55 protein-coding genes (2 of these 55 only partly in view) are annotated in these 56,392 nt (G+C 56.0%); 41 read left to right on the forward strand and 14 right to left on the reverse strand.

Going from position 1 to position 56,392, the window contains the following annotated elements; translation table 11 throughout:
- A protein-coding gene (locus J2Y83_RS07665; RefSeq protein ID WP_253394232.1) for a sulfatase-like hydrolase/transferase crosses the window boundary here: on the reverse strand, positions 1-8 show its beginning. It extends 2,086 nt beyond the left edge of the window; 8 of the gene's 2,094 nt are visible here — the first part of the coding sequence; it begins with the start codon at positions 6-8; its stop codon lies off the left edge, out of view.
- 605 nt (positions 9-613) lie between these two features.
- Between J2Y83_RS07665 and J2Y83_RS07670 the strand changes: the two genes are divergently transcribed.
- The 23 genes from J2Y83_RS07670 to J2Y83_RS07780 all read left to right on the forward strand — a co-directional run bounded on the left by J2Y83_RS07670 (position 614) and on the right by J2Y83_RS07780 (position 24,704).
- Positions 614-1,603: an FAD-binding oxidoreductase gene (locus tag J2Y83_RS07670; RefSeq protein ID WP_253394235.1), complete on the forward strand. Its 990-nt coding sequence runs from the start codon at positions 614-616 to the stop codon at positions 1,601-1,603.
- Between the two features lie 13 nt (positions 1,604-1,616).
- A complete protein-coding gene (rfbF, locus tag J2Y83_RS07675) occupies positions 1,617-2,390 on the forward strand; it encodes a glucose-1-phosphate cytidylyltransferase (protein WP_253394237.1) in 774 nt (257 codons plus the stop codon).
- Positions 2,391-2,392: 2 nt separating this feature from the next.
- Positions 2,393-3,478, forward strand: a complete 1,086-nt coding sequence (rfbG, locus tag J2Y83_RS07680; RefSeq protein ID WP_253394239.1) for a CDP-glucose 4,6-dehydratase — start codon at positions 2,393-2,395, stop codon at positions 3,476-3,478.
- 26 nt (positions 3,479-3,504) lie between these two features.
- Positions 3,505-4,818, forward strand: coding sequence for a lipopolysaccharide biosynthesis protein RfbH (rfbH, locus tag J2Y83_RS07685; RefSeq protein ID WP_253394241.1), 1,314 nt, complete (start codon positions 3,505-3,507; stop codon positions 4,816-4,818).
- Positions 4,819-4,843: 25 nt separating this feature from the next.
- Positions 4,844-5,398, forward strand: a complete 555-nt coding sequence (gene rfbC / locus J2Y83_RS07690) for a dTDP-4-dehydrorhamnose 3,5-epimerase (RefSeq protein ID WP_253394243.1) — start codon at positions 4,844-4,846, stop codon at positions 5,396-5,398.
- Entirely contained in the window at positions 5,395-6,282 is an 888-nt protein-coding gene (locus J2Y83_RS07695) for an NAD-dependent epimerase/dehydratase family protein (protein WP_253394245.1), read from the forward strand. The genes rfbC and J2Y83_RS07695 overlap by 4 nt, the downstream gene beginning before the upstream one ends.
- 32 nt (positions 6,283-6,314) lie before the next feature.
- On the forward strand, positions 6,315-7,040 hold the full coding sequence (locus J2Y83_RS07700; protein WP_253394247.1) for a hypothetical protein: 726 nt from the start codon (positions 6,315-6,317) through the stop codon (positions 7,038-7,040).
- Between the two features lie 6 nt (positions 7,041-7,046).
- Positions 7,047-8,372 (forward strand): oligosaccharide flippase family protein, encoded by a 1,326-nt coding sequence (locus J2Y83_RS07705; protein ID WP_253394249.1) that lies wholly within the window; start codon positions 7,047-7,049, stop codon positions 8,370-8,372.
- 86 nt (positions 8,373-8,458) lie between these two features.
- Positions 8,459-9,229: a glycosyltransferase family 2 protein gene (locus J2Y83_RS07710; RefSeq protein ID WP_253394251.1), complete on the forward strand. Its 771-nt coding sequence runs from the start codon at positions 8,459-8,461 to the stop codon at positions 9,227-9,229.
- Positions 9,226-10,380 carry a glycosyltransferase gene (locus tag J2Y83_RS07715; RefSeq protein WP_253394253.1) on the forward strand — a complete coding sequence of 385 codons (1,155 nt, stop codon included), beginning with the start codon at positions 9,226-9,228 and terminating at the stop codon, positions 10,378-10,380. The genes J2Y83_RS07710 and J2Y83_RS07715 overlap by 4 nt, the downstream gene beginning before the upstream one ends.
- A complete protein-coding gene (locus J2Y83_RS07720) occupies positions 10,352-11,731 on the forward strand; it encodes a hypothetical protein (RefSeq protein WP_253394255.1) in 1,380 nt (459 codons plus the stop codon). The genes J2Y83_RS07715 and J2Y83_RS07720 overlap by 29 nt, the downstream gene beginning before the upstream one ends.
- Positions 11,732-11,828: 97 nt before the next feature.
- Positions 11,829-12,935, forward strand: coding sequence for a glycosyltransferase family 4 protein (locus J2Y83_RS07725; RefSeq protein WP_253394257.1), 1,107 nt, complete (start codon positions 11,829-11,831; stop codon positions 12,933-12,935).
- A 3-nt stretch (positions 12,936-12,938) separates the two neighbouring features.
- Positions 12,939-13,895, forward strand: coding sequence for a GDP-mannose 4,6-dehydratase (locus tag J2Y83_RS07730; protein ID WP_253394259.1), 957 nt, complete (start codon positions 12,939-12,941; stop codon positions 13,893-13,895).
- Positions 13,896-13,924: 29 nt separating this feature from the next.
- Positions 13,925-15,049, forward strand: coding sequence for a GDP-mannose 4,6-dehydratase (gene gmd / locus J2Y83_RS07735; protein WP_253394261.1), 1,125 nt, complete (start codon positions 13,925-13,927; stop codon positions 15,047-15,049).
- 3 nt (positions 15,050-15,052) lie between these two features.
- A complete protein-coding gene (fcl, locus tag J2Y83_RS07740) occupies positions 15,053-16,027 on the forward strand; it encodes a GDP-L-fucose synthase (RefSeq protein ID WP_307511660.1) in 975 nt (324 codons plus the stop codon).
- Positions 16,028-16,328: 301 nt separating this feature from the next.
- Entirely contained in the window at positions 16,329-17,744 is a 1,416-nt protein-coding gene (locus tag J2Y83_RS07745) for a mannose-1-phosphate guanylyltransferase/mannose-6-phosphate isomerase (protein ID WP_253394263.1), read from the forward strand.
- Positions 17,745-17,748: 4 nt separating this feature from the next.
- The gene (locus J2Y83_RS07750; RefSeq protein ID WP_253394265.1) at positions 17,749-18,498 is read left to right on the forward strand and encodes a glycosyltransferase family 2 protein; all 750 of its coding nucleotides are present in this window, start codon (positions 17,749-17,751) and stop codon (positions 18,496-18,498) included.
- Positions 18,499-18,503: 5 nt separating this feature from the next.
- Positions 18,504-19,466, forward strand: coding sequence for an NAD-dependent epimerase/dehydratase family protein (locus J2Y83_RS07755; protein WP_373423727.1), 963 nt, complete (start codon positions 18,504-18,506; stop codon positions 19,464-19,466).
- A gap of 16 nt (positions 19,467-19,482) precedes the next feature.
- Entirely contained in the window at positions 19,483-20,508 is a 1,026-nt protein-coding gene (locus J2Y83_RS07760) for an MraY family glycosyltransferase (protein ID WP_373423726.1), read from the forward strand.
- 64 nt (positions 20,509-20,572) lie between these two features.
- Positions 20,573-22,570, forward strand: coding sequence for a polysaccharide biosynthesis protein (locus tag J2Y83_RS07765; protein ID WP_253400359.1), 1,998 nt, complete (start codon positions 20,573-20,575; stop codon positions 22,568-22,570).
- A 114-nt stretch (positions 22,571-22,684) separates the two neighbouring features.
- On the forward strand, positions 22,685-23,017 hold the full coding sequence (locus J2Y83_RS07770) for a ComEA family DNA-binding protein (protein ID WP_253394267.1): 333 nt from the start codon (positions 22,685-22,687) through the stop codon (positions 23,015-23,017).
- 178 nt (positions 23,018-23,195) lie between these two features.
- Complete coding sequence (locus J2Y83_RS07775; protein ID WP_253394269.1) at positions 23,196-23,840, forward strand: GntR family transcriptional regulator; 645 nt, start codon at positions 23,196-23,198, stop codon at positions 23,838-23,840.
- A gap of 15 nt (positions 23,841-23,855) precedes the next feature.
- On the forward strand, positions 23,856-24,704 hold the full coding sequence (locus J2Y83_RS07780) for an urea carboxylase-associated family protein (protein WP_253394271.1): 849 nt from the start codon (positions 23,856-23,858) through the stop codon (positions 24,702-24,704).
- 66 nt (positions 24,705-24,770) lie between these two features.
- Here the strand turns inward: J2Y83_RS07780 and J2Y83_RS07785 are convergent, their stop codons facing one another.
- A complete protein-coding gene (locus tag J2Y83_RS07785) occupies positions 24,771-24,938 on the reverse strand; it encodes a DUF2897 family protein (protein ID WP_017848826.1) in 168 nt (55 codons plus the stop codon).
- Between the two features lie 110 nt (positions 24,939-25,048).
- Positions 25,049-26,413 carry an ethanolamine permease gene (gene eat, locus J2Y83_RS07790; protein ID WP_017848825.1) on the reverse strand — a complete coding sequence of 455 codons (1,365 nt, stop codon included), beginning with the start codon at positions 26,411-26,413 and terminating at the stop codon, positions 25,049-25,051.
- 412 nt (positions 26,414-26,825) lie between these two features.
- Between eat and kdpF the strand changes: the two genes are divergently transcribed.
- The 6 genes from kdpF to J2Y83_RS07820 all read left to right on the forward strand — a co-directional run bounded on the left by kdpF (position 26,826) and on the right by J2Y83_RS07820 (position 34,819).
- Positions 26,826-26,915, forward strand: coding sequence for a K(+)-transporting ATPase subunit F (kdpF, locus tag J2Y83_RS07795; protein WP_003218754.1), 90 nt, complete (start codon positions 26,826-26,828; stop codon positions 26,913-26,915).
- A 9-nt stretch (positions 26,916-26,924) separates the two neighbouring features.
- Positions 26,925-28,625 (forward strand): potassium-transporting ATPase subunit KdpA, encoded by a 1,701-nt coding sequence (gene kdpA / locus J2Y83_RS07800; RefSeq protein ID WP_253394273.1) that lies wholly within the window; start codon positions 26,925-26,927, stop codon positions 28,623-28,625.
- A 19-nt stretch (positions 28,626-28,644) separates the two neighbouring features.
- A complete protein-coding gene (gene kdpB / locus J2Y83_RS07805) occupies positions 28,645-30,702 on the forward strand; it encodes a potassium-transporting ATPase subunit KdpB (RefSeq protein ID WP_373423725.1) in 2,058 nt (685 codons plus the stop codon).
- 67 nt (positions 30,703-30,769) lie between these two features.
- Positions 30,770-31,315: a potassium-transporting ATPase subunit KdpC gene (gene kdpC, locus J2Y83_RS07810; protein ID WP_253394277.1), complete on the forward strand. Its 546-nt coding sequence runs from the start codon at positions 30,770-30,772 to the stop codon at positions 31,313-31,315.
- A gap of 125 nt (positions 31,316-31,440) precedes the next feature.
- The gene (locus tag J2Y83_RS07815; protein ID WP_253394279.1) at positions 31,441-34,092 is read left to right on the forward strand and encodes a sensor histidine kinase; all 2,652 of its coding nucleotides are present in this window, start codon (positions 31,441-31,443) and stop codon (positions 34,090-34,092) included.
- A 37-nt stretch (positions 34,093-34,129) separates the two neighbouring features.
- Positions 34,130-34,819, forward strand: coding sequence for a response regulator (locus tag J2Y83_RS07820; RefSeq protein WP_177033362.1), 690 nt, complete (start codon positions 34,130-34,132; stop codon positions 34,817-34,819).
- A gap of 133 nt (positions 34,820-34,952) precedes the next feature.
- Here the strand turns inward: J2Y83_RS07820 and J2Y83_RS07825 are convergent, their stop codons facing one another.
- Positions 34,953-35,990 (reverse strand): patatin-like phospholipase family protein, encoded by a 1,038-nt coding sequence (locus J2Y83_RS07825; protein ID WP_177033360.1) that lies wholly within the window; start codon positions 35,988-35,990, stop codon positions 34,953-34,955.
- Between the two features lie 217 nt (positions 35,991-36,207).
- On the opposite strand from J2Y83_RS07825, the gene J2Y83_RS07830 reads away from it, so the two are divergent.
- The 3 genes from J2Y83_RS07830 (at position 36,208) to J2Y83_RS07840 (ending at position 38,219) form a co-directional block, all read left to right on the forward strand.
- Positions 36,208-36,486, forward strand: coding sequence for a hypothetical protein (locus J2Y83_RS07830; RefSeq protein ID WP_017848818.1), 279 nt, complete (start codon positions 36,208-36,210; stop codon positions 36,484-36,486).
- A gap of 83 nt (positions 36,487-36,569) precedes the next feature.
- A complete protein-coding gene (locus tag J2Y83_RS07835; RefSeq protein ID WP_177033356.1) occupies positions 36,570-37,331 on the forward strand; it encodes a CHAD domain-containing protein in 762 nt (253 codons plus the stop codon).
- A 90-nt stretch (positions 37,332-37,421) separates the two neighbouring features.
- Complete coding sequence (locus J2Y83_RS07840; RefSeq protein ID WP_253394281.1) at positions 37,422-38,219, forward strand: acyl-CoA thioesterase; 798 nt, start codon at positions 37,422-37,424, stop codon at positions 38,217-38,219.
- Between the two features lie 3 nt (positions 38,220-38,222).
- Here the strand turns inward: J2Y83_RS07840 and J2Y83_RS07845 are convergent, their stop codons facing one another.
- The 3 genes from J2Y83_RS07845 to J2Y83_RS07855 form a co-directional block, all read right to left on the reverse strand.
- A complete protein-coding gene (locus tag J2Y83_RS07845; RefSeq protein ID WP_253394284.1) occupies positions 38,223-38,585 on the reverse strand; it encodes an Mpo1-like protein in 363 nt (120 codons plus the stop codon).
- Between the two features lie 109 nt (positions 38,586-38,694).
- Positions 38,695-40,176 (reverse strand): methyl-accepting chemotaxis protein, encoded by a 1,482-nt coding sequence (locus J2Y83_RS07850; protein ID WP_253394286.1) that lies wholly within the window; start codon positions 40,174-40,176, stop codon positions 38,695-38,697.
- 96 nt (positions 40,177-40,272) lie between these two features.
- Positions 40,273-41,079 carry a TatD family hydrolase gene (locus J2Y83_RS07855; RefSeq protein ID WP_253394289.1) on the reverse strand — a complete coding sequence of 269 codons (807 nt, stop codon included), beginning with the start codon at positions 41,077-41,079 and terminating at the stop codon, positions 40,273-40,275.
- A 236-nt stretch (positions 41,080-41,315) separates the two neighbouring features.
- Here J2Y83_RS07855 and J2Y83_RS07860 point away from each other — a divergent pair, with 236 nt between their 5' ends.
- The 3 genes from J2Y83_RS07860 to J2Y83_RS07870 all read left to right on the forward strand — a co-directional run bounded on the left by J2Y83_RS07860 (position 41,316) and on the right by J2Y83_RS07870 (position 43,850).
- Positions 41,316-42,743, forward strand: coding sequence for a transglycosylase SLT domain-containing protein (locus tag J2Y83_RS07860; RefSeq protein WP_253394291.1), 1,428 nt, complete (start codon positions 41,316-41,318; stop codon positions 42,741-42,743).
- 103 nt (positions 42,744-42,846) lie between these two features.
- Complete coding sequence (locus tag J2Y83_RS07865; RefSeq protein ID WP_177033344.1) at positions 42,847-43,281, forward strand: DoxX family protein; 435 nt, start codon at positions 42,847-42,849, stop codon at positions 43,279-43,281.
- Positions 43,282-43,541: 260 nt separating this feature from the next.
- A complete protein-coding gene (locus tag J2Y83_RS07870) occupies positions 43,542-43,850 on the forward strand; it encodes a class I SAM-dependent methyltransferase (protein WP_177033342.1) in 309 nt (102 codons plus the stop codon).
- 4 nt (positions 43,851-43,854) lie between these two features.
- On the opposite strand, the gene J2Y83_RS07875 is transcribed toward J2Y83_RS07870, so the two are convergent.
- Genes J2Y83_RS07875 through J2Y83_RS07885 form a run of 3 tightly spaced genes read right to left on the reverse strand, consistent with a single transcriptional unit; the run spans position 43,855 to position 47,210 of the window.
- Positions 43,855-45,546, reverse strand: coding sequence for a Gldg family protein (locus J2Y83_RS07875; protein ID WP_253394293.1), 1,692 nt, complete (start codon positions 45,544-45,546; stop codon positions 43,855-43,857).
- Between the two features lie 15 nt (positions 45,547-45,561).
- Positions 45,562-46,287 carry an ABC-2 transporter permease gene (locus tag J2Y83_RS07880; RefSeq protein ID WP_177033337.1) on the reverse strand — a complete coding sequence of 242 codons (726 nt, stop codon included), beginning with the start codon at positions 46,285-46,287 and terminating at the stop codon, positions 45,562-45,564.
- Entirely contained in the window at positions 46,284-47,210 is a 927-nt protein-coding gene (locus tag J2Y83_RS07885; RefSeq protein ID WP_177033336.1) for an ABC transporter ATP-binding protein, read from the reverse strand. The genes J2Y83_RS07880 and J2Y83_RS07885 overlap by 4 nt, the downstream gene beginning before the upstream one ends.
- A 257-nt stretch (positions 47,211-47,467) precedes the next feature.
- On the opposite strand from J2Y83_RS07885, the gene J2Y83_RS07890 reads away from it, so the two are divergent.
- Both J2Y83_RS07890 and greB read left to right on the forward strand, forming a co-directional pair.
- Positions 47,468-48,631, forward strand: coding sequence for a hypothetical protein (locus J2Y83_RS07890; RefSeq protein ID WP_253394295.1), 1,164 nt, complete (start codon positions 47,468-47,470; stop codon positions 48,629-48,631).
- A 125-nt stretch (positions 48,632-48,756) separates the two neighbouring features.
- Complete coding sequence (greB, locus tag J2Y83_RS07895) at positions 48,757-49,230, forward strand: transcription elongation factor GreB (RefSeq protein WP_177033332.1); 474 nt, start codon at positions 48,757-48,759, stop codon at positions 49,228-49,230.
- Positions 49,231-49,274: 44 nt separating this feature from the next.
- On the opposite strand, the gene J2Y83_RS07900 is transcribed toward greB, so the two are convergent.
- A complete protein-coding gene (locus J2Y83_RS07900; protein WP_253394296.1) occupies positions 49,275-51,785 on the reverse strand; it encodes an ABC transporter permease in 2,511 nt (836 codons plus the stop codon).
- Positions 51,785-52,468, reverse strand: a complete 684-nt coding sequence (locus J2Y83_RS07905) for an ABC transporter ATP-binding protein (RefSeq protein WP_010176179.1) — start codon at positions 52,466-52,468, stop codon at positions 51,785-51,787. The genes J2Y83_RS07900 and J2Y83_RS07905 overlap by 1 nt, the downstream gene beginning before the upstream one ends.
- A 10-nt stretch (positions 52,469-52,478) precedes the next feature.
- Between J2Y83_RS07905 and J2Y83_RS07910 the strand changes: the two genes are divergently transcribed.
- The 3 genes from J2Y83_RS07910 to J2Y83_RS07920 all read left to right on the forward strand — a co-directional run bounded on the left by J2Y83_RS07910 (position 52,479) and on the right by J2Y83_RS07920 (position 54,492).
- Positions 52,479-53,084, forward strand: coding sequence for an arylesterase (locus J2Y83_RS07910; protein ID WP_253394298.1), 606 nt, complete (start codon positions 52,479-52,481; stop codon positions 53,082-53,084).
- Between the two features lie 58 nt (positions 53,085-53,142).
- Positions 53,143-53,436, forward strand: coding sequence for a hypothetical protein (locus J2Y83_RS07915; protein WP_253394300.1), 294 nt, complete (start codon positions 53,143-53,145; stop codon positions 53,434-53,436).
- Between the two features lie 87 nt (positions 53,437-53,523).
- The gene (locus J2Y83_RS07920) at positions 53,524-54,492 is read left to right on the forward strand and encodes a L,D-transpeptidase family protein (RefSeq protein ID WP_253394302.1); all 969 of its coding nucleotides are present in this window, start codon (positions 53,524-53,526) and stop codon (positions 54,490-54,492) included.
- 139 nt (positions 54,493-54,631) lie between these two features.
- Here the strand turns inward: J2Y83_RS07920 and J2Y83_RS07925 are convergent, their stop codons facing one another.
- Entirely contained in the window at positions 54,632-54,883 is a 252-nt protein-coding gene (locus J2Y83_RS07925; protein ID WP_247401697.1) for an Lpp/OprI family alanine-zipper lipoprotein, read from the reverse strand.
- A 612-nt stretch (positions 54,884-55,495) separates the two neighbouring features.
- On the opposite strand from J2Y83_RS07925, the gene J2Y83_RS07930 reads away from it, so the two are divergent.
- Entirely contained in the window at positions 55,496-55,777 is a 282-nt protein-coding gene (locus J2Y83_RS07930; protein WP_003189869.1) for a GNAT family N-acetyltransferase, read from the forward strand.
- A gap of 64 nt (positions 55,778-55,841) precedes the next feature.
- Here J2Y83_RS07930 and J2Y83_RS07935 read toward each other — a convergent pair whose 3' ends face one another.
- Positions 55,842-56,392 carry the 3' portion of a 3-deoxy-7-phosphoheptulonate synthase gene (locus J2Y83_RS07935; RefSeq protein WP_247401696.1) on the reverse strand. Its footprint extends 526 nt past the window's final position, so the window shows 551 of its 1,077 coding nt (coding positions 527-1,077); its start codon lies off the right edge, out of view; the stop codon is at positions 55,842-55,844.

Here is a 56,392-nt window from a genome sequence, read left to right on the forward strand (position 1 = left end):
GTGGACATGCAGTTTGCCGGTTCCTTTGCAGGTAAAATGAGCGGTTTTTATAATGCTGGCGATTTTATAGGAAAAATCCTATGTATTCAGCTATTTTGTGAACCTTGTTTGTTTTTTGCTGTCGTTCGCGGTTTGGCATATTGAGGTGCGTCTGGCAGCGTTCCGTTGTCTGGGGCAATGGAGTGTGGTTAGTCATACAAAGGTTACTGAAAGCTTCTAATGTACGTATAATCCACCAATTTATCGCTGTCGGCATCAAGCGTAAGCCAATCAGCCGCGAGTATAAAACACAAGCTGTTGCGTGCCTGGATGTCTTCATGCACTCAAATCATGTCTCGATTCAGGGGGGCTAGCGGCTTTGCGTGGGTCTATGCAATTTTTATCGTCAGTGGCTATGAAAGTGGCCTGCTCAGGTCCGACTGTTCGAGCAAGCGGCTGGTGATGTTAGATAACAGCACTCATGCCCATTGATGGCCGTAAGCGGCAGGGTGGCAGCATGTACGGGATGTGCCCTCAAGCTTGTAACCGCAAATCTTGAGCTGATCGGCTGTCTGCCAATGCATACCTCTAGTGTCTTTCCAACTTGAATTTTCAGAAACGAACTGTGGTCACCATGTCAACTGTAACCTTGTCCAACGAAAGAGCATTCACCTGTGAGCCGGGCGTAACCCTCCTGGACAGTGCAAAAAAGCAAGGTGTAGTCCTTGAATACAGCTGCCGTTCGGGTCGATGTGGGGTCTGTAAGGCTCATGCGATCGGCGAGACCGAGGTCATTCATCACCACGAGTCCATTTTGTCCCCTGAAGAGCTGGCGTCGGGTTACATTTTGACATGTTGTCGTACTGCTTTGAGTGATGTCCGGCTGGATATCGAGGATTTGAGTCAGTTTGCGGATATCAAGAGCAAAACACTTCCCTGTCGCGTGGATTCATTCAAGCGTCTGGCCGATGACGTGGTAGAGGTGGTCTTGCGGTTGCCGCCTAAAGATCCACTGAACTATATGCCTGGCCAGTATGTTGACATCATCGGGAAAGATGGGGTGAGGAGAAGCTACTCCATTGCGAATGCGCCTCGCCAGGATGGGAGGCTGGAGTTGCAGATTCGTAAGGTTGAAGGCGGGGTGATGAGCCAATACTGGTTTGAGGAGCTCGCCACCAATGACTTGCTCCGGCTTGAGGGGCCGCAGGGTACGTTTGCCCTGCGCAACACCTCACCGGAAAATTTGGTATTTTTGGCAACGGGTACAGGAATTGCGCCAGTGAAGGCTATTCTTGAGCAACTGAAAGCCAACCCTGAGCAGGTGGCGAATAGAAAGGTATGGGTTTACTGGGGCGGACGTCACGCCAAGGACATTTATTGGCAGCCTGAGCTTAGTTCGCCGGCAGTCTTTTTCGTACCTGTGCTTTCACGACCCAATGATAGTTGGAAGGGGCGCACCGGTTATGTGCAGGACGTGCTTGAGCACGACGGTATCGATTTGGCTGATGCGGTGGTATACGCCTGCGGCTCCGAGCATATGATTCATTCGGCTAAAGAAAAACTTGTGACTCTTGGCCTTCCACGCAAAAATTTCTACTCCGACGCTTTTGTGAGCTCGAATTAATTAAGGATAAAAAATGAAAGCTGTGATTTTGGCTGGCGGGCTAGGGACCCGGTTGAGTGAAGAAACCAGTACCCGGCCCAAACCCATGGTCGAGATTGGTGGCAAGCCAATTTTGTGGCACATCATGAAGATGTATTCTGCTCACGGTATCAATGATTTTATTATCTGCTGTGGTTACAAAGGCTATGTAATAAAAGAGTATTTTGCGAACTATTTTCTGCATATGTCGGATGTCACGTTCAATATGCGTGACAACACCATGGAGGTGCATGACAAGCGCGCTGAAGCCTGGAATGTGACACTGGTTGATACCGGCGATGACTCCATGACGGGCGGACGTCTGCACCGTGTTGCCGACTATGTGAAGGATGAAGAGTCTTTCTGCTTCACCTATGGCGATGGCGTTGGCGACATCGATATCAGTGCGACCATTGAGTTTCACAAGAAGCACGGTAAGGCTGCAACCCTGACGGCGACATACCCGCCAGGTCGTTTTGGTGCGCTGGATATTCGTCAGGGACAGGTGCTCAATTTCAAGGAAAAGCCCAAAGGCGATGGTGCCATGATCAATGGCGGCTTCTTCGTGTTGAAACCGGAGGTGTTGAAGCACATTACTGGCGACGCCAGCGTATGGGAGCAGGAGCCTTTAATGAACCTGGCCTCGGATCAGCAACTGATGGCCTACGAGCATCAGGGGTTCTGGCAGCCGATGGATACGCTGCGCGACAAGCATTTGCTTGAGGAACTCTGGATGTCTGGTAAGGCACCCTGGAAGACGTGGGAGTGAAAATGAAAGCCGCTGTAACTCCTGCCTTCTGGGAAGGCAAAAAGGTATATCTGACTGGGCACACCGGCTTCAAGGGAAGCTGGCTTTCCCTGTGGCTGCAGAGTATGGGGGCAGAGGTCATGGGTTATGCCCTTGCGCCGCCGACGACGCCGGCTCTTTTTGAAGAGGCCCGAATAGAGAAGGGGATGCAGTCTCAGATTGGTGATATTAGAGACCTGCAGGCTGTCACGCAGAGCATGGTCAGTTTTAATCCGGATATCCTGATTCATATGGCTGCCCAGCCATTGGTCCGCCTTTCTTATAAACAGCCTGTCGAGACCTATGCCACTAATGTGATGGGTACCGTGCATGTTTTGGAAGCTGCCCGTCAATGCCCCGGGCTGCGGGCAATTGTTAATGTGACCACGGACAAGTGTTACGAAAACCGCGAATGGGAGTGGGGCTATCGAGAAGATGAGCCCATGGGCGGGCACGATCCCTACAGCAACAGCAAAGGCTGCATGGAGCTTGTAACGTCAGCGTACCGCAACTCCTTTTTTGGCAAAGAGCAACCCGTCGCTCTCGCGTCTGCTCGCGCCGGTAATGTGATTGGTGGCGGTGATTGGGCCGAAGATCGCCTGATTCCGGATATACTCGCCGCCTTCGAGAAGCAGCAGCCGGTTATTGTCCGCAACCCCCAGGCGACCCGGCCTTGGCAGCACGTGCTTGAGCCGTTGAGTGGTTATCTCGTGTTGGCCGAAAACCTGTGGGCGCGCGGTCAGGATGTGGCTCAAGGCTGGAACTTCGGTCCGAAGGATGAAGACGCCCGGCCTGTCGACTGGATTCTGGATCACATGGTGAACACCTGGGGGGAAGGCGCAAGCTGGGCCCTGGATCAGAATCCCCAGCCCCATGAGGCCCGTTATTTGAAACTCGATGTGTCAAAAGCCCGCACACATCTGCATTGGTCGCCTACGTGGTCATTGGAGACGACATTGGCATACATCGTGAATTGGCATAGAGCCTGGCTCAAAGGACATGATGTACACGCTCTTTGCCTCGCAGAAATCAATGCCTATATGGCCGCCATGTCTTCATGCGGCAAGTAACTCATATTTTTCAAGCAGGAAACGCCATGACACCCGATATGCTTCGCCAGGAAATCAGTAAACTCGTCGAGCAGTATGCTCAAGTCGCCCTGGCGCCCAAACCTTTCGTTGCTGGCGAAAGTGTTATCCCGCCTTCAGGCAAGGTTATTGGGGCTCGTGAGCTGCAATTGATGGTTGAGGCATCCCTGGATGGATGGCTGACTACCGGGCGCTTCAATGCAGAGTTCGAGCGGAAACTGGCTGAGTTTCTGGGCGTTAAATTTGCGCTGTCGGTCAACTCTGGCTCTTCTGCCAACTTGGTTGCCTTCAGTACACTGACCTCGCCAAAGCTAGGTGATCGTGCGATCAAGAAAGGTGACGAAGTGATCGGTGTTGCTGCCGGCTTCCCGACTACGGTCAATCCAATCGTGCAGTTCGGCGCCATCCCAGTGTTCGTCGATGTCGATATGGCCACTCACAACATCGATACTGATTTGATTGAGGCGGCAATTACGCGCAAGACCAAGGCCATCATGCTCGCCCACACTTTGGGCAACCCATTTAACCTGGGTGCAGTCAAAGCTATCTGCGACAAGTACAACCTGTGGTTGATCGAAGACTGCTGCGACGCCTTGGGGGCTACCTATGACGGTAAGCTGGTAGGGACTTTCGGTGACATATGCACTTTGAGCTTTTACCCGGCTCACCACATCACTATGGGCGAAGGGGGGGCGGTTTTCACCAATAGCCCGCAGTTGAAAGTTATCGCTGAGTCTTTCCGTGACTGGGGGCGTGACTGCTACTGCGCGCCGGGTTGTGACAACACCTGTGGCGATCGTTTTGGTCAACAGTTTGGCAGCCTGCCACAGGGCTACGACCACAAGTATGTGTACGCGCACTTAGGCTACAACCTTAAAATCACCGATATGCAAGCGGCCTGCGGCCTTGCGCAATTGGATCGTGCTCAGGAGTTCATTGACACCCGCAAGCGCAACTATGTACTGCTGAAGGAGCGTCTGAGCAGCCTGTCAGACTTCCTCGAAATTGCCGAGCCTACTCCAAACAGCGATCCTTCCTGGTTTGGCTTTCCAGTGACATTGAAGGAAAGCGCAGGCGTCCAACGCGTTGATCTGCTGAAATTCTTAGATCAGAACAATATTGGTTCACGTTTGTTGTTTGCAGGGAACCTCACGCGTCAACCGTACTTTCAAGATATTGAATACCGCGTAGTTGGCGAGTTGACTAACACTGATCGTACGATGAACCAGACTTTTTGGCTGGGTATTTACCCCGGCCTAGGTCAAGAGCAATTTGATTATGTCGGTGAAAAACTGGAAGAGTTTTTTGGTGTTAATTTTTAATCTATGACTTGTAAAGGGCTCGCAGATGGATCGGCAAGAAACAGGTTTTGCAGGATGCTTTGAGTTGAAATGTAATGTGTTCAGGGATAATAGAGGTGCATTCGTCAAGACTTTTCATAATGAGGTTTTCGAGGCGTTGGGTTTACGAACTGATTGGAAAGAAGAGTACTATTCTGTTTCCAGTAAGAACGTAGTTCGAGGAATGCACTTTCAAACTCCGCCTTTCGAGCATGCAAAACTTGTTTACTGCCTCCAAGGAGAGGTGCTTGATGTCGTTGTTGATTTACGTGTGGACTCGCCAACTTATCTGCAGTGTCGGTCTTTCGAGCTAAGTCCTGCTCTAGGTAACTCGATTTATATACCTGCCGGTATAGCGCATGGCTTTCTGTCCCTGACGGAGGGGGCAGTTATGCAGTATAAGGTTACAAGTGTTTACTCTCCCGAGCATGATGCAGGCGTATTGTGGTCTTCTATTGACTTTAAGTGGCCAATTGAAACTCCTATAGTGTCTGTTCGTGATAATCAGCACGTAGGGATAAATGAATATGCTTCGGCATTTTCAGTGGGATTGAGGCAATGATGAAAGTATTGGTAACTGGTGTCACAGGCTTTATTGGTGGGGCGCTCGTCCGACGTCTGGTCCGGGAAGGTTGGGATGTCTCTATTGTTGTACGTGAAGAGTCTGATATTTCTGGATTAACGGATGTGATTTCATATATAGATAAGTTTATATATGATGGTAGTACTGAGTCGTTAATTGAGATACTGAGTGTGTCCAAGCCTGAGCTAATTTATCATCTGGCCTCATTGTTTTTGTCCGAACATTTACCTCCTGATGTGACTAGGCTGATTCAATCTAATGTGCTCTTTGGTACGCAATTGCTTGAGGCTATGAGAGTCAATTCTGTTAAAAATATTGTTAACGCTGGTACGTCTTGGCAGTATTACCACTCTAGTGAGTATCGTGCGTCGAATTTATATGCAGCAACTAAGCAGGCATTTGAGGATATACTGAGTTTTTACAGTGATAAATATAGTATATCTCAGGTTACTTTGAAATTATTTGACACTTATGGTCCTGATGATAAGCGTAGAAAATTAGTCAACTTGGTCGTGAATGCTATAAAAACTAATGTAGAACTAGGGGTTTCGCCTGGTGAGCAAATTATAGATATATCTTTCATTGATGACGTGGTTGAGGAGTTTTATCAATGTGGAAAATATTTGCATTTGTCGAGTGACTGTCTCTCTGAGGCGTATTTTGTTTCCGGCGAACGATTTACTGTCAAGGGATTGGTTGAACAGATTGCCAATGCATATGGACAGCAGGGAAATATTTTATTCGGCGCTCGGCCCTATAGAGATAGGGAGGTGATGACGTTGCCGGAAGTGTCTGGTAAAACCTCGCCATGGTCAAAAAATAAGAAAATAACACCTCTAAGCTTAGGTGTTTTGAAAATATAATTTTATAGTTGTCTATTTTTTAGGGGCGGGGTATGAGCAATAACTTTTGCGTGATTTTGACGTGTACTATTGATGTAAAGGGTATTGCCTTCATGGAACGCTCAAATATAGGTGATCGCTTTAACGACTACTGTTCTGCGTTTGAAATGTGGTTGAAAGGGGGGGGGGCGGATAATATCGTGTTTGTTGAGAACTCTGGTTATGACCTTTCCTACTTTAAAGAGTTAGCGTTAAAGTTCCCACATAAAAATGTAGAGTTTATTTCTTTCGATGGTCAGGATTTCGATCGCGCGTTAGGTAAAGGTTATGGAGAGATGCTGGCTTTAAAGCGAGTGTTTGATTGCTCAAAATTGTTGTCCGAAAAAGGGTGGTTCGTTAAGGTTAATGGACGTTATTATATTCCTAAGTTTGAGGAGGTCGCTAAAGTTATAGGGGCGAAGCCAGATATAATGTGTGATCTTTCCAAGAATTTAACTTGGGCTGACAGTCGAGTTTTTGGGGGGGGGAGGAATTTTTTTCAGTCCCATCTTTTTCCTGAGTTGTTGATGGTTAATGATACAAAAGGGTTATATTTTGAGCATGCTTTGGTTAAGGCTACTCTTCGTGGTATCGCAGATGGTTTGAGCTGGAGACTCGCTCCGTTTGTTGCAATTGTTGGCGTCTCTGGAACGGCTAATGAGGTGTATAAGAGATCTCATTTCAAAGAGTTTGTGAGATGGGCTATGTATGGTGTAAAAAAATTTCTTTTAGCAAGGTAGTTATTTGTGATAAGTAAGTTAAGAGAAAAATTTCAACATAGGTATAATTCATTTTTTGGATTGCTAGGCGTTGCTATTCCTACGTTGATAGTGGTTGTATCTTATAGGCTATTGTTGGATGGATTGGGTGAGGTTGGATTTGGCGTCTATCTTCTCGCTGCTTCGATTGGTAGTGTGATGGCTTTTATGGATCTAGGGATTTCCTCCGCCAATATTAAATTTATTGCGGAGGATAAAGAAAGCGGTTCTTATGAAGCGCTTGCGAACGTTGTCCAGACGTCGGCATGTTTTTATTGTGTGTTGGGACTGTTTATCGTGGTCTCGGTGGCAGCGATGTCTCCTATCCTAGATTCAGTCTTCGGTATTACAGAAGAGTATCGTAGCTCTAGTTTTTTGTTGTTTGTTCTCGCTGCGGGTCAAGTATCGCTTTATTTGATTAATAATGTTTACATAGGTGTATTGAAAGCCTTGGGGCGATTTGATCTCGCTGTAATTGTGACTATATCCATTCCGCTGATAACAATGGGGCTAGGCGGATATCTGGTCGCTACTAGTGTTCTTGGTTTGTTAGGGTTGATGTGGCTGGGGGTGATAGGTTCTTTTTTAGGCTTAATGCTATCAATTTACTTGGCAAGAAGTTTATGCCAAGGTTCTGGTTGTGATTTACTTGGCGGCCGCCCCAGTATTGACACATTTAAACGAATGTATGGTTTTAGCGCAGTTCTAACCTTACATTCGTTTGCCGGTATTTTTTTTGCTCAGGCACAAAAAATATTTATTGGCCATGCTCTAGGTCCGGCATCAGTTGGTATATATCAATTTGCATATACAGCTCTTTCCAAAATTCACACCTTGATAAATTCTGGCTCTGAGTTTATATATCCATTGGCAAGTTCAGGTAAATGCAAGATTGAGCTGCGAGCGGTATATTTAAGAGTGCTATTGTTTACGACGCTGACTGCGTTTATTGGATTGTTAGTGCTTTGGTGGGCTGCGGATCTTATTTTTGGACTTTGGTTGGGATCTAATGTCGCATCAAGAGTCGTCCCGTTGATCCCGAGCTTGGCCGTTGCATTTTTCTTTGTGGCGCTTTCTATTCCCGGTCATCACATCCTAAACGGTTTGGGGTACCCTGGAGTCAATGTTCTTTATAGTATTGTTAATGTGGTTTTATATCTAATTGTGCTTTTTTGTTTGAGTACTTACAGTTTGGATTTTGGTTTGATTTCGTATGCATATGCGTATGCAGTATCGAATGTTATTTCCGGTGCAGTGTTTCAGGTGTTATTCGAGTTTTTGTTTTGGCCGAGATTTATGCGTGATGAATTATAGTTCTGTATTATGCATATTAGATGCGGTTGATATATCGTAATATTGCTATTTTTTATGAGAGGCTAGTGTTTAGCGTAGGGGGTGGTATGATTTTGTCAATAGTCACAATCGCTTATAATTCTGAGAGGTTTGGATTGGAAAAAACGCTTCATAGTGTTATTTCCGAGATTGATTCGAATCCTGATGTTGAATATGTAGTGATAGATGGTGCGTCTACTGATGGATCAAGTGAGATTTACAATCGATATTTGGATCGTATCGATTTTTTTTCCTCGGAGAAAGATAAGGGCATAAGCGACGCCTTCAATAAGGGTGTTAGGCACTCTGCGGGGAAGTATATTTGGTTTGTCAATTCGGGAGATTACTTGGTAGAGGGCGCAATATTGTCGGTGCTCAATATTTTAAGAGTGGCAGATGAGGACATTTTTTATGGAGATATGTATTGGGTTAGTGGGGTAGGAAAAAGCACCTTATTAGTAGCAAGTAAAAACTACGAAAAAAAAATAAGCTATGTGATGCCCTTCATGCATCCATCAACTCTAGTTAGTCGAGAGGTTTTTGAGGCTGTTGGTATTTTTGATATACGCCTGAAGCATGCTATGGATTATGATTTGTTTTTGAGGGCGCACAAATATGGATTCAAAGCAAAAAAAATTGACATGGCTCTATCCAGCATGACTGCGGGTGGTGTACATGATACTAAATACCATAAAACAGTGTATGAGGTTTTTAGGGTTTCTTTTCTCTCTGGTGGTGGCTTGATTATGGCATTGGGCGCCATGGTTTATACATATCTTTGTCAGCGTTCTGCCACGTTTCGAGCGTTCAAAGGCTTTTTTAAGAAACAATCATCATGAGAAAAAATCAAGACTTTATATTGATTAGTCGGTCTGCACTAGTATCGGGCGCCGAAATTATGCTTTCTCGGCTGGCATCATGTTTGACTGGCATTAAGTTAGGAGGGAGCGTTGAGTGTGTTATTAGTAACGCGGAGGTAAAAAAAATATATGCTGATGCTGATGCTGATGCTGATGCTGATGCTGATGCTGATGCTGATAAGATTGATTTTGTTTATAAAAAGCCTCTTGTGAAAATATCAAAAAAGCCCATTTTTTTAATTTTTTACGTCATTTGTGGTTTTTTAAGTTTTTTTAAGCTTTTTTTTATTCCTCGCACATGCCAAATAATTTTCAATGATATTGAATCGTTGGTGAGAGATTGGCCCCTTGCAGTCTTTAGGCGAAGCTATTTTTATCTTCATGATTCGCATAAGTTGGATAGGGCTAAAGGTCGAAGCACATGTTTATTTATTTCATTTTTGGTTGACAAGGTTTTGGTTATCACTCGATCGAGAGTGAAGAAGTTGGAGGGGATTGGTGTTGTTAATGCTCAATATTTCCCAAACTGTGTTTTAACCGAGGATGCCCTTTCTATTAATGAGGATGATGTAGAAAAAAGTTGTTTGCGTGGGCGATACAAAGCCGTCGCAGTCGGCCAAATTACATCGTGGAAGCGAATTGATAAAAGTATCGAGCTAGTAGATAAACTCAACGAGGCAGGGTTTCCGGTTGATCTAGAAATTTATGGTCGGCCTGATCCGTTATCGTCGCTAGATGCAGAATACTTTCTTAAAATTCAAATGATGTGCGCTGAATCCGGATTCTCAAAATTGCTCGGTTACACCGGAGATTTACAGAGTATTTATCGGGAGGCTGACATGTTCATTTCAATGTCAGCAAATGAGCCTTTTGGCCTTGCGCTTGTGGAAGCGCTTTCATTTGGAGTTCCCGCTATAGCGATGGAAGGAGAGGGGCCTGATGAGATCTTGAGTAATGATGTCGGGGTACTCCTATCGGAGGGGTTTAAATATGATGAGGAATTAATCGATCGGGTCAAAGGTGTCATATTGATGAGTTCAATTAAATGTAAGGAAAGAGCAGGTTTATATTCCTATGAGATATACAGAGAGCGTGTCAAATGTGAATTTAAAACTGAGTGTTCCAATTAGTTACTATGCGTTCGCATTGATTAGTGCCATCTTGAGTTCTTGCCAGCTAACCGTTTTGCCGGACTTGCAATTGGTTTTAATTTTTCTATTGATTGTTTTGCGAGTTAGTCCGGAAGTTATAGTTCTTTGCTTGATTTCGATCCTCTGCACAAGTGTGTATGCCATACCTGATCCAGTCCTTCGTAGTGCTCCACAAGATTATCCAAGTATATATACCAAGGGGTATGGGGGCGTTCGATTGTTCGATTTGTTAGTTGTAATATTATTTTTTTATGCCTTGCCAAAGTTAAAAGAGTTAACTATTCATAAGAGACTGTTTTTGTTGTATGGTGTTTTTTTTGTATCAATGATTTCGCTGTTGTTTAATCAGTTTATTGGTTTGTCGAATTATTCATACTTCTTTTTTGGTGCTCGGAATGCTTTGGTTGCCGTATCGTTTTCGTTATTGCTTACGCGCTTAATGCCTGAACGTATACCGCCGATACTTGTATTCTCTATGTTTTGCTGGATTTGTAAGATGCTATTTATGATCCTGCTGCCTTCAGATAACGTTATTGAGCGTGAAATTTTTGGCATTCCTTGGAAGATTTTTTTTGCTGGTGATGAATATCTATCATTTATGCTTATTTGTGCTATTACGCTATGCGTAGGTATTAATTTTTATACGAGGAAGAAATTGAAGTCTGTGTGTTATTTTATGTGTTTTTTGGCTTTGGTTCTAGCCTTGATTTCACAGAGGAAGGGGGCGGTCCCCTATTTCTTTTTTTGTTTTATAATGATTTTCTGTTTTGACCGTGGTGCGTTATATAGGTCGTTTTTTACTATGGTTTTGTTTGTATATACACTGGGGATGTATTTTGTTAGTGGGCCGGCCTATGAGTTTCTTCCTGGCGCTTTGACTTTGTCACTTAATGAGTATCATGTGTTATACCAGTCTGCGATTTCCAGTATTTCTCATTTGATGTCTAGTTCACCTATTTCGTCGATTTTCGGAATAGGCCCCGCCGGGCTGTATGAGGTATTTGATCTTCCGCTTGAGTCTGATCATATTTTTTCATTTGGAACTGAAGTGGGTGAAAAATATCGTTATGCGATCTGGGCTGTTCCTTTTGATAGGCTTTTTTTGAATGCTGGGATCATAGGAGGGGGGTTGACGGTTTTATATATAATATCGATCTTGGTTAGAGGGAGGGGGGTGGCGTATTTGTATATGTCATTTTCCATTATTCCCTTGTTTGGATTGTACGGGCTTACACCGGTAAGCGCCATTTTTGTAGGGTTTGCATTATACGCATTGACGGTGAAGATAAGCCCAGAAATAATAGAAAATCATATATTGGATAAGGCTTAGTGGGTATCGGCCTGGTTTTTTTTGCGGTCGTCTTATTTGTCTGGTTTTCGATAATTTTATTGTGTCTCGCTGTTTAGATCATATTAAGGAATTTAAAATGAAAGTGGGTTTCGATTATCAGATTTTCACTCTCCAGGCTTTTGGTGGTATATCTCGTTATTATGTCAGCCTAGTGGAGCAGCTGAAGTCAATGGGGCATTCTCCCCGGATTTTTGCTCCTTATCATTGTAACGAGTATCTGTCCAATGTCTCGCCTCTGACTGTGGATGGCAAACGGATTGCTACCAGAAACTCGAAACTAATGCGCCTAAGCCTACCAATTAATCAAATGCTCTCGAATAGCAGAATGAAGTCTTGGGTACCTGATGTGGCTCATGAAACCTATTTTTCGATGTTCAAACCTTCTCGACGTTCTTTTCCGACTGTTTTGACTGTATACGATATGGTCCATGAGAAATTTCCAGAAGAGTTTTCTAGGTGGGGCAATATCAGTGTCCGTAAGCGCATGGCGGTTGAGCGAGCCGACCATGTCATCTGCATTTCCGAAAGCACCCGTAACGACTTGATCCAGGCATTTGGTGTGGACGAATCTAAAGTTTCGGTTGTTTACCTGGGATTTGACACATTTACCGATGTTGGTGTCAAAACTGACAGCCCTGAGATCTCTCGTCGCCCTTATTTACTGTTCGTAGGTAACCGGGCTGGCTACAAGAATTTCCATGGTTTTTTACGAGCGTTCGCTCTATCACCTGCCTTGAAGGCAGATTACGACATCGCCTGTTTTGGCGGTGGTGCTTTCACTGTCGCGGAGAAGGAACTAATTCATAGCGTGGGGTTGTCTGAGGATCGTGTTAGGTATCAGGGGGGCAGCGACAAAGTTCTTGGCGATCTCTACAGTCAGGCTGCTGCTTTTGTTTATCCCTCTATGTATGAAGGTTTTGGCCTGCCGCCTCTTGAGGCGATGGCCAAGGGCTGCCCGGTCATTGTCAGTCATTCCAGCTCAATGCCCGAGGTGGTGGGGGATGCAGGCTGTTATTTCGATCCGCACTCCATTGAAGAAATGTCCGCTGCGATGGAAAAAGTAGTTTTCTCGTCATCGCTCAGGCAATCCTTGGTCAGTGCCGGTTATAATCGCCTGCAAAAATTTTCGTGGGCTTCCTGCGCCGAGAAAACTATGGATGTTTACACTCAAGTGGTGAGGTGAGTATTGGACCGTGACCAAAAAGTCGCATTGATTTGCGGCGCAAGTGGGCAAGATGGGTCCTATCTGGCCAAGTTTTTGTTGAGCAAAGGCTACGTAGTCTGGGCCAGCTCGAGAGATGCGCAAGGAGCTTCTTTCAGCAACTGGGCTCGCTTGGGAATCGAACCCGGGCAAATAAAAACACTCTCAATGGTGCCAGAGGATTTTCGTAGTGTCTTTATGGCATTACGGAAAAGCAATCCGGACGAAGTTTACTATCTGGCTGGCCAATCTTCCGTGGGCTTGTCTTTTGAGCAGCCGGCCGAGACGATTCAAAGCATTACCCTGGGTACGCTGAATATGCTGGAGGCCTGCCGAATGGCTGAGCGCCCCGTCAGGCTTTACCAGGCGGGATCGAGTGAGTGTTTCGGCGATACGCTTGGCGAAGCGGCCAATGAGGCGACAGCACTGAAACCTTCAAGCCCGTATGCGGTTGCAAAGGCATCTGCCTACTGGCTGGTTGAGAATTACCGGGCGGCTTACAACTTGTACGCCTGTACGGGGATTCTGTTCAACCACGAATCGCCGTTGAGACCTACTCGTTTTGTCACGCAGAAGATCATCAGTACAGCCCGGCGCATAGCCAGCGGTTCGACTGAAAAATTGAAGCTGGGCAGGCTTGATATCTCGCGCGATTGGGGCTGGGCGCCAGAATATGTCGAGGCCATGTGGCTCATGCTCCAGCAGGATGTCCCTGAGGATTATGTTATCGCAACAGGTACGACGGTAACCCTGCAGGAATTCGTGGCAGAGGTGTTTCGTTGCCTGGATCTCGACTGGAAGGATCATGTCGTCGTGGATGCTGAGTTTTTGCGTCCTACCGATTTGTTGGTCAGTCGCGCAGATCCGTCCAAGGCTGAAAAGCAGTTGGGCTGGAAGGCGCGATATAAGGTTGCAGATGTTGTCAAGGGCATGCTGGGCTAGAAGCTGGTTTTATTTAAAAGGAAAATATTATGTCGGTTAAAAAAGCGCTTATTACGGGTATTACAGGCCAGGACGGTTCCTATCTTGCCGAGTTTCTGCTTGAAAAAGGCTACGAAGTCCATGGCATCAAGCGCCGTGCTTCGTCCTTCAACACCCAGCGTGTGGACCACATCTACCAAGACCCGCATGTCGATAATCAAAAGTTCGTGCTGCATTATGGCGATTTGACCGATTCGTCCAACCTCACTCGTATCATCCAGGAAGTTCAACCGGATGAAGTGTATAACCTGGGTGCACAATCCCATGTTGCCGTGAGCTTTGAATCGCCTGAGTACACTGCTGACGTTGATGCCATGGGCACGTTGCGTATCCTGGAAGCCATTCGTCTGCTCGGTCTTGAGAAGAAAACCAAGTTTTATCAGGCTTCGACCTCCGAGCTATACGGTCTGGTGCAAGAGATTCCCCAGAAAGAAACCACACCGTTCTACCCTCGCTCTCCTTACGCCGTAGCAAAAATGTACGCTTACTGGATCACGGTTAACTACCGTGAAGCCTATGGCATGTACGCCTGTAACGGCATTTTGTTCAATCACGAATCTCCGCGTCGAGGCGAAACATTCGTAACGCGCAAGATTACCCGTGCGTTGGCAAACATCTCTCAAGGCCTTGAGAAATGTGTGTTCCTCGGCAACATGGATGCACTGCGTGATTGGGGCCATGCCAAGGACTACGTCCGCATGCAGTGGATGATGTTGCAACAGGATGAGCCTGAAGATTTCGTGATCGCCACAGGCGTCCAGTACTCCGTGCGCGAATTCGTGCGTTGGTCGGCGGCCGAGCTTGGCATCAAGTTGCGCTTCGAAGGTACCGGCGTTGATGAAATCGCGGTAGTTGAAGCCATTGAGGGTGATAAAACTCCGGCGCTGAGCGTGGGGGATGTGGTGGTGCGTGTTGACCCGCGTTACTTCCGTCCTGCCGAAGTTGAAACCTTGCTTGGCGATCCGACAAAAGCCAAAACCAAGTTGGGATGGACGCCGGAAATCACGGTTCAGGAAATGTGTGCCGAGATGGTGCGTGAAGATTTGAAAGTGGCGCAGCGTCATGCCTTGCTCAAGCAGCATGGCCATGAGGTTCCTGTTGCAACGGAGAACTGATCAGTGGCTCGTAATTTGACCGAAGCGGTATTGGTTGTCGGGTATCGAGGAATGGTCGGATCGGCCATCGTGCGGCGTCTGTCTGCCTTAGGTTATAAGAATATCCTGACGCTCGGCCGCGAAAACTTGGATCTGCTCGATCAGAGTGCGGTGAGGGCATATTTCGATGAGCACAAGGTCGACCAAGTGTATCTGGCAGCCGCGCGCGTTGGGGGTATTCATGCTAACAATACCTACCCTGCGGACTTCATTTACGACAACCTGATGATTCAGGCGAATGTGATTGAAGCTGCACATCGCGCGGGTGTGCAGAAGCTGCTGTTCCTGGGCTCCTCTTGCATCTATCCGAAGCTCGCCGAACAGCCGATGACGGAGCAGGCGCTGCTGACTGGCACGCTCGAATCAACCAATGAACCCTACGCGATTGCCAAGATTGCTGGGATCAAGTTGTGTGAGAGTTACAACCGTCAGCACGGTCGTGATTATCGCAGCGTGATGCCGACCAACTTGTACGGCCCACACGATAACTACCACCCGGATAACAGCCATGTTATTCCGGCGTTGCTGCGTCGTTTCCACGATGCGGTAGAGAATTCGGTGGAAGAAGTTGCAATCTGGGGCAGTGGCAAGCCAATGCGTGAGTTCTTGCACGTTGATGATATGGCTGCAGCCAGCGTCCATGTCATGGAGGTAGATGGCGAAGTCTATCGTGCCAATACTCAACCGATGCTTTCCCATATCAACGTCGGTACAGGTATCGACTGTACGATTCGTGAGCTGGCGGAGACCATCGCCAAAGTGACTGGCTTCAAGGGGACGCTGACGTTTGATGCGTCCAAGCCGGATGGTACGCCGCGAAAGCTGATGGATGTTTCTCGACTGAAGTCCATGGGATGGCAGGCGAGCATCCAGCTTGAGGACGGTTTGAGAGATGCTTATCAGTGGTTTGTCACAAACCGTCTGGACGCACGAAACTGATGGTTTTGCGGCAACGCCCGCTCAGGGTGGGCGTTGTCTGCATACGTCTTGAATTTCGATCTCGTAACCATCGATTTCGCGGCTCGATCAATAGGGCGCAGACCTGATTCATCACCTTTGCGTGTGTTGCATAAAGTGTGATGCTGAATCGACGCAAGGTCGGTGTTTTAGCAATGCCAGTGCCTCACCACCAAGCGTATGATGAGTTCCAGGCAACCTATATAAACGTCACTGCATCGAGCATAACTCCACCTGCGAGTATTTCGCTGCGCTGATCAAGAAAGAATCAAAGGATGATTGAATGTTTCTTCCGGTAATCATGGCGGGCGGCTCAGGCACTCGTCTTTGGCCTTTGTCCCGTCAGTTGAACCCAAAGCAGTTCCTGCCGTTGGTGGACGCTGACCTGACAATGCTGCAGGCCACCATCAAGCGTCTTGACGGACTGGAGCATGCCGTTCCTCAATTGATTTGTAATGAAAGCCATCGTTTTCTGGCGGCAGAGCAGCTTCGGCAATTGGGGCTGGAAGAGGCCAATATCATTCTCGAACCAGTGGGGCGCAATACTGCTCCGGCCATTGCTTTGGCGGCATTGCAGGCGCTAACCGAGCAGAACGACCCCATCATGCTGGTGCTGGCCGCCGATCACCTGATTCAAGATGTTGAGGCGTTTCACCAGAGCATTGCCAAGGCGCAAGCACTTGCCGAAGCGGGCAAGTTGGTGACGTTCGCCATTACGCCGATCCATCCTGAAACCGGCTACGGTTATCTTCAAATGGGCGCGCCCGTAGGGGATGGAGGATTCGAGGTCAATCGCTTCGTTGAAAAGCCAAACCTTGAAACTGCGCAACAGTACTTGTCTGAAGGCAGCTATTTCTGGAACAGCGGCATGTTCATGTTCCGCGCCAGCCGCTACCTTCAAGAACTTGAGCTGTTTCAGCCGGAAATTGTTTCTGTATGCCGTGAGGCTTTGGCCGGCGGTCAGCAGGATATGCACTTCACCCGCGTCGACAGCGCAGTATTTGCGACCAGCCCTGATGATTCCATTGACTATGCCGTCATGGAAAAAACGTCGGACGCTGTAATGGTCCCTTTGAATGCAGGATGGAGTGATATTGGCTCGTGGTCGGCGCTCTGGGAGGTTGGCGAAAAAAACGCTGAAGGGAATTTGTTCAAGGGCGATGTTCTTTCCGAAAACACCTCTGGCAGTTACGTCCACGCGACGCATCGCCTGGTCACGACTGTTGGTGTGGTCGACCTGATCATCGTCGAGACCAAAGATGCTGTACTCGTCGCGCACAAGGATCAAGTGCAGGACGTGAAGAAAATTGTTGATCAGCTCAAGAATTGTAAGCGTCAAGAACACGCAAACCACCGTGAGGTCTACCGACCATGGGGTGTGTACGACTCGATCGACAATGGTGAGCGTTACCAGGTCAAGCGAATCACCGTAAAGCCCGGCGAGAAGCTCTCGGTCCAGATGCATCATCACCGCGCAGAACACTGGATTGTGGTGAGCGGGACTGCTCGTGTGACCAATGGTGAAAAGACCTATCTAGTGACTGAAAACCAGTCGACCTACATCCCTATTGGTCAGGTACATGCCTTGGAAAACCCGGGAGTGATCCCTCTCGAATTGATTGAGGTGCAATCCGGGTCTTATCTGGGGGAGGACGATATTGTCCGTTTCGAAGATATTTATGGTCGAGTGAAGGGTTGATAGTGTGAAAATTTCAATCATCACCGTTTGCTATAACAGCGCCTCGACCATTCGTGACACCTTAGAATCGGTACTCTCGCAAACCTACGAAGACATTGAGTACATCGTGATTGATGGTGCTTCAAAAGACTCGACGCTGGCCATCATCTCTGAGTATGAAGGGCGTATATCGACTGTTTTGAGCGAGCCTGACAAAGGCATCTATGACGCGATGAACAAGGGTATTAAATGTGCGACCGGAGACTATGTCGGCATTCTCAATTCGGATGATGTGTTTTCCAGCACCTCTACCATTGAGGAACTGGTGAAGTTTTTGCAGGCCAACCTCGCCTGTGACGCGTCATACGCAAACCTGGTATTTGTCGAGCGCGATAACACTGAGGTTGTGACGCGGAAATACTCGTCGTCCGGATTTTCGGCCTGGAAAATTCGCTTTGGTTTCATGATTCCGCATCCGACCTTTTACGCGCGTCGAAGCCTTTTCGAGCAGTTTGGTTACTATAAGTTGGGTTATCGTGTTTCGGCCGACTTTGAACTCATGGCCCGCTTCATCACTCAAGGCATCAAACTCGCCAGGCATGACGCGAACATGGTCAAGATGCGTCAAGGGGGAATTAGTACCACGGGATTTTGGTGGAAGGTTCACCAAAATATGGAGATCGTCAGGGCGTGTAAAGAGAACGGCATCTATACCAACATTTTCATGATTGCCATGAAGATTCCTTTCAAAGTCGCCAGTTATTTTTTTAAATGATGTCCGTGAATAAGGTCCTGCTTACAGGCGCGACCGGTTTTGTCGGTTCGCAGCTCTTGGTTAATTTGCTTGAGCACGGGTGTCACTCGGTTGTCGTCGCGTCCCGATCTGATCATGCGAGCGTTAGTCACCGGTGTCAGGTATTCAACCTGGGCGAGTTCGGCGCGCAGACATTGTGGCATGAGGCGCTGGTTGGTGTTGATTGTGTGGTTCATTTGGCTGGGCGGGCTCACGTCCTGGCGCGTGAGGCCAATGCCCTGGAGCTGTTCCGCGAGTCCAATACCGAAGCGACCCTTAACCTGGCCAGGCAGGCGGCTGCTCAGGGTGTAAGGCGTTTCGTTTTTATCAGTTCAATCGGCGTGAATGGCGCACTCACTGCCGGCCATCCTTTCTCAGAGACTTCTGATCCCGCTCCTCATGCAGATTACGCCGTTTCAAAGCTGGAGGCAGAAATGGGTTTGATGCAACTCTCCAAGAACACGGAGATGGAAGTTGTCATCATTCGACCGCCCCTGGTTTATGCGGCTCATGCCCCAGGCAACTTTCGCCGTCTGCTGAAGCTTGTTCATTTGGGTATTCCGCTGCCTTTTGGGCGAGTGAATAACAGCAGGAGCATGATCGCTCTGGAAAACCTGGTTGATCTCATCGCAGTTTGTGTCGCGCACCCGGCTGCAGCTAACCAAGTGTTTTTAGCGTCTGATGGCGTTGATTTTTCTACTGGACAAATAATCGATCTCTTGGCCAAAGGCATGGGTAAGAAAGCGCGGCTGGTCCACTTGCCTATCTCGTTTTTGAGAGTGTCTGCGAAATTGTTGGGTAAGCAGGGGGTTTATACCCAATTGTGCGGTTCGTTGCAGATAGATTCATCCAAAGCCAGACAACTGCTTGGTTGGGTGCCACCTGTTTCGGCTGAGGCGGCGATGATCAGAGCAGGACAAGAGTTCAGTAACAAAGTCGTCGGTTCGTGAAGCGTTGGAGTCGTAAGTGATGGTTTGGATATTTTTTGTTATTGCCGGTTGCATTTCCCTGCTGCTAACGAGTGCTCTACGACGCTATGCGCTTTCTAAAAGCTTGATAGACGTACCCAATGCCCGTAGCTCTCATACGGTGCCCACTCCCCGTGGTGGCGGTGTGGCTATCGTGTTGAGTTTCCTACTATTGGTGCCTTTGCTCTCGATATTTTCGCTTTTACCTTGGGCTTCTGCCTGGGGGCTGATAGGCGCCGGGGTTGGTGTCGCGGTGTTGGGTTTCCTGGATGATCATGGTCATATCGCTGCACGATGGCGGCTACTTGGCCATTTCAGTGCCGCGGTGTGGGCACTGTTCTGGCTGGGTGGAATACCCCCGTTGACTATAATGGGCGTCGTGTTTGATATGGGCTGGATTGGGATGGTGCTATCCCTGTTCTACTTGGTGTGGATGCTCAATCTTTATAACTTTATGGATGGGATTGATGGCTTGGCCAGTATTGAGGCTATCGCTGTCTGCGTCAGTGCGTCGTTGATTTATGCATTGATGGGTTTCAGTTCGTTGGCATGGGCTCCATTGCTCCTGTCATTCACGGTAGCGGGCTTTTTGTATTGGAACTTTCCCCCTGCGAAGATTTTCATGGGAGATGCGGGTAGCGGATTCTTGGGCGTGACCTTGGGGATTTTGTCCTTGCAAGCGGCCTGGGTGTCTCCTGCGCTCCTTTGGGTTTGGGTGATTCTGATGGGCGTCTTCGTGGTGGATGCTACATTCACACTTGTTAGGCGTCTGGTTCGTGGAGACAAAGTCTATGAAGCGCACCGTAGCCATGCCTATCAGTACGCGTCACGACAGTTCGGCCGTCACTTGCCCGTGACCTTGACCGTTGGTCTTGTGAACGTAGTCTGGCTGCTTCCCGTGGCATTGTGCGTTGCGCTGTTGGGACTGGATGGTTTTGTTGGTGTGATAATTGCGTATATGCCGTTAGTCATGTTGGCATGGAAGTTCCAGGCGGGTGCAGTTGAGAAGATCGAAGTCAGGTAGTAAATCTTCTGAATATCCGCAGTATTAATACTGTTTTTTGCGATGCTTCACCCGTTCGGAGGTAATTATGGATATGTTACGGATCTATTTGTTAGGTCTACCTCGCCGATATAAACGATCCATTCAGGTTCTCACCGACGTCGTGCTGGTGTGGCTAGCACTCTGGATGGCTTTCGTTGTGCGTTTGGGGATCGACGAAATGATCAATCCAATCCGTATGCATCCATGGCTCTTCGTCTCCGCGCCCCTGATCGCAATCCCCTTGTTCATACGCTTTGGTATGTACCGTGCGGTCATGCGGTACTTCGGTAACGATGCGTTGATCGCTATTATCAAGGCTGTGAGCCTTTCGTCTTTGATATTGGCAGTCGTTGTTTATTGGTATAGCAATCATCAGAACGTGGTGCCGCGTTCCATCATTTTCAACTATTGGTGGCTCAGCCTGATCACTATCGGCGGGCTGCGACTAGCGATGCGTCAGTACTTTTTGGGCGACTGGTTCACTGCCGCGCAACATGTGCCGTTCACCAATCGCGACAACGGGCTGCCTAAAGTTGCAATTTATGGTGCCGGTGCCGCGGGTAACCAGTTAGTTGCCGCTCTGCGTATGGGCCGAGTGATGCGTCCAGTGGCCTTTATCGACGATGACCTGAGTATTAGTGACCGCGTGATTTCGGGGCTCCAAGTCTACAAGCCCAAGCATATTCAACGCATGATCGACGCTACGGGGGCCGAGGAGATTTTGCTTGCCATTCCTTCCTCAAATCGCGGTCGACGTCGTGAAGTCCTTGGTTTTCTTGAGGGGTTCCCTCTTCACGTGAGAAGCGTCCCGGGTTTCATGGACCTGGCCAGTGGGCGTGTGAAGGTTGATGACATCCAAGAAGTCGACATTGCCGACTTGCTGGGTCGTGACGCAGTCCCTGCCCAGCCGGATTTACTGGAACACTGCATCAAGGGACAAAGCGTTTTGGTTACAGGCGCTGGGGGATCTATCGGTTCTGAATTGTGTCGACAAATTCTCGCTCTGCAGCCGACGACACTTTTGCTGTTTGAACATAGTGAGTTCAATCTCTACAGTATTCTTTCTGAGCTTGAACAGCGGGTAGCTCGAGAGTCGTTGTCGGTCAGGATTTTGCCAATCCTGGGGTCGGTGCGTAATCAATCCAAGCTGCTGGATGTCATGAATACTTGGCATGTCGACACCGTCTACCATGCCGCGGCCTATAAGCATGTGCCAATGGTTGAGCACAATATTGCCGAAGGTGTATTAAACAACGTGATCGGCACGCTTAATACCGCACAGGCTGCACTGCGAGCGGGAGTTGCCAACTTTGTTCTGATTTCTACAGACAAGGCTGTACGCCCGACCAATGTAATGGGGAGTACCAAGCGCCTGGCCGAATTGACACTGCAGGCTCTGAGCTGTGAGCTGGCTCCAGTTTTGTTCGGCGATAGGTCCAATGTTTCACATGTGAATAAAACCCGCTTCACCATGGTTCGTTTCGGCAATGTACTGGGATCGTCGGGGTCGGTCATTCCGCTATTCCACAAGCAGATCAAATCCGGTGGGCCATTAACGGTCACCCACCCGAAAATCACTCGTTACTTCATGACGATCCCCGAGGCGGCGCAATTAGTTATTCAAGCTGGATCCATGGGGCTGGGCGGTGATGTATTTGTGCTGGACATGGGGGAGCCGGTGAAAATTGTTGAACTGGCTGAGAAGATGATTCACCTGTCGGGTCTCAGTGTGCGTTCCGACAAAAATCTCCATGGAGATATTGCCATCGAGTTCACCGGCCTCCGTCCTGGCGAGAAACTTTACGAAGAGTTACTCATCGGCGACAACGTCGTTGCCACCCGGCACCCGATGATCATGAGTGCGAATGAAGACCATCTGTCTTGGGACGTACTCAAGGCCAGACTGGACGACTTGTTGGCTGCCGTGGAGGATGACGACTACACCCGCGTCCGCCAACTCTTGCGCGAAACCGTCAGTGGCTACTCCCCCGACGGCGAAATCGTCGACTGGATCTACCAGCAACGTCGCCTGGAACCGTGAGTTAACACTCTGTAACCCACCCACTTTTGACACCCTCCACCCATCGCCTAACGTAGAAAAGCAGCTTCGGAAAAGCTGCTTTTTCTACCTCACCGATGTCATGGAGCCTCACCAATGCAAAACACCTACCTCACCTCCCTAATCTTCGCCTTCCTCACCACTCTCTCCGCCGCCACCACCGCCGCCCCATCGATCAAGCCCGAACCCCCAACCCCCATCACCACCCAAATGGCCCAATCCGAACAATCCACCAAGGTCAACCTCAACGCTGCCGATGCCGAAACCCTGCGTCGTGACCTCTTCGGCATCGGTGCCGCGAAGGCCAACGCAATCATCGCCTATCGCGAAAGCAACGGTCCGTTCATGGCGGTGGATGAGTTGTTGGAAGTAAAGGGCATCGGCAAGGCGTTGCTGGAGAAAAATCGGGGCAGGTTAGAGATCAAATAAGTATCGGGAGGCCGGTCAGTGACCGGCCTTTTTTCATACGGGCTCTGCGCTTTCAAACCGTCACCCACGATTTCCACGATGCATGTTAACCAAGCTGAATCTTTTTGCACCGCACAGCTCTTGGCATGGAAAGTGATTACTGTCACAGGGAGGATTGTTCAACAATCGTGAGGTAACGATGCCATTCAGCTTGTCCTTAGCCGACCAGATCGCCCTGGAACTGCGTGCCGATATCATCGGTGGCCGACTGTTGCCGGGAATGGCGCTGGTCGAGGTGGAGTTGGTCAAAGCCTATAACGCGTCGCGCAATACGATTCGTGAGGCGTTGCACCGTTTGGGGCAGGAAGGGTTGACGCGCTATGTGCGTAACAAGGGCGTGATGGTGCGTCGGGTGGAGCGCGAAGAGGTGCGGGATTTATTTGTCGTCCGTCGTACCCTTGAATTGCAGACCATTGCCCAGAGCGGTGCGCTCACCCAAGACCAATCCGAGCGTATGCAAAACGCCATCGAGGCCACCGCGCTGGCCCGCGAGCGCGAGGACTGGCGGGCGGTGGCCACCCACAGCCTGGTGTTTCACCAGCAGATTGTCGGGCTGATGCGCAGTCCGCTGTTCGATGAGTTTTTCGCTCAGGTAATCGCCCAATTGCGTCTGGTGTTTTGCGCCGCGCCCGATGAACAGCGCTTTCAGTCGCCCTGGCTGGAGCGTGATCGTGAAATATACGAGTTACTGATCCACGGAAATAAACCGGCGGCAGGCGAGGCGATGAGCCTGTACCTGGATGATTCCGAACGCCTTTCGTTAGCCCTGTTTACGCACCCTTGATCGAGGACCCGCAGCATGTACAAAGACTATCCAGCCGCTTACCAGGTCAGCAAAGGTTCGGCGTTGCAGGTCGACACAGCGTTTTATGAGCGTATTCGTGAGCGCAAGGATCAGCGCACTTTGGTCGAACAGTTCGAGGTGCCGATTCGCACGGGCAGGGCGTGGAAGGTGCCGGCCGGGCATGTGTTCCGTGTGACTACGCCGGTGGGGCCACAGGTGGGCGACTTCAATGTGTGGAACGCCAACGACCCGCGCGAACGCCTGTGGGCCGCGCGCACGCGCCAGTTACAGGGTGCGCATGTCAGCACCCATGACCGACTGTGGTCGAACCTGCCATTCCTGCGGCCGTTGGTGACCATCACCGATGACAGCCTGGCGAGCTACGGCATTGATGAACACGGCGGGCGCTTGCACGATTTGCTCGGTACGCGCTGCGACCCGTATGTGAACCGCATGCTCACTGGTGAAGATTTCCATCATCACTGCCACTCGAACCTGACCCGTGCGGTGTTGCCTCACGGTCTGACGGAATTCGACGTGCATGACGTGCTGAATATTTTCCAGTGCACGGGCCTGAATCACGACGACATGTATTTCATGAAGGCGTGTCCGGCGCAGAAGGGCGATTACCTGGAGTTTTTTGCCGAGATTGATTTGCTATGTGCGCTGTCGACTTGCCCGGGTGGGGATCTGTCGCTGCCGATGTGGGGGCCGGATGCACAGGACCCGCTGACGGTGTGCCGTCCGCTGGGGGTTGAGATTTATCGATTGGAAGAAGAGTTGCTGAACGGCTGGAGCTCGCCTGCGCGTGCTGCCTATAAAGGGCTGCACGGGTTGCAGATTGCCAAGGCGGATTGGGAGTAGGGCAGAAGAGGGGGCTGCTTCGCAGCCCAACGGGAGCAAGCTCCCTCGCCACAGGGGCAAACCAGGTCAGCGGTCCTGCGAGTCCTTGGCATCCGCCTGCGCATTGCGCTCGGCCACGCGTTTGCGTTGTTCGTCGGTGAGTTCCACTTTGTTGGCGCTGTCACGCAGCATCAGCAGCCCGCCGACGATCGACCCGATCGCAACCACCATAATCAACCATGCATACCACGGCATAACGCTCTCCTTGAGGCAGATTGCCGTGGGAGGTTTTTCCCACGGTAATAACTGCTTTGAGTTACAGGCTTTCTGAGTAGTTCAGTGTAGGCCTGTTCCGCCTCAAAACCTTAGAGCCCGGTCAACATTGCATCTGCCGGTGCGGCGGCGCGGTCGTGCGCGGTCATTTGGAAGTAGATGAAACCGACCACCATGAAGCCGAGGAAGATCATGCCGATCAGCGCGTTGAACCAGGCCATGGCTACCAGGCACACCACCGCCAGTACCAGCGCAATCCCCGGCACGATCGGGTAGCCCGGTGCGCGGAAGGTGCGTTCCAGCAGCGGTTCGGTCTTACGCAGTTTGAACAGGCTGAGCATGCTCATGATGTACATCACGATGGCGCCGAATACGGCCATGGTGATCATTGCTGCGGTCAGGGTCATGCCGCCCAGGTTGATCAGGCCGTCGCTGTAGATGGCGGCAATGCCGACCACGCCACCGGCGATGATTGCCCGGTGTGGTGTGTGAAAGCGCGACAGTTTGGCCAGGAACGACGGCAGGTAGCCGGCCCGAGCCAGGGCGAAGAATTGGCGCGAGTAGCCCAGGATGATGCCGTGGAAGCTCGCCACCAAACCGAACAGGCCGATCCACACCAGCATGTGCAGCCAGCCGGAGCTTTCGCCTACTACGGTTTTCATCGCCTGCGGCAGCGGGTCGTTGATGTTCGACAGGGTGCGCCAGTCGCCCACGCCGCCCGCGAAGAACATCACGCCCATGGCCAGGATCACCAGGGTCAGGATGCCGCTGATGTAGGCTTTTGGAATGGTGCGCTTGGGATCTTTCGCTTCCTCGGCCGCCATGGCCGCGCCTTCGATGGCGAGGAAGAACCAGATGGCGAAGGGGATCGCCGCGAACATCCCGGCAATCGCCGGGGCGCCGAAGGTGTCGGAGCCGGCCCAGCCATTGAGGGCGAAGTTGCTAAAGCTGAACGCGGGGGCGACTACGCCCATGAACACCAGCAGTTCGGCGACGGCGAGTACGCACACCACCAGCTCGAAGGTGGCGGCGAGTTTCACGCCGAGGATGTTCAGGCCCATGAACACGATGTAGGCGCCGACGGCTGCGTGTTTCGGGTCGAGGGCGGGAAACTGCACATTCAGATAAGCGCCGATGGCCAAGGCGATGGCGGGCGGGGCGAACACGAATTCGATCAGCGTCGCCAGGCCCGCGATCAGGCCGCCTTTCTCACCAAAGGCGCGGCGGCTGTAGGCAAAAGGACCGCCGGCGTGGGGAATGGCGGTGGTCAGTTCGGTGAAACTGAAGATAAAGCAGGTGTACATCGCGGCGACCATCAACGAGGTCACCAGAAAGCCCAGCGTTCCCGCCACGCCCCACCCGTAACTCCAGCCGAAGTATTCCCCGGAAATCACCAGCCCGACCGCGATGCCCCACAAATGCAGGGTGCCCAAAGTGGGTTTGAGTTGTGTGTTCATCGTGCTGCGCTCCCTGAACCGGTTGGAATGATTCAAAGTGTTGCAGCGGCCATGCCACTCCAGAAAATCGTGTCGTAAAGATGCGCAACTGTCGTGTGGGGGATGGTTTGGCGTTTGAAATTTTCCGGCGTTGCACCAGATAGGTGCGGGGGTGACTGTACCGGCGCTATCGGGAGCAAGCTCCCTCCCACAGGTTGATCGGCGCTCGGGATGACAACTCGGTCAAGTGTGGGAGGGCGCTTGCCCCCGATAGCGCCCGCCCAGGCGCCAAAAATCCCCCTGTAAACCCCGCATAAACCCAGTCTTTACGCCATCTTTACGCCCCATCCACCCCCTCGCTCTCGTTCCTTTACACCACTCCTGCCGACAATTGCCCCACACGCGGCACTCGCCGCTAAACGGAGAGACTTCCATGAGCGTTCTGGACGGGGTGTCACTGCTATTGGCCGTGGCGCTGTTCATTTATCTGCTGGTTGCGCTGTTACGCGCGGATCGGAACTAGGAGCAGGCTATGCACAGTTATGACTATTGGCTGATCATCGCCTTCTTCGCCGTGGTGCTGGTGCCGGCCCCCTTCCTGGGGCGGTTCTACTACAAGGTGATGGAAGGCCAGCGCACTTGGCTCACGCCGCTGCTCGGCCCCGTGGAGCGCGCGTGCTATCGCCTGTCGGGCGTGGACGAGCAGCAGGAACAGAGCTGGCAGAAATACATGCTGGCTTTGCTCGCGTTCAACCTCGCCGGATTTGTGTTGCTGTTCGCGATCCTGTTGTTCCAGGGCAACTTCCCGCTGAACCCGCAGAAGTTGCCGGGCCTGGAGTGGACCCTGGCCTTCAACACCGCGATCAGTTTCATGACCAACACCAACTGGCAGTCCTACAGCGGTGAAGCGTCCCTGAGCTACCTCAGCCAGATGGCCGGCCTCACCGTGCAGAACTTCGTCAGTGCGGCTACCGGCCTTGCCGTCCTGGTCGCGCTGTGCCGTGGGATCGGTCGCAAATCCACCAAGACCTTGGGCAACTTCTGGGTCGACATGACCCGCGCCACGCTTTACGGCCTGTTGCCGTTGTGCCTGGTGATGGCGTTGTTCCTGGTGTGGCAGGGCGTGCCGCAAACCTTCGCGCATTACGTTGATGCCGTGACCTTGCAGGGCGTCGACCAGGTGATCCCTTTAGGCCCGGCGGCCAGCCAGATTGCGATCAAGCAAATAGGCACCAACGGCGGTGGCTTCTTTGGCGTGAACTCGGCGCACCCGTTTGAAAACCCGACAGCCTGGGCCAACTTGTTCGAGTTGTCAGCGATCATCCTGATCCCGGTGGCGCTGGTGTTTACCTTCGGCCATTACGTGAAAGACCTGCGTCAGAGCCGGGCGATTCTCGCCTGCATGCTGGCCCTGTTCCTGATCGGCGGCGCAACCTCGCTGTGGGCCGAATACCAGCCCAACCCGAGCCTGAACAACCCGGCGGTTGAGCAAACCGCGCCGCTGGAAGGTAAGGAAGCGCGTTTCGGCACCACCGGCACTGTGTTGTGGTCGGTGACCACCACCGCGGCATCCAACGGTTCGGTCAACGGCATGCATGACAGCCTCAGCCCTCTCAGCGGGATGGTGGCACTGGTCAACATGATGGTCGGCGAGGTGATCTTCGGCGGCGTCGGTGCCGGTATGTACGGCATGTTGCTCAACGTGTTGATCGCGGTGTTCCTCGCCGGGCTGATGATCGGCCGCACCCCGGAATACCTGGGCAAGAAGCTGCAGGCCAAGGAAGTGCAATTGCTGGTCGTGACCCTGATGGTGATGCCGATCGGCGTACTGGTGCTCGGTGCCATTGCAGCCAGCCTGCCCGGTCCGGCCGGTGCGATCAGCAACCCTGGTCCCCACGGTTTCAGCCAGTTGCTCTATGCCTACACCTCGGCCAGTGCCAACAACGGCTCGGCGTTCGGCGGCTTCAGTGCCAACACCCCGTTCCACAACTTGATGCTGGGCCTGGGCATGTTGATCGGTCGCTTCGGCTACATCCTCCCGGTACTGGCCCTGGCCGGCAGCCTGGCGATGAAGAAGACCGCACCGATTGGCCAGAACAGCTTCCCCACCCATGGCCCGCTGTTCGTGACCCTGTTGACCGTGACCATTTTGCTGGTGGGCGGCCTGACCTTCCTGCCGACACTGGCACTGGGCCCTATTGCTGAACACCTGAGCATGGCTGCTTTTAAATGAAGAGCCGAGGGATATGAAAATGAATATGCCTGCAAAAAACGCGACGCCGGTCAAAACCCACGAGCCCGCCAAAACCGCGATCTCCGCGCTGTGGCGCCCGGCGTTGGTCCAAGCGTTCGTCAAGCTCGACCCTCGGCAACTGCAACGCTCGCCGGTGATGCTGGTGGTCGAACTGACTGCCATCCTCACCACCGTGCTGTGCTTCGTGCCCGACACCACTGTGCCGACCTTCGTCGCCGTGCAAATCGCCGTGTGGCTGTGGTTCACCGTGCTGTTCGCCAACTTCGCCGAGGCCCTGGCCGAAGGGCGTGGCAAGGCCCGCGCCGATAGCCTCAAGGCCGGCAGCGAAGGCCTCAGCGCACGTCGCCAGGAGGCCGATGGCAGCTTCAAGGTCGTGCCGGCCACCGGCCTGCGCAAAGGTGATGTGGTGCGCGTCGCCGCCGGGGAAATGATCCCCGGCGACGGCGAGGTCATCGAAGGTATCGCGGCGGTCAACGAAGCGGCGATCACCGGCGAATCCGCGCCAGTGATCCGCGAATCCGGCGGCGATCGCTCGGCCGTCACCGGCAACACGCGCCTGGTTTCGGATTGGCTGCTGATCCGCATCACCGCCAACCCCGGCGAGTCCACGCTGGACCGCATGATCGCGCTGGTCGAAGGCGCCAAACGCCAGAAAACCCCCAACGAAGTGGCGCTGGATATCCTGCTGATCGGCCTGACCCTGATCTTCCTGCTGGTGGTCGTGACCCTGCAGCCGTTCGCCCACTTCGCCAATGGCAGCTTGCCTCTGGTGTTCCTGGTCGCACTGCTGGTGACGCTGATTCCTACCACCATCGGTGGCTTGCTGTCGGCCATCGGTATCGCCGGCATGGACCGCCTGGTGCGCCTCAACGTGATCGCCAAGTCCGGTCGCGCCGTGGAAGCGGCGGGGGACGTGCATGTGTTGCTGCTGGACAAGACCGGCACCATCACCTTTGGTAACCGCCGCTGCTCGGCAGTGGTTGCGGCGCCGGGTGTGAGCGGCCGGGAATTGGCCGAGGGCGCGCTGCTGGCGTCCCTGGCGGACGACACCGCCGAAGGCAAATCCATCGTCGAATACCTGCGTGCCTTGCACCCGCAAGCCGAGCCGTCCCTGGCGGAACTGACCGCCGTACCGTTCACCGCCGAAACCCGCTTGTCTGGCGTCGACTATCAGGGCCGCGTATTCCGCAAAGGCGCCGTGGACTCGCTGCTGGCGTTTATCGGTCAGCCTCGTAGTGATTTGCAACCGGCCCTGTCGCGGGAAATCGACAAGATCGCCCAGAGCGGCGGCACGCCGTTGCTGGTGTGCGCCGATGGCAAGTTGCTCGGTGCGATCCATCTGAAGGACGTGGTCAAGCCCGGCATCCGCGAACGGTTTGCCGAGCTGCGCAAGCTGGGGATCCGCACCGTGATGGTCACCGGCGACAACCCGCTGACAGCGGCCGCGATTGCCGCCGAAGCCGGTGTGGATGACGTGTTGGCCGAAGCCACCCCGGAGAAAAAACTCGCGCGGATTCGCCACGAACAGAACGACGGTCGACTGGTGGCGATGTGCGGCGACGGCGCCAACGACGCTCCGGCGCTGGCCCAGGCGGACGTCGGCATGGCGATGAACGACGGCACCCAGGCTGCCCGCGAAGCGGCCAACATGGTCGACCTCGACAGCGACCCGACCAAGCTGCTGGACGTGGTGCAGATCGGCAAGGAATTGCTGGTGACGCGCGGCGCGCTGACCACCTTTTCCATCGCCAACGACGTGGCCAAGTACTTCGCGATCCTGCCGGCGCTGTTCGCCTCGATCTACCCGCAACTGGGTGTGCTCAACGTGATGCACTTGCAGAGCCCGCAGAGCGCGATCCTCTCGGCCATCGTGTTCAACGCACTGATCATCGTCGTGCTGATTCCCCTGGCGCTGCGCGGTGTGCGAGTGCAGGCGGCGAGTGCTGCGGCGTTGCTGCGGCGCAACCTGTTGATCTACGGCTTGGGCGGCCTGCTGGTGCCGTTCGTGGGCATCAAGGCGATCGACATGTTACTGACCGCGCTGCACCTGGTTTGACCTGATTCCTGTGGGCACCGGCAAGACGGTGGCCACAGGTTGCAATGACCGAATTGAGGAAATTGAAATGTCCAACATCATCCGCCCGGCCCTGAGCCTGCTGGTCCTCATGACCCTGATCACTGGCGTCGCCTACCCGCTGGTGGTGACCGGCGTCGCCCAGGTCGCCTTCCCGGACCAGGCCAACGGCAGCCTGGTGCGCGACGCCAGCGGCAAGGTGCGCGGCTCCAGCCTGATCGCCCAGGACTTTACCGGTGACAGCTGGTTCCACCCGCGTCCGTCTGCAGGCGCCTTTGCGACTGTTTCCAGCGGCGCGAGCAACCTGGGGCCGAGCAACCCGGCGCTGGCCACGCGCGTGTTCGATGACGCGAATAAACAGTTCGTGCCCGCTCAAGGCCCGGTGCCGTTAGCTTCGCTGACGACCTCCGGCAGCGGTCTTGATCCACACTTGCCACCGCAGGCGATTGCCTATCAACTGGCGCGGGTAGCCGCCGCACGGAATGTGCCGGTGTCCACCCTGCAGCGCTTGCTGGATGAACACATCGAAAGCCCGCTGGTGGGCCCGCCGGTGGTGAATGTGCTGGCGCTGAACATGGCCCTGGAAAAATTGTAAACAGGAGCACCGCTATCGCGGGCAAGCCCGCTCTCACAGGGCAATGCATTCCAAATGTGGGAGCGGGCTTGCCCGCGATAGCGCCCTGAAAGACACCCTATAAACCCCTGAAGGAACCCCCGCGCATGAGCGACTCCGGCCGCGCCGATGCCCTGTTAGCCGATCTGCCCCGGGACGGCCGTGGCCGGCTCAAAGTCTTCCTTGGCGCCGCGCCGGGTGTGGGCAAGACCTACGCCATGCTCCAGGCCGCCCACACCCAGTTGCGCCAGGGCGTCAGGTTGCTCGCCGGCGTGGTCGAAACCCACGGCCGCGCCGAGACTGAAGCGTTGCTCAGCGGCCTGCCGCAGCAACCGTTGCTGCGCAGTGAATACCGTGGCGTGATGCTCGAAGAAATGGACCTGGACGGCCTGCTCGCCGCCAAGCCGCAACTGGTGCTGGTGGACGAACTGGCTCACAGCAACGCGCCCGGCAGCCGCCATGAAAAGCGCTGGCAGGATATTCAGGAACTGCTCGCCGCCGGCATCAACGTGTTCACCACGGTCAACGTCCAGCACCTGGAAAGCCTCAACGATCAGGTGCGTGGCATCACCGGCGTGCAGGTGCGCGAAACCCTGCCGGATTGGGTGCTGCAGGAGGCCGATGAACTGCTGCTGATCGACCTGCCGTCCCGCGAGTTGCTGGAGCGTTTGCGCGACGGCAAGGTGTATGTGCCGGAACAGGCCCGCGCCGCCATCGATGCGTTTTTCACCCAGACTAATCTGACGGCCCTGCGCGAGCTGGCGATGCAGACCGCCGCCGCCCACGTCGACGATGACTTGGCTCAGGGCTATCGCCAACTCGGCCAGGCCGCGCCGGCGGTGCGCGGTCGCTTGCTGGTCGGTGTCGATGGCGATGCGCAAGCCGAACGCCTGGTGCGCCATGCCAGTCGCGTGGCGCAGCGACGCCACTTGCCGTGGAGCCTGGTGCATATCGATAACGGTCGCGTGCGCGATGAACAAGCGCGCCTGCGCCTGCAAAACGCCCAGCAACTGGCCGAACGCCTCGGCGGTGAAGTGGTGCTGCTGCGCGCGGGGGAGGTGACCAAGACACTGATCCAGCATGCCGCTGAGCGCCGTGCCAGCCTGGTGTTGGTCGGGCAGTCGCGGATGAACTGGCGACGTCGGCTGTTCGGTGGTGGCGTGGCCGAGCGCTTGATGCGCAATGCGCGCGGTCTGGAAATCAACATCCTCGACAGCGACGACGCGCCCACACCGCCGCGCCTGCCGGATGTACGCGGGCTGGTGTGGTTCGACTATGCGTTGGCGGTGGTGGCGACCGTGATCGCAGCGGCGTTGGCCTGGGCGGTCGCCAGCGTGTTGCCGTTGCCGAATATCTCGCTGGTGTTTCTCGCGGCGGTATTGCTGGTGGCGGTACGCAGCAGCCTGGGGCCGTCCCTGGTGTGCGCGGCGCTGTCGTTTCTGACGTATGACTTCCTGTTTATTCCGCCAAAATTCTCCTTCGCCATCCAGCGTGAAGAAGACGTGCTGACCCTGCTGTTTTTCCTGCTGATGGCGGCATTGACCGGCAACCTCGCTGCACGCCAGCGTCGGCAGTTGCAGGCGTTGCGCGATACCCAGGAAGAAACCAGCGAGCTGCTCGACCTGTCGCGCAAGCTCACCGCTGCCACCGATCGCCAGGCGGTGATCAGCGCGGCGGCGCATCACCTGGAAGGCTGGAGCGACCTCGATCTGTGCCTGGTCAACCGCGATGACCACGGCGGCTGGAAAGTCGAAACCGGCGGACCGCTGACCTTCACCGAAGCCGAACGCGCCGCCGCCGACTGGGCCTGGCAGCACGATCAGCCGGCAGGCAAGGGCACCGGCACGTTGCCGTTTGGGGGCTGGTGGTGGTGGCCGCTGTCGAGCGAAGAGGGCCCGCTGGGGTTGCTCGGTGTCAGTGCGAAACCGGGCCAGGAGCTGAGCGGCCAGCGCCGTCGCTTGCTGATCGCCTTGAGCCAGCCGCTGGCCCAGGCGTTGGCCCGCGCGCAATTGGCGCAGGAGCTGGAGTCCGCGCGGCTGCACGGCGAGACCGAGCAACTGCGCAGTGCCTTGCTCGCGTCGGTGTCCCACGATTTGCGCACGCCGTTGACGTCCATGCGCGGCAGTATCGACAGCCTGCTGGCGCTCGGCGAAGCCATCCCGCTGGAGGATCGCCGCGAGTTGCTCGAAGGCACCCGCGACGAAGCCGAGCGCCTCGACCGCTATATCCAGAACCTGTTGGACATGACCCGCCTGGGCCACGGCGCGTTGAAGCTGGCGCGGGACTGGGTCTCGCCCGGTGATATCGTCGGCAGCGCCCTCGGCCGCTTACGTGCGGTGCTGGCGCCGCTGCAAGTGAGCATCGATGTCCCGCCTGAATTGCCGTTGTTGTATGTGCATGCCGCGTTGATCGAGCAGGCGCTGGTCAACGTGCTGGAAAACGCCGCCCGATTCTCGCCGGCCCAAGGCCATTTGCAAGTCAGCGCCGGGGTGTCGGATAACCAGCTATTCTTCGCGGTGGCGGATGAGGGGCCCGGGATTCCCGAGGACGAGCGCGCGAAGATTTTCGATATGTTCTACACCGCTGCCCGTGGCGACCGCGGCGGGCAGGGCACAGGCCTGGGCTTGGCGATCTGCCAGGGCATGGTCGGCGCCCATGGCGGGCATATCAGCGTCGCCGATGGGATTGGCGGGCGGGGCACTTGCATCACGCTGTTCCTGCCGTTGCCGACACAGCCTGGCCTGGAACGCGAGGTGTGAGCTACTCTCTTTTTTCGATGGATTTTGATTGGACACCATGAGCCAGACCGCGACGATTTTGGTCATTGACGACGAACCGCAGATCCGCAAATTCCTGCGCATCAGCCTGGCTTCCCAGGGCTACAAAGTGATCGAGGCCAGCAGCGGCAATGAAGGCCTGGCCCAGGCCGCCTTGAGCAAGCCGGATTTGCTGGTACTTGACCTCGGCCTGCCGGACATGGACGGCCAGCAGGTGCTGCGCGAGTTTCGTGAGTGGTCGACGGTGCCGGTACTGGTGCTGTCGGTGCGCGCCAGCGAAGTGCAGAAGGTCGAGGCGCTGGATGGGGGGGCGAACGATTACGTCACCAAACCCTTTGGCATCCAGGAGTTTCTCGCCCGCGTGCGCGCCTTGTTGCGCCAGGCCCCAGCGGGTGAAGCCCAGGAAGCGGCGCTGTGTTTCGGCCCGCTGACAGTGGACCTGGCCTACCGCCGGGTGCTGCTGGACGGCGTCGAAGTGGCGCTGACCCGCAAGGAGTACGCAGTGCTGGCGCAATTGGCGCGTCATCCGGGGCGGGTGATTACCCAGCAGCAATTGCTCAAGGATATCTGGGGGCCGACCCATACCGAGGACAGCCACTACCTGCGCATCGTGGTGGGCCACCTGCGCCAGAAGCTGGCGGATGATCCGACCCAGCCGCGGTTTATCGTGACCGAGGCGGGGGTGGGGTATCGGTTGTTGGGGGCTTAAGGCCTGGTGGATTTTCGTTGGCTGTCAGGGCCCTATCGGGGGCAAGCCCCCTCCCACATTTTGAATGTTGTTCACAAATCAAACTGTGGGAGGGGGCTTGCCCCCGATGAGGCCCTCAGCCACACCGCCAATCTCAGTGCTGCTCACTCTCATACCGATCCAACGTATCACTGGCAATCTCGCGCCCCAGGGCGATCAATTCCGGCGCCTTGTAGAACTCGAAAAACCGGCACACCCGCTTCGGCACGTTGATCAGTACGTCCGGCGGGTAGCCGGCGATCTTGTACTGCGCCAGCGATGTCTGCATCACCTCGAAGCTCTGGTTGATCAGGTCCAGCAACGATGCCGGGCCGACGTTATCGATGATGAACGAACCGGTCGCCGACTTCGGCGCCCCGGCGGTTTCCGGTGCGGCGGCGGGTTGCTGGGCTTCGGGTTCGGCCGACTCCAGCCACGGGTTGATCTCGGCCGCGTGGGCCTGCAAGGCTTCCTGCTCGAGCTTCATCAACTGCTCGGCCTGTTTGCGGCGAAACGGCAAGTGCGAACCCAGCGATTTCGCCAGGCTGTTGAAGCGGCTCTTGAACGCCGGCGGACGCTGGATCACCGGCAAATGGTAGTGCTTCTGGTTGGTCGCGTTGAGGTTGACCGCAATGATCAAGTCGCAATGGCTCGACACCACGGGCACGATCGGCAGCGGGTTGAGCAGGCCGCCGTCCACCAGCATGCGGTTGCCCTGCATCACCGGGGTGAACAGGCTCGGAATCGCCGCCGAGGCGCGCATGGCCTGGTGCAGGCAGCCTTCCTGGAACCAGATTTCCTGCTGGTTGGTGAGGTCGGTGGCCACGGCGGTGTAAGGGATGCGCAGCTCTTCGATGTTGATTTCGCCGACGATCTTGCGGATCTGCCCGAAGACCTTCTCGCCGCGAATCGCACCCAGGCGAAAGCTCACATCGACCAGGCGTAATACGTCGAGGTAATCCAGGCTTTCGATCCAGTTGCGATACTCGTCGAGTTTACCGGCGGCGTAGATTCCGCCCACCACCGCACCCATGGAACAGCCGGCGATACAGGCGATGTCGTAGCCGCGCCGTTCGATTTCCTCGATCACCCCGATATGGGCGTAGCCCCTAGCTCCACCGGAGCCCAGCACCAAGGCAACACGCTTCTTCATGGTCGATGTCCTTCGTTAAGCAGGCGCCCACAATGCACCCAATGAGGGGGCGGCTTCAATCTTCGCGCAACCGCGCAATATTTTTCCAGAATAACGGCCGGGCTCGGGTATGCTCTGGCAATAGGCGCTTCTGATTTCAGGTAGTGGACAAGGCACTTTTCTTTGTAGGCAACGTCTACAGAATCCGACTGTTTTTCTTTATTTTGAGGTGTCATCGATGAAAGCCTGGATGTGTGTGCCTGTGATCATGTTGGCCCTGGCCGGTTGCGCCGGGAAAACCGCCTATCGCGACAGCTGCGGCAGCCAACTGGACGCCGCGTGGAAAGAGCTGGACCTGGCCAAGGCCGAAGGCTTTGCCGGCACCGTGAGCTACTCCAAGGCCTTGTCCCTGCTGACCGGCGCCAAGACCCAGCAGCAATTCGAAGCCTTTGAAGGCTGTGCCAACAAAGCCGAGAAGGCGCGTTTCTATATTCGTGAGTCTCGCGCCGGCCGCTGATTCGTAGCAGTTGCCGAGTGCAACGAGGCTGCGTCACTGATCTTGAGTGATGCAGGGATTATTCTTCGTCAGTGGAGTAAAGCATGTCAGCTTTGGTAGATCAGTTAGTCGCTCAGGTCATCGGCCTGGAAGTAGGGTTACTGAGCTGCCAGGCTCGGCTCACCGCCGTCACCGACGATGAGGCCCTGCATGATTTGCGCACCACCGTGCGGCGCCTGCGCAGCCTATTGCGACCTTTGCGCGGCTTGCCGGGCGTCGAACAACTCGAATTGGCCGCCCGCACCGTCGGCCAATTGACCACGCCGTTGCGTGATCGTGAAGTGCTGGCCGCGTATCTGCTCCAGCATGGACACCCTGCCGCCGCCGACCGTCGCCTGCGCCTGCAACCCGATGCCTATCGCCACGTCGCGCAGGGCCCGGAATTGGCCCACCTGCTGCAAATCCTCGATGCATTCCCGCGTTTTATCCGTGCGTCGCAACACCAGAAATTGCTCAAGGGCCTGCGCCTGCGTATCGAGAAACGCCTGGTCAAGCAATGGCGCAAACTCGATGACGCCCTGCAGGACCCAAGCCACGATCGCCATCGTCTGCGCTTGTTGATCAAGCGCGTGCGCTACGCCGCCGAAGCCTACCCCGAGCTGGACAAACTCCCGGCCAAGGCCATGTCGCGCCTGAAACAAGCTCAAGGCGCCCTGGGCGATTGGCACGATTGCTGGCAGTGGCTGGTCCAGGCTGAACATCAAGCCGATCTGCAGCCGTGTGTCACGGTATGGCGTCGCACCATGGCCCAGGCCGAAGGCGAGGCGGATCGGGTGCTGGACAAGCTCAGCGCGGATTGTTTCTGAATCGGTCCGGTTTTTGGCCGGAATAGGCGCTGTACCTGGCGGGCGCGCTGGTTAAGATCGCTCCTCTGGTCTTTTTGACGTGAGGTCGCCATGCGCTTTAGTGATTTGCTCGACGCCGCCCGTAGCCACCCGCAGGAGGTCACCATCCCCGCCGAATGGGCGCAGGGTCGCGCGAGCTTTGGTGGCCTGGTGGCCGCATTGCAATACGAGGCGCTGCGTGCCCAAGTCCCCGCCGACAGGCCTTTGCGCTCGTTGGCAATCACCTTCGTCGGCCCGGTAGCCCCGGGTGTGCCCGCCAGTTACCAAGTCGAAGTGCTGCGCGAAGGCAAGGCCGTCAGCCAATTGCTTGGCCGGGTGGTGCAGAACGGTGAAGTGGCGACCCTGGTCCAGGCCAGTTTCGGTGCGTCCCGTGAATCGCAAGTCATGGTGGCGAGCGAACCGCCGCCGACCTTCAAGCACTGGGATGAATGCCAGGAGCTGCCTTACATCCAGGGCGTCACCCCGGAATTCATGCGGCACCTGGCGATGCGCTGGAGTGTCGGCGGCTTGCCGTTTACCGGCAACACCTCCCGCGACATGGGCGGTTGGGTGCGCTTGCGCGGCGATGTGAAAGAGGAGCCGCTGACCGAGTCGCACATCCTCGCCCTGGTGGACGCCTGGCCGCCGGCCTTGCTGCCGCACCTTAGAAAGCCCGCGCCGGGCAGCACCCTGACCTGGACCATCGAGTTTATCCAGCCGCTGCAAGACCTGAGCACACTTGACTGGTGCCAGTACCACGTCACCATCGAACACGCCCGCGACGGCTACGGCCATGCCGCCGCCGCGCTATGGAGCCCGGCCGGCGAGTTGATCGCCATCAGCCGCCAGACCGTGGTGGTCTTCGCCTGATCCTCAGTGCTGGTGGCGCTTGCGCCAGGCGCGCCACCAGCCACCGCTCAACACAAAGCGCGGGAAGGTCACGAACTGCTCGACCAGCAGGCGTTGGACGGCATCTTTGCGATCACTGAAGGGTTCACTGGCCTGGGCTTCCAGATTGTGGCCATGCCGCTGCAGCGCAAGGCCGGCCAGGATACCGACAACACCCACGGCCAAACTGGCCAGGCTCAGGCTGAACACTCCGGAAACGATCAACAGAAACCCGATGATAAACAGCGGCACCGCGATCATGTGCAACGCCAGGTTGGTCGGGTGCTGGTGGTTTTGCGGGTACTGACGCCATTGCCAGGCGGGGAGATTGGGATGACGTTTGCCCATGATGGTGAATCCTCTGTCCGTTGAAACAACTTGAACAGAGTTTAGGTCGGGTAGGCTGGCGCGGCGAATCAAGGCTGGCTATGGGGGCCATAGCCTCGCCTTGTATTGCTTATAGCTTCAACTGCCCGATCGCTTTGCTCAGCTCCCCGGCCAACGTGGCCAGTTCATTGCTGGTGGTTGCCGAATCGACAGTTTGCTGCACGGTGTTTTCGGTCACATCACGAATACTCACGACTGCACGGTTCATTTCTTCGGCGACATGGCTCTGTTGCTCGGCGGCGACGGCGATCTGGGTGTTGCTTTCGCGCATCTGCGCCACGGCGCCGGTGATTTCGGCCAGTGCGGCGCCGGCTTCCTGGGCTTGTTGCACGCAGTCGTCGGCCTTGAACGAGCTTTCCTGCATGAAGTCCACCGCATCGCGGGTGCCGGCTTGCAGCGCCGAGACCATGTGGGTGATTTCGTCGGTGGAGGTTTGCACGCGCTTGGCCAGGTTGCGTACTTCGTCGGCGACCACCGCGAAACCGCGGCCCATTTCCCCGGCGCGGGCGGCTTCGATGGCGGCGTTAAGCGCGAGCAGGTTGGTCTGTTCTGCGATGCTGTGGATCACGCTGACCACGCTGTTGATTTTCTGGCTGTCTTCGGCGAGTTTCTGGATCATTTCGGCGGTCTGTTGCACGCCGCTGGACAGCCCGGCAATCGAGCGTTGCACCCGGTCTACCACTTCGCGGCCGCTGCCGGCGAGGGTGTCGGCGGTCTGGGACAAATCGCGAGTGGCGCCGGCGTGCTGGGCGATGTGGTGGACGGTGGCCGTCATCTCGTTGATGGCGGTGGCGGCCTGATCGGTTTCGCTTTGCTGGCCGAGCATGCCGTGCTGCACTTCGTTCATGCTGCTGGCCAGCCGCGCGGCGCCTTCATCCAACTGCTTGGCGGTGCGGGCCACGGTGTTAACCACCCGCTGGTAGCCGGCTTGCATGGCATTGAACGCGCTGGCCATCTGGCCGACTTCATCTTCGCAGGCCAGTGGGACACGCGCTGACAGGTCGCCGGTTTTCTCGACGTGTAGCATCACGTCCTTGAGGGTGTTGAGATGGCTGAGCAGGAAGCGGATCAGCAACTGCGAAGCGCAGAGCATCGCCAGCATCAGGATCAGCACCGCTACCGCGTAATTGGCGAAGCGCTCACTGAACACCTGGCTCAGGCTGGGCGCGTAAGCGAGCACGGCGATCTGTTGCCCGTCGGCGCGGGCAACCACTTCAGCGCCCATCAACGGGTTTTCGCCGAACAATGGCAGGTGATTGAGTTCGACCCAGCCGCTGGCACTGCTCAGGTCTGACAGATCTTGATCGGCCAACTGTGGGACTTGACCACGGGCAAACGTCAGCCACGCCTCACCTTTGGGCAGCGCCTTGTCGGTCGGCCAGGCACTGAGCAAGCGCGCCTGGGCTTGTGCCGAGGACTGGGACGCCTGGCTGCGCGACTGCTGTTCGAGATGCACGGCGTATAACACCAACAACAGCGTGGTGATAAAAGCGACCGCATTGACGGCCCAGAATTTGTACTTCAGCGAGATATTGCTAAGCCAGGCACCCATGGAAGGTTTTCTCTGATAGCGGAAACAGCATTGGCAAGGTGCCATTATTGTGCCGTTACTCAGAAAAGTCACTTTGATATGGGTCAATGCGTCACATCAAACCACGGTGGGCAGCCCGAAAAAGGCGCGGGCGCAGGCGGTGCTGTGCTGGGCCAGGTCTTCCGGGCTTTCGTTGCGGTGCAGGGCAACTTCGCGCAGCACCTCCGGCAGGTAGGCCGGTTCGTTGCGGCCGTTTTTCGGCTTGGGCCGCAGGGTGCGCGGCAGCAGGTAAGGCGCATCGCTTTCCAGCATCAGGCGGCCCCGAGGAATTTCCCTGACCAGCGGATGCAGGTGCGTCCCACGGCGCTCGTCGCAGATCCAGCCGGTGATGCCGATGTGCAAGTCAAGGTCGAGGTAGCTGAACAGCGCCTGCTGCTCGCCCGTGAAGCAATGCACCACGGCGGCGGACAAGTGATCGCGGTAATCCTTGAGGATCTCCAGCAGGCGCTGGTTGGCGTCGCGTTCGTGGAGAAATACCGGTAGTTTCAGCTCGACGGCCAGGGCCAGGTGTTCTTCGAGGACTTTTTCCTGCTGCGGGCGCGGGGAAAAATCGCGGTTGAAATCCAGCCCGCATTCGCCCACTGCGCGCACGCGGCTGTCGTTGAGCAAACCGCGTAAGCGTTGGGCGCTGTCGCCGTTCCAGTCGCTGGCGGAGTGGGGGTGGATGCCGGCGGTGCAGAACAGCCGTTGGCCGCTTTCATCGAGTTTTTCGCACAATTGCAGGGCCTGTTCGCTGCCGTCGACACGGGTACCGGTGAGCACCAATTGCTGCACGCCGGCGGCATAGGCGCGCTCGAGAACGGCCTGGTGCTTCTCGTCGAAACTTGGGTTTGTCAGGTTGACGCCGATATCAATGAGTTGCATGGTGCTATCTCCGCCTGCGGCCGGAAAGCATATCAGAGCTGTAGATTTATAAGAAAAATCAAGAACTACAACGAGTTATAGCTGTCTTTGAACGTCGCAAGCGACATTGTGGTTGGCTTGTTGTCTGCCCTGGTGCCGCCGTTGCGTACTTTGTCAGCGCATAAAGCGCTCTGTTTCTGACCTCCAGCCCCTGGTTTTTCGCGAAGGTGCTGGCCAGTATTCTTTCCGGAGAGCGGATGATCCGACCCTCGGCGTTACTTATGTTGTGCCTGACGTTATTGCTGCCCATGGCGGCGGTCGCGCGGCTGGACGGGCCGCTGGAAGTGACCAAGCCGAGCAAGGTGCGCGACCTGGCCGAGATTCGCTCCAGTCGCACCCTGCGCGTACTGGTCAACCAGAGCCGCAACAGTTCCGGTGAAATTCAGGGCCAGGCCATTGGTGTCGAATACCATCGCCTGCGTGCGTTCGAGCAGTACCTCAACGACCAAGCCCGCGATGGCCAGGACATCAATCTCAAGATCATCCCCAAGGCCAAGGGGCAACTGCTCGGCGCGCTGGCGCGTGGCGAAGGCGACCTGGTGGCTCCCGGAGAATTGCTGGAAGTGAAGGCCGCGCACAAGATCAGCGCGAGCGACCCGATCGCCAGTGGCGTGCCGTTATGGCTGGTGGGGGTCAAGGGGGAGCGGCGGTTTACCAAGTTGGAGCAGCTATCCGGGCGCACCCTGACGCTGACCACTGGCAGCGCGGCGGCGGATTCGATCAACCAGGTCAACCAGAAGCTGGCTCTGCACAAGCAGCCGCCGATCAAGGTGGAGTGGGTCGACCCGAGCCTGGCGGTTGAGGATGTGCTGGAGATGGTCCAGGCCGGCATCTTTCACCTGACCATTGTCGAGAAGCCCATCGCTGAACGTTGGTCGAAGATCCTGCCCAAACTGCGCTTCGACAAACAGGTGGCGATCAATGAGCCGGGTGAAGAGTACTGGTTCGTGCGGCAGGACGCCGCGATGCTGCGCGCAAGTATTGATCGTTTCCTCAAGACCTACCGCACGCCTTCCGACCAGGACGTGGCGTTTCAGCGCATTTATCGACGCCTTTACCAAGTGCGCAACCCGCTGGCCCGCATCGACCGCCAGCGCCTGGAGAAACTGCGTCCGGTCCTGCAAAAACATGCGCGCGAGCAAGGCATGGATTGGTTGAACCTCGCTGCGCTGGCCTTCAAAGAGTCCGCCCTCGACCCAGGAACGCGCAGCAGCGGTGGCCCGACCGGCCTGATGCAGATCACACCTTCGGCGGCGCAGCGGGTGGGGGTGAACAATATCGAGAATCTCGACAGCAATGTGCAGGCGAGCGCGCGTTACCTGTCGATGATCCGCCGCAAGTTTTTCGCCAGCCCCAAGCTCAACGAGCGCGAGCGCATGGCTTTCGTGCTGGCCGCCTACAACATGGGGCCGGAACGCGTGCAAGGCATGCGTACCGAAGCCAAGCGCCGTGGGCTTAACCCCAATCAGTGGTTCTTCCAGGTCGAGCGCATTGCCATGGAGCAGGTGGGGATGAGCGCCGTCAGCTATGTGAATAGCGTCAACAAGTACTACCTGGCGTTTGATCGGGAACGGAACTCCCTGGAGCCGCCGGCGTTGGAGCCGAAAATCGCCTCACGCAAGTGATCGATTTTATAGATATTAATCAGGCAATTTTTCGGCTTTTATCATTGCATAAACTGATTAATATGGCGGCCAACCAACCCCTACTTTGAAAAGGATTATCACCATGAGCCCACTGATCAAAAGCATCCTGTCCACCCGCGCCGGCTATGGCCTGACTGTTCTGCGCATTGTTGTCGGTATCATCTTCGCCGCCCACGGTTCGCAAAAACTCTTTGGCTGGTTTGGCGGCTACGGCCTGGCGGGCACCGCGCAGTGGATGGAAAGCATTGGCCTGGCGCCGGGCACCTTGATGGCCTTGTTGTCGGGCGGTACCGAGTTCTTCGCCGGCCTGGCCCTGATCATCGGTCTGCTGGCGCGCCCTGCGGCATTGGGCCTGACTATTCTGTCGCTGGTGGCGATTTTCTCGGTGCATATCCATAACGGTCTGTTCATGGCGAACAACGGTTATGAGTTCGCCCTGGCCTTGCTCGGCGGCTCCCTGGCCGTCCTGTTCGAAGGTGCTGGCAAACTGTCTGCCGACCGCGCCATCGCCAACTGATCGCCCTGTAACCCCTGGAGAAGGCCCGCCATGCGCGGGCCTTTTCGTTGCGCGGGATTCTTGACACCGCCCCATCGGCTTCTCTAGGATGTTGGTTATGCGCCGATTTAAACAGCTAATTGCGGGGCGCCACTGGGACTCGATGCAGCCCGACAGAAGCCAGCTCTGACTGAAGACGCAGGCTTCGAAATACCGCTAAAGCGCTGGTTCGGTGTTGCCTCTCACCTGCCCGCAGACTTTTGAGGCAGAGACACGACACGATGAATGCACCACACCCCCTCATACGCCTGGCCCCGATCACTGCGGACCTGAATCAACGCAATCCAAGAATTCTCCTCGGCGGCAAGCACCAGCCGACGCTGTTGCGTTACCTGGATGGTTGGCCGCGGCGTGGCGGGCGGCCTTCGGCGTTCCTGATCCAGTTTGTCGAAGATGGCGATTCCCTGGCGCGCTTTGCCAGCAACAGCTTTGACCTTGCGGTGATCCAGGCGCCCAGCGCTAGAGATGCGGCTGAGGTGATCCATCAACTGACGCGGATTGCCCGGCAAGGCTTGATCGCACGGCGCTGAGCCTTCAATAAAACGCCGACGGCGGCACCGGACAACGACGGCGACGCCATTGAAATAGCCCCCAGGCAATCAGGCTCAGCAGTGCCGGCAACGGTACAATCACCAGCAGTTGTATGTTGCGTTCCAGGCGCTGCACCGGCGCGTAAAGGGTGTTTTTCAGCACATGCAGTTCCATCGGTAAACGCAGGCGTTCCTTGTTGAGCGCTTGCAACTGGGTGTTGGTATCGACCGCCTCGGTGCCCAGGGTCGTGCCCTCAGGGTTAAGGCGCTGCCATTCCTTCTCCGTTTGTGCCAAGCGCCGTTCCAGCTCGATGGCCTGGTCCTGGTAGGCGCGCTCGGCAGCCTCGCGGCGCTTCTCCAGCAGGTTCAGTGAGTGGCCCGTCACTGCACGCGGGCGAATATTCGCAAGGGCTTGCGGTGCTGCGAGGTTATCCAGAGCGTTCACTACAAACAGTTTGTTAGCGTTTTGCGCGGAGCCGCTGGGTGGCTTGCTCAACATATCCGTATCGGCAACCACTATCACTTGGATCTGCGTCGCCTTCTGCAGCCCCGGCGGCTGCCCGCCAAATCCGTCGGCAAACGCTGAATAGGCTGGCCCTTCGAGTCGGGCAGCGATCACATGATGCTCGCCACGCGTGGAGAACGCGCTGTCCACGGCGCTTGAATCCAGCAGTAACGACTGTCTGGAGCTGCGCAGCAGTGGCGTGAAGGTGGCCCGGCTTTTATCCAGGGAGAACAGGGCGCCGCTGTTCGACACGGTCACCGTGTCCAGCTTCCAGGTGCTGACATCATGGGTATTCATCGCTTGGCGTGGCAGGGTGAATGTGGCCGGTTGATGTTCCGATGGGGCATAGGTGCGGTCGACCAGCACCTTGTTGCTCGGCATGCTGACTCCCCAGCCGGCGAGTAACCCGTCTAGCCTGGTGGCCGAGGCTGTTGCCTTTGAGTCGCCTTTGCCGAGGGGGTCGATAAACATCAGCAGTTTGCCGCCGTTCAGGACGAACTGGTCAACCGCGTACAGCGTTTTCTCCGGCAGTTCGCGGGGGTTTATGAGCATCAGGGTTTTGATCCGCGAGGGGATATGATCTGCAGTCGGCTCCAACTCCAGTAGGTCGAAATGTCGGTGCAATTCCAGCACCAACGGTTCGATGGACGCTTCTGCCGGTAACCCTGATAACAGCCCAACGACCGCAGGCTCCGGATGCTGCAACTGGGTGATCAGGTGGCTGATTTCATACTCCAGCAGCGGCTCGTTCTCTGGGTCGAACGATTGGATACGTTGGGCAGCTTGGCCCTCCCGAGTGCCGATAAGACCGAAGAACCCCGGTTGATCGCGTAGTCCATATAATCCTGCTTTGTAGGCATCCTCTGAAAAGGGAGCGGGATCGATAATGTGCAAATTGATCCTGCCGTTTGCTGCGTGTTCGAACGCTCTCAGTTTTTCTTCAACGCGTTTGGCATAGTGTTTCAGGATGCTGCTTTTTTGTGCCGGTAGACTTGAATTGAAATAGTAGAAGTCCAGTGGGCTTTCCAGTGTGGTGAGTAAGTGCACTACCTCGGGTGACAATGTGTTGGTTTTTTGTTGAGAAAAATCCTGGCGTAGATCGGGAAGTTTGACTGCCCATACCAAGTTGAATGCGAGGAACAAAAGCAGTATGACGCTAAGTGTCATGCCGGTGCGCAATGGATATCGCATCGAGAGTGTTCCTTCTCAGCTGTTCTTGTAGTTGAGGATCGCGGTCGTCGCAGCAAGAAAAGCAATGATCATGCTGATGAAATACGCGCAGTCTTGAAAGGTAAGTGTCCCGTGGTCAATCAGGCCAAAACGCAGGAGCGGGCTGAGAGACGTCAAACTATCGATGATCCAGATGGGCGCTTGACGCTCAAGTGCATCCAACACCGAAGACACGCCACTGGCCAATAACAGCAGGCTCAGCGTCAATATGAAAATGGCCAGGCGTTGGCGGGTCAGTGCGCAAATAAAAACACCGACAGAGAGATAGCTCCCGGCTAATAACCAACTGGCCAGAAATTGTGAGGCAATGACCCCGTTGTCCGCAGTGCCCAGCAAGTTGACAACCGTCACGATGGGAAATGTCAGCAATAATGCCAGGCCCGCCACGACCCAGGCGGCGAGGAATTTGCCAATAACCAGTTCCGCGGGCCTGACAGGCAGGGTTTTCATGAAATCGCCAAAGCCGGTCTCGTTCTCATCCGCCCAAAGTTGAGTCGACAGCGCAGGGATCAGTAACAGGTACAACCAAGGATGCCATTGAAAAAAGCCCTGCAAGTCGCTGCTGCTTCGCTCCAGCAATGGGCTTGTGTGCAATCCCAGTAAGGCGGACAGCACCAGGAATACTGCAATGCTCAGGTAGGTGGCAGGTGCCGATAGATAGCTGGCAAGCTGGCGTTTGAAAACAGGTGGCAGCAGGTTCAATGGGATGCCTCCTGGCTCAGGTGGTGAACGACATCGTTCAGGCGACCTGGCTCCAGATTCAGTGAGTGTATTTCCCAGCGCCGGTTGGCAATCAATGCGCAGATGGCGGGGTAGATGGAGTGTCCCGGCATGGCGAGAACGGTCACCGTGCCTGGACCGTGCCGGTCTTCTTCGATACCTGCCACGCCGGGCAGCACGGCGAGCGCCAACAAATCGAGGGCCGACTTCGCCGCCAGGGTGACCGCCCGGAAGTGCCGGGAGCTGCGCTGTAGCTCGGGCATTGGGGTGTCCGCCAGCAGGCGACCGCCGCCAATGACCAGGGCCCGGGTGCAGACGCCGGCCAGCGCTTCGCAATCGCGTGAGGCAACGATAATCGTCATCTCGTCGGCCAATGACTGGATAAGCGTGCTGATCTTTCCTTGCTGATGGGGCGCCAAGCCTTCGCCGGGTTCGTCCAGCAGTAGTACGTCGGGGTCGTGCAGCAGGGCTTGGGCAAATGCGACTTTGCGTTTCAGGCCCGGCGGAAGCGTGTTGATCGGGTAACCGAGGACTGGCCAGAGTTCGAGTCGGCTGGCGGCGCGATCCACCCGCCTGCGTTTCTCCGCGCCCTGGAATCCACGAACGGTGGCGATGAAGCTGAGCAAGTTCTTGACTGACAGGGTCGGGTGGTTGACGCCGGATTCGGGTTGATAGCCTATTGCCTTGCGTGCGTGATACCCATGGGTTTGTGTATCCAGCCCCAAAATCCGCACCTGCCCCGAGGAGGGCTGGGTGGCGCCGGCGATCATCTTCAAAAGTGTAGTTTTACCTGCCCCCTCCAATCCAAATAACCCAAGGCACTCTTGGCGTTTGGCAGAAAATGAGACATCGCTGATTACACTCTTTTTGTTCAAGTATTTTGTGAGGTTGCTTATCTCGATCATTATGCTTTTCTATTCGGTGGGTAAGGCAAGAAGAATGAAGAGGCAAGCGCCTTTATTGAGTGATACAGGGCTCGGGTTTAAAAATGGTACGTTCAATGCATCGTGCTTGGAAGCACTGAAGTATATTAATAAGAGAAGTCCTACGTTCAGTCGATTAGCGCGCTGAAACAATCGTTGAGTGATAAATGCATGTTGATGGTCGGATGTTTATCTGATGTTTATATACGCTTTGCTTGTTGTCATGAGGCCCGATTACTATGATGCTTCTACGTACCCTAGTTCTTGAACGCTCGGGTGAAGATACGCCGGTCAACGGCGCTCTGCTCTGTGGTTTTGCTATACCCCAGATCGCGTCAAACTTTCTTGTGTACAGTCTGGATGAAGAAATAGAACCGGGTAGTTCCCGGGTATATGTCGCAGCATTACGTAGGAAAGTTGAACGGTACTTCTTGGGCGGGGTGGATGCTCAGGAAGATCTGCAAGTTGCGATGCGAGTATTTAAACAAATACTGACCCTGGCGGCGTCCGGTACCAAACCGGGCAGTGTCGGTGACGGCCAGGTTCCTTATCATTTTGTCGACTTGAAAGGCTGCAAGTTGCCGCCCGCCAGGCCCGAAGATCATCATTCAATGAACATCAAGAAAGCCTTGGTGATGAAGGTGATTACCTTGGGGACGTCTGCCCCTGCGTCAGAAGCGATTGAAAGTCCCACGCTGATTGTCCCGTCCATTCGTTTTTCTTCCCGAATGGTCTCGGCTCCCAAAGTGACGAAGGAGCCTGAAAAGGTCTTGCCCGTGATGATCCAGGAGCCGGCTCAACCTCCGCAGCAGGCGCCAGAGGTCTTGGCGCCAAATGAATCGCTGGCCGTTGTGGTTGCACCCAGTGCGCCGCCGGCATTGAGCGAACAGGAGGAGCAAAATTCGCTGTTCGAGGTGGATAGCACCTTGACCAACCTCGCGCGCGTCGCCCAGGAACTGACCCAGCAAAAACTCGCGATGCAAAAGCGCGAAGAGGTGCTTGAGCAGCGCCAGGTTCAGCTGCAGCAAGGGCTGGCGGAGCTTGAGCAAAAACGCCAGGAGCTGACCCGTCGGGTGGCGCAGGAGGAGGGCGCCCTGCAGTTGCAGGCTCAGGCGCTGGAAGGGCGTGAGGCACAGTTGGCAAATGCCTTGGGTGCGCAGCAGCAAGGGCAGCGCCAAATGGATGAGCGCGCCCGCGTCTTGGAGGAGCGGGTCACTCAAGTCGAGGTGCAAGAGTTACGGGCGCGCCAGAAGAGTGAGACGTTGGCGGCGTTGCTCGTGCAGTTACCTGGGTTGCGCCAGAATGTGCAGGCCGTCCTCTTTGAGCTCGACCAGGCGTTGGACGGCCTGGCGAGAAATGAGCTGCTTCAACCCAGCAGCGATCTTGGTGCAATCCACTTGTGATGCGAGGCGTCGGTGGGTCTGGCTACTTTCCCCCGTTCATTTATCATCACCCTCTGTTCGTCGACGCCGGGCCTTCAAGCTGCGGCGTATTGGAATCAATGGACATTGCCTGGGGATGCACGCGTTTGAGTACCAAGCTGATTACCAAAGAAGGTCATGAAGCGCTGAAGAAGGAGTTGGATTACCTGTGGCGCGAAAAGCGTCCGGACACCACGCGCAAGGTGACGTGGGCCGCCTCCCTGGGGGATCGCAGCGAGAACGCGGACTACCAGTACAACAAGAAGCTGCTGCGTGAGATTGATCGGCGGGTACGCTACCTGCGCAAGCGTCTGGAAGACATGCGCGTGGTGGAGTACATGCCCGAACAGGAGGGGCGGGTATTTTTCGGCGCCTGGGTCGATATTGAAAACGAGCAGGGCGAGACCAAGCGTTTTCGTATCGTCGGCTATGACGAGATCTATGAGCGGATGGACTACATCTCCATCGACTCACCGATGGCACGGGCGCTGTTGCGCAAGCAAGTCGACGACGAGGCCATCGTGCAGACACCGAACGGCGAGGTGTGCTGGTGGATCACCGGTATCGAGTATGTGAAATAGGCAATCATGGCCCGCAGTCTTTGAGGCTGCGGGCCATCGTCCTTTCAACCTTCGCGCAATACCGTCAGCGGGCTGGCATTCAGCGCGCGGCGCGTCCCGAATACCCCGGCACCGCCGATCAGCACCGCACCGATCACCGGCAGCAGTAGCAACCACACGTGCGGGTGCCAGGCCAGGTCAAAGGCGTAGCGGTACAGCACCCATGTCACCAGCTCGGTGCCCAGCGCCGCGAGCAAACCGCTGACCGCGCCCAGCAGGCCGAACTCGATGCGTCGGGCCTTCACCAGCAGCTTGCGCTCGGCGCCCAGCGCCCGCAGCAGCGCACCTTGGCGAATGCGCTCATCCAGGGTGGCCTGCAGGCCGGAAAACAGCACCGCCATCCCTGCCGCCAGCACAAATAGCAGCACATATTCCACCGCCAGCGTCACTTGGGCGAGGATGCTGCGCAGTTGCTCCAGCAGGGCCTCGACCTGCAGGATCGTGGCGGCCGGGAATGCCCGGGACAGGTCGACGATCTGCCGGTCATGGCCGGGGGCCAGATAGAAGCTGGTCAAGTAGGTGGCCGGCAGGTCTTTCAAGGTGCCAGGCTGGAAAATCATGAAGAAGTTGGGCTGGAAGTTATCCCAATTGATGGTACGCAGGCTGGTGACCCGAGCTTCACGATTTTCCCCCGCCACCGTGAACACCAGATGGTCGTCGAGCTTGAGTTTCAGGCTTTCGGCGACCTTGGCTTCCACCGACACACCCGGTATTTCATCATCCGGTTGCTGCACCCACCAAGTCCCCGCAGTCAGGGCATTGCCCGGCGGCAGGTCGGCGGCCCAGGTCAGGCTCAGGTCGCGCTGTACCGCACGGTCGCCGCTGGAGTCCTTGCTGACGATCTCCTGCACCGGCTCGCCGTTGACGCTGATCAGCCGGCCGGGCACCACCGGATACAGCGGCGCCGATTGCGCCTGCAGCTCGAGCAGGCGCGCACCAAAGGCGTCTTTGTCGGCGGGCAGGATATTCAGCGCGAAGTAGTTGGGCGCATCCTTGGGCAACTGGTTTTGCCAGGTGTCCAGCAATTCGCCGCGCAGCAGGGCGATCAAACCCATGGACAGCAGGATCAAGCCGAACGCCAGGGACTGGCCTGCCGCCGCCAGCGGATAGCGCAGCAACTGGCCCAGGCCCAGGCGCCACGGCAGGGACGCCCGGGCCAGCAGGCGGCGTAGGCTCTGCAACAGCAGCAGGAGCAGGCCGCCGAGAATCAACGCCGCAACCACGCCGCCGCCGAGCAGGGCGAAGGTCAGCACCAGGTCGAGGCTCAGGCGCCACATGATCAGGCCCAGGGCAAGCAGCGCCGCGCCATAGACCATCCAGGTGCTGGACGGGATGGGCAGCAGGTCGCGTCGCAGTACGCGCAGCGGTGGTACGCGGCCCAGTGCCGCCAACGGCGGCAGGGCGAAACCGGCAAGGGCCACCAGCCCGGTGCCGATCCCGGCAATGGCCGGCAGTAGCCCACCGGGTGGTACGTCCGCCGGCAGCAGGTCGTGCAGGAAATAGAACAGACCAAATTGCGCGAGCCAGCCGAGCAGGGCACCGGCCAGGCTCGCCAGCAGGCCGAGTACGCTGAGTTGCAGGCTGAACAACAGCATGGCTTCACGCCGCGATAAACCCAGGCAGCGCAACAGCGCACTGGCATCAAAGCGTCGGCTGGCGAAACGGTTGGCGGACAGCGCCACGGCCACACCGGCCAGCAGCACCGCCACCAGGCTGGCCATGTTCAGGTAGCGCTCAGCCTTGCCCAGGGCGCCGCCGATCTGCTGGTTGCCATCCCGGGAATCCTGCAGGCGCTGGTTGGCCGCGAGGCCCGGCTTGACCAGGTCGCGATAGGTTTGCAGTGCCGTACTGGCTGGGGCCCCGCGCCACAGTTCGCGGTAGCTGACGCGACTGCCAGGCTGGACCACGCCGGTGGCGTCGAGGTCGGCCAGGTTGATCATCACCCTTGGCGTGAGGCTGTAGAAATTGCCAGCGCGGTCCGGTTCATAGGTCAGCACGCGGGTCAGGCGCAGGGGCTTCATGCCCACGTCGATGCTGTCACCCACTTTCAGGTCGAGTGCCGTGAGCAGCCGCGCCTCCACCCAGGCTTCGCCGGGTTTCGGGCCGCCGCCTGGGGTTTCGTCACCGAACGGCGCCGCTGCGCTTTTCAGTTCGCCGCGCAGCGGGTACTGCTCGTTGACCGCCTTGATGCTGGACAGCTGGATGCCGTTATCGGTGGCGATAACGCTGGAGAACTCGACGACGCGCGCGTGATCCAGGCCCAGTTCGGTCCCGGACCTGATTTGCTCGGGGCGTGCGGGTGAGCTGCCCTCGAGCACCAGGTCGGCGCCAAGAAACTCGGTGGCGCGCAACAGCATGGCGCCATTCAGGCGTGCGCCGAAGTAGCCGATGGCAGTGCTGGAGGCGACGGCCACCAGCAGGGCGAAGAACAACACGCGCAATTCGCCGGCGCGGGCATCGCGCAGCAATTGGCGCATGGCAAGGCTGAACAGGCGCAGCAGCGGCAAACGTGCCATCAAGGCTCCAGGGGCGCGACCATCAGGCCGGCTTCAAGGCGGATCAGGCGTCGGCAACGGTGGGCCAGGCGCTCATCGTGAGTGACCAGGACCAGTGTCGTGCCGCTTTCTTTATTCAGTTCAAACAGCAGGTCGCTGATGCGCTCGCCGGTATGGCTGTCGAGGTTGCCGGTGGGTTCATCGGCAAACAGCACGTCAGGTTCGGCGGCAAATGCGCGGGCGATCGCCACCCGTTGTTGCTCGCCCCCGGAGAGTTGGCGTGGCGAGTGGGTCAGGCGTTGGCCCAGGCCGACCCGTTCGAGCAGGTGCCTGGCACGCTCGCGGGCGTCTTTGCGGCCGTCCAGCTCCAGCGGCAGCATGACGTTTTCCAGCGCGTTGAGGCTGTCGAGCAGTTGGAATGACTGGAAGACGAAGCCCACGTGTTCGGCGCGGATGCGTGCGCGCTGGTCTTCGTCGAGGGTGCTCAGGGCTTGCCCCGCGAGCGTGACTTCGCCACTGCTGGGCAGGTCGAGGCCGGCCAACAGGCCGAGGAGGGTGGATTTACCGGAACCGGAGGCACCGACGATAGCCAGGCTATCGCCCTTGTTCAGTTCCAGGCTCAGTTCGTGCAGGATAGTCAGTTCACCTTCCGCGCTGGGAACCACTTTGCTAAGGTTCCGCGCGGTGAGAATGCTTGCGCCCATGGAGAATCCGATGCGAATGTGGTTTTTGAGTGCTGGCCTGGCCTTGATGTGCATGGCCCAGAACGCAGCGGCGGGTACGGTCCTGATCGTTGGCGATAGTATCAGTGCCGGTTTCGGACTGGATACCAGCAAAGGGTGGGTAGCCTTGCTGGGACAACGGCTCAAGCACGAAGGTTTCGACGATGAAGTGGTCAACGCGTCCATCAGTGGCGACACCAGTGCCGGAGGCCTCGCGCGACTGCCGGCGGCGCTTGCAGAGTATAAGCCAGGCTTGGTGATTATCGAGCTGGGCGGCAATGACGGCCTGCGCGGACAGCCGCCGGCGCAATTGAAACAAAATCTTGCATCGATGATCGAGCAGTCCCAGGCGGCAGGCGCCAAGGTGCTGCTGCTGGGCATGCAGTTGCCGCCTAACTACGGTCCGAAATACACCACGGCGTTTGCCGGGGTCTACGCGGCGCTGGCCAAGGAGAAGAGCGTGCCGCTGGTGCCGTTTTTCCTCGAAGGCGTGGGCGGTCATCCCGAGCTGATGCAGGCTGATCAACTGCATCCTGCGGTCGGCGCCCAGGGCAAGTTGCTGGAAAATGTCTGGCCGACGCTAAAACCGCTGTTATGACGCTTTTCTAGCGGCAGGCTTTCGGCTAAGGTGGCGCCCCCCCGATTTGGAGCCCTCGATGTCGCGTCCTGCCTGGTCCCTGTTTAATTACCAACTGATCGAGCCGGACGAACAGCTGGATCTGTTCGCCTGCCAGGAAGTCCGGGTGCATCTGGTCACGCGTCAATTGGAGCTGGGCGGCACGATCGATCGCACGCTCTGTGGCACGTTGTTGCCGGCTCAGCCACGCTGGTCGGCGGTGGACCGCTCGCTCTTCCAGGACCAGCGCCTGTGCCCCCTGTGCCGTGCCATTCTGGAGTCGCAAAAGCGTGGCACGCCGCCGATCTGGCCGGAGCTGCGCTTCGAGTTGTAAGGGGGGGCTACGAGCTTGCAGCTAGAAGCCCGCTTCACGTATACAATCGTTTTTTACCTACACGTTGTTCTGCGAAGGATTTTTCGGATGTTGTCGCGCCTTTCCGTCGTCACCTGCTGCCTGTCTCTTGCCGCCCTGTGTGCGGCGGGTTCCGCAGCAGCCTTGCAATTGCCCTTGCCGCCACCGGGTGAAGACGTCGTTGGCCAGGTCCAGGTGATCAAGGCCAAGTACGAAGACACCTTTGCCGACCTGGGCACCACCTACGACCTGGGCTACTCGGAGATGGTCGCCGCCAACCCCGGCGTCGATGCCTGGTTGCCGGGCGCTGGCACCGAGATCGTTTTGCCGACGCGGTTTATCCTGCCGCCAGGCCCCCGCGAAGGCATCGTGATCAACCTTGCCGAGTACCGGCTCTACTATTTCCCCAAGGGCCAGAACGTGGTCTACACCTTCCCGCTGGGGATTGGTCGTGAGGGCTGGGGCTCGCCGGTCGCCCATACCACCATTGTCGCGAAAACGCCGAACCCGACCTGGACCCCGCCAGCCTCGATCAAGGCTGAGCATGCCGCTGAGGGCGACCCGTTGCCTAATGTCGTCCCTGCTGGCCCGGACAACCCTTTGGGGCCGTTCAAGTTCTCGTTGGGCACGCCGGGTTACCTGATCCACGGTTCCAACAAGAAGTTCGGCATCGGCACGCGTACCAGCCACGGCTGCTTCCGCATGTTCAACAATAACGTGCTGGAAATGGCCAGTATGGTGCCGGTGGGGACGTCGGTGCGCATCATCAACGATGCCTACAAGTTCGGTAACAGTGGTGGCAAGGTTTACCTGGAAGCGCATACGCCTCTGAACGATGACGGCACCCCCTCGGTGGTCGACAAGCACACGGCAGTGATCAACGCCCTGCTCAAGCGTGAAGACCTGGCCAATCATCTGCGGGTGAATTGGGATCAGGTGCGTGACGTGGTGGCTGCCGAAGATGGCCTGCCGACTGAAATCGGTGTGCCGGGCGCGGCGCCGATGGTGTCGAGTACGCCGATCGACCTGCTGCAGTAAGCCTGCGTGATCCAAAGCCCGCCTCGGCCTTGCGCCGCGGCGGGTTTTTTATTGCCCGCTCCCGCAGGACTCGCGAAATTCAGGCAATAAAAAAGCCGATCCAAAAATGGATCGGCTTGATAACAATCCCGAAGGATTATTACTTCTTGCTAGCTTTTTCAAGCATGCGCAGAGCGCGCTCGTTAGCTTCGTCAGCAGTCTGTTGTGCTTTTTGAGCAGCAGCCAGAGCTTCATCAGCTTTACGGTAGGCTTCGTCTGCACGAGCCTGGGAGCGAGCTGCTGCGTCTTCAGTTGCAGTCAGACGAGCTTCGGTTTCTTTGGAGACGCTGCTGCAACCGGTAGCCAGAACTGCGGCCAGGGCGATAGCAGAGAATTTCAGAACGTTGTTCATCGTGTTCCCCTTCAAGGAATTTCAATTAGATAGCTGTTATCTCAGAGTGAGCTAATAGCCGGCGTACATACTACTCATTACTTGTAGTAAGTAAACTGACCTAGCGCAAGAAGCAAAAAAAAATTCTGTGCCGAATCTATTTTCGCTAATCTTTGGGAGGATTGTATAAAAAGTGTTCGGTTTTTTGCAGTCTGCTGAAGATTGGACCCTGCCTGAAAGGGCCGGCCCGCATGTGTCAAGCCTTGTAAATAGATGAAAATCTATATATCTGGGCTAACACTTTTGTACAGGTTGACTTTGCCAAACCCTGCATCTTTTGCGCATGTAGAGGTGACTTTAACAGCGCCAGTTCGTCTCAAGCTTCAACTGCCGGCAATGTTCAGGCTTTCGGTCAGCGATTGATCGAGGCCCTTTCTATATCCGCCAGCGCCCCGGGAGGACGAGTGCGTCTTGAGCAATTTCAGGATTGCTGCCTACTATTCTCTACGTGCTGGTTGTGAGCGCTCAAGGTTTTCTCGTTGTCGAAACCGGCACGGGGTGGCGTAGATGTTCCTTCGCCGGAAAAACATCGGTAAGGTAGGGGTCAGAATCCAAGACCCGCGAGGAGTAGTGATGAGCGAGGCGTTGTCCATCCACCATGACCAGGCTGGTCATCAGTTCGAGACCAATGTGGACGGTCATCGTGCCTACCTGACGTATATGGACCTCGGGAAACAGACCTTGGACATCTATCGGACTTTCGTGCCCAACGCACTGCGAGGCCGTGGTATTGCGGCCGCATTGACCGAGGAAGCCTTGAAGTTTGCCGAAGAGGCCGGCTACACGGTGATCCCGTCATGCTCTTACGTCGAACGCTACATGGAGCGCCACCAGCGCCATGCCGCCAAGCTGTAAGGCGTGAACAGCAGCATGAAAAACGCCGGGCTTAGCCCGGCGTTTTTGTGTGCGCAGATCAGACTCAGGTACGTTTGCGTAGGGGCAATACGTCCTTGAGCTTGGCGTGCATGCTGCGCAGGGTGGTCTCGGTGGTCGACCAGTCGATGCAGGCATCGGTGATCGACACGCCGTACTGCAAATCGGCCAGGTTTTTTGGAATCGCCTGGCAGCCCCAGTTCAGGTGGCTCTCGACCATCAGGCCGATGATCGACTGGTTGCCTTCCAGGATCTGGTTGGCGACGTTTTCCATCACCAGCGGCTGCAGGGCCGGGTCCTTGTTGGAGTTGGCGTGGCTGCAGTCGACCATGATGTTCGGCTTGATCTTGGCCTTGTTCAGCGCCTGTTCGCACAGCGCAACGCTGACGGAGTCATAGTTGGGCTTGCCGTTGCCGCCGCGCAATACCACGTGACCGTAGGCATTGCCCTTGGTGGTGACGATGGACACGCCGCCTTCCTGGTTGATACCCAGGAAGCGATGAGGGCTGGAGACTGATTGCAGCGCGTTGATCGCCACGGTCAGGCCGCCGTCGGTGCCGTTCTTGAAGCCCACGGCCGAGGACAAGCCCGACGCCA

The organism is Pseudomonas marginalis, from assembly GCF_024169655.1.
Classification (GTDB): domain Bacteria; phylum Pseudomonadota; class Gammaproteobacteria; order Pseudomonadales; family Pseudomonadaceae; genus Aquipseudomonas; species Aquipseudomonas paraveronii.

What these genes read in the sequence shown, in the direction of transcription:
- J2Y83_RS07670 (WP_253394235.1), top strand. Translation starts at nt 614, where the DNA reads ATGTCAACTGTAACCTTGTCCAACGAAAGAGCATTCACCTGTGAGCCG.
- rfbF (WP_253394237.1), top strand. Translation starts at nt 1,617, where the DNA reads ATGAAAGCTGTGATTTTGGCTGGCGGGCTAGGGACCCGGTTGAGTGAA.
- rfbG (WP_253394239.1), top strand. Translation starts at nt 2,393, where the DNA reads ATGAAAGCCGCTGTAACTCCTGCCTTCTGGGAAGGCAAAAAGGTATAT.
- rfbH (WP_253394241.1), top strand. Translation starts at nt 3,505, where the DNA reads ATGACACCCGATATGCTTCGCCAGGAAATCAGTAAACTCGTCGAGCAG.
- rfbC (WP_253394243.1), top strand. Translation starts at nt 4,844, where the DNA reads ATGGATCGGCAAGAAACAGGTTTTGCAGGATGCTTTGAGTTGAAATGT.
- J2Y83_RS07695 (WP_253394245.1), top strand. Translation starts at nt 5,395, where the DNA reads ATGATGAAAGTATTGGTAACTGGTGTCACAGGCTTTATTGGTGGGGCG.
- J2Y83_RS07700 (WP_253394247.1), top strand. Translation starts at nt 6,315, where the DNA reads ATGAGCAATAACTTTTGCGTGATTTTGACGTGTACTATTGATGTAAAG.
- J2Y83_RS07710 (WP_253394251.1), top strand. Translation starts at nt 8,459, where the DNA reads ATGATTTTGTCAATAGTCACAATCGCTTATAATTCTGAGAGGTTTGGA.
- J2Y83_RS07715 (WP_253394253.1), top strand. Translation starts at nt 9,226, where the DNA reads ATGAGAAAAAATCAAGACTTTATATTGATTAGTCGGTCTGCACTAGTA.
- J2Y83_RS07725 (WP_253394257.1), top strand. Translation starts at nt 11,829, where the DNA reads ATGAAAGTGGGTTTCGATTATCAGATTTTCACTCTCCAGGCTTTTGGT.
- gmd (WP_253394261.1), top strand. Translation starts at nt 13,925, where the DNA reads ATGTCGGTTAAAAAAGCGCTTATTACGGGTATTACAGGCCAGGACGGT.
- J2Y83_RS07745 (WP_253394263.1), top strand. Translation starts at nt 16,329, where the DNA reads ATGTTTCTTCCGGTAATCATGGCGGGCGGCTCAGGCACTCGTCTTTGG.
- J2Y83_RS07770 (WP_253394267.1), top strand. Translation starts at nt 22,685, where the DNA reads ATGCAAAACACCTACCTCACCTCCCTAATCTTCGCCTTCCTCACCACT.
- J2Y83_RS07775 (WP_253394269.1), top strand. Translation starts at nt 23,196, where the DNA reads ATGCCATTCAGCTTGTCCTTAGCCGACCAGATCGCCCTGGAACTGCGT.
- J2Y83_RS07780 (WP_253394271.1), top strand. Translation starts at nt 23,856, where the DNA reads ATGTACAAAGACTATCCAGCCGCTTACCAGGTCAGCAAAGGTTCGGCG.
- J2Y83_RS07785 (WP_017848826.1), bottom strand. Translation starts at nt 24,938, where the DNA reads ATGCCGTGGTATGCATGGTTGATTATGGTGGTTGCGATCGGGTCGATC.
- eat (WP_017848825.1), bottom strand. Translation starts at nt 26,413, where the DNA reads ATGAACACACAACTCAAACCCACTTTGGGCACCCTGCATTTGTGGGGC.
- kdpF (WP_003218754.1), top strand. Translation starts at nt 26,826, where the DNA reads ATGAGCGTTCTGGACGGGGTGTCACTGCTATTGGCCGTGGCGCTGTTC.
- kdpA (WP_253394273.1), top strand. Translation starts at nt 26,925, where the DNA reads ATGCACAGTTATGACTATTGGCTGATCATCGCCTTCTTCGCCGTGGTG.
- kdpB (WP_373423725.1), top strand. Translation starts at nt 28,645, where the DNA reads ATGAATATGCCTGCAAAAAACGCGACGCCGGTCAAAACCCACGAGCCC.
- kdpC (WP_253394277.1), top strand. Translation starts at nt 30,770, where the DNA reads ATGTCCAACATCATCCGCCCGGCCCTGAGCCTGCTGGTCCTCATGACC.
- J2Y83_RS07815 (WP_253394279.1), top strand. Translation starts at nt 31,441, where the DNA reads ATGAGCGACTCCGGCCGCGCCGATGCCCTGTTAGCCGATCTGCCCCGG.
- J2Y83_RS07820 (WP_177033362.1), top strand. Translation starts at nt 34,130, where the DNA reads ATGAGCCAGACCGCGACGATTTTGGTCATTGACGACGAACCGCAGATC.
- J2Y83_RS07825 (WP_177033360.1), bottom strand. Translation starts at nt 35,990, where the DNA reads ATGAAGAAGCGTGTTGCCTTGGTGCTGGGCTCCGGTGGAGCTAGGGGC.
- J2Y83_RS07830 (WP_017848818.1), top strand. Translation starts at nt 36,208, where the DNA reads ATGAAAGCCTGGATGTGTGTGCCTGTGATCATGTTGGCCCTGGCCGGT.
- J2Y83_RS07835 (WP_177033356.1), top strand. Translation starts at nt 36,570, where the DNA reads ATGTCAGCTTTGGTAGATCAGTTAGTCGCTCAGGTCATCGGCCTGGAA.
- J2Y83_RS07840 (WP_253394281.1), top strand. Translation starts at nt 37,422, where the DNA reads ATGCGCTTTAGTGATTTGCTCGACGCCGCCCGTAGCCACCCGCAGGAG.
- J2Y83_RS07845 (WP_253394284.1), bottom strand. Translation starts at nt 38,585, where the DNA reads ATGGGCAAACGTCATCCCAATCTCCCCGCCTGGCAATGGCGTCAGTAC.
- J2Y83_RS07850 (WP_253394286.1), bottom strand. Translation starts at nt 40,176, where the DNA reads ATGGGTGCCTGGCTTAGCAATATCTCGCTGAAGTACAAATTCTGGGCC.
- J2Y83_RS07855 (WP_253394289.1), bottom strand. Translation starts at nt 41,079, where the DNA reads ATGCAACTCATTGATATCGGCGTCAACCTGACAAACCCAAGTTTCGAC.
- J2Y83_RS07860 (WP_253394291.1), top strand. Translation starts at nt 41,316, where the DNA reads ATGATCCGACCCTCGGCGTTACTTATGTTGTGCCTGACGTTATTGCTG.
- J2Y83_RS07865 (WP_177033344.1), top strand. Translation starts at nt 42,847, where the DNA reads ATGAGCCCACTGATCAAAAGCATCCTGTCCACCCGCGCCGGCTATGGC.
- J2Y83_RS07870 (WP_177033342.1), top strand. Translation starts at nt 43,542, where the DNA reads ATGAATGCACCACACCCCCTCATACGCCTGGCCCCGATCACTGCGGAC.
- J2Y83_RS07875 (WP_253394293.1), bottom strand. Translation starts at nt 45,546, where the DNA reads ATGCGATATCCATTGCGCACCGGCATGACACTTAGCGTCATACTGCTT.
- J2Y83_RS07885 (WP_177033336.1), bottom strand. Translation starts at nt 47,210, where the DNA reads ATGATCGAGATAAGCAACCTCACAAAATACTTGAACAAAAAGAGTGTA.
- J2Y83_RS07890 (WP_253394295.1), top strand. Translation starts at nt 47,468, where the DNA reads ATGATGCTTCTACGTACCCTAGTTCTTGAACGCTCGGGTGAAGATACG.
- J2Y83_RS07900 (WP_253394296.1), bottom strand. Translation starts at nt 51,785, where the DNA reads ATGGCACGTTTGCCGCTGCTGCGCCTGTTCAGCCTTGCCATGCGCCAA.
- J2Y83_RS07905 (WP_010176179.1), bottom strand. Translation starts at nt 52,468, where the DNA reads ATGGGCGCAAGCATTCTCACCGCGCGGAACCTTAGCAAAGTGGTTCCC.
- J2Y83_RS07910 (WP_253394298.1), top strand. Translation starts at nt 52,479, where the DNA reads ATGCGAATGTGGTTTTTGAGTGCTGGCCTGGCCTTGATGTGCATGGCC.
- J2Y83_RS07915 (WP_253394300.1), top strand. Translation starts at nt 53,143, where the DNA reads ATGTCGCGTCCTGCCTGGTCCCTGTTTAATTACCAACTGATCGAGCCG.
- J2Y83_RS07920 (WP_253394302.1), top strand. Translation starts at nt 53,524, where the DNA reads ATGTTGTCGCGCCTTTCCGTCGTCACCTGCTGCCTGTCTCTTGCCGCC.
- J2Y83_RS07925 (WP_247401697.1), bottom strand. Translation starts at nt 54,883, where the DNA reads ATGAACAACGTTCTGAAATTCTCTGCTATCGCCCTGGCCGCAGTTCTG.
- J2Y83_RS07930 (WP_003189869.1), top strand. Translation starts at nt 55,496, where the DNA reads ATGAGCGAGGCGTTGTCCATCCACCATGACCAGGCTGGTCATCAGTTC.